The organism is Streptomyces sp. BL1 (genome assembly GCF_057628045.1).
The window spans coordinates 2,049,452-2,105,976 of sequence record NZ_JBXYWZ010000002.1 but is presented as its reverse complement, the minus strand read 5'-3'; the positions used below and the strand labels follow the sequence as shown (position 1 = coordinate 2,105,976).

At 72.1% G+C, this 56,525-nt stretch carries 52 protein-coding genes and 1 pseudogene (1 of these 53 cut by a window edge); 38 read left to right on the top strand and 15 right to left on the bottom strand.

What is annotated here, in order from left to right:
- Positions 1-186 precede the first annotated feature (186 nt).
- From AC3AGO_RS09440 to AC3AGO_RS09420, 5 genes are all read left to right on the top strand, one after another.
- Positions 187-657, top strand: a complete 471-nt coding sequence (locus AC3AGO_RS09440) for a hypothetical protein (protein WP_487819699.1) — start codon at positions 187-189, stop codon at positions 655-657.
- Positions 658-673: 16 nt separating this feature from the next.
- A complete protein-coding gene (locus AC3AGO_RS09435) occupies positions 674-2,833 on the top strand; it encodes a hypothetical protein (RefSeq protein WP_487819698.1) in 2,160 nt (719 codons plus the stop codon).
- A complete protein-coding gene (locus tag AC3AGO_RS09430; protein WP_487819697.1) occupies positions 2,830-3,369 on the top strand; it encodes a hypothetical protein in 540 nt (179 codons plus the stop codon). The genes AC3AGO_RS09435 and AC3AGO_RS09430 overlap by 4 nt, the downstream gene beginning before the upstream one ends.
- Before the next feature lie 157 nt (positions 3,370-3,526).
- Positions 3,527-4,327, top strand: a complete 801-nt coding sequence (locus tag AC3AGO_RS09425) for an ABC transporter ATP-binding protein (RefSeq protein ID WP_487819696.1) — start codon at positions 3,527-3,529, stop codon at positions 4,325-4,327.
- Complete coding sequence (locus AC3AGO_RS09420) at positions 4,324-5,112, top strand: ABC transporter permease (protein WP_487819695.1); 789 nt, start codon at positions 4,324-4,326, stop codon at positions 5,110-5,112. Before AC3AGO_RS09425 ends, AC3AGO_RS09420 begins: the two co-directional genes overlap by 4 nt.
- 107 nt (positions 5,113-5,219) lie before the next feature.
- Here the strand turns inward: AC3AGO_RS09420 and AC3AGO_RS09415 are convergent, their stop codons facing one another.
- Positions 5,220-5,447 (bottom strand): hypothetical protein, encoded by a 228-nt coding sequence (locus AC3AGO_RS09415; RefSeq protein ID WP_487819694.1) that lies wholly within the window; start codon positions 5,445-5,447, stop codon positions 5,220-5,222.
- Positions 5,448-5,595: 148 nt separating this feature from the next.
- Entirely contained in the window at positions 5,596-6,786 is a 1,191-nt protein-coding gene (locus tag AC3AGO_RS09410) for a polyprenyl synthetase family protein (protein WP_487819693.1), read from the bottom strand.
- A gap of 184 nt (positions 6,787-6,970) precedes the next feature.
- On the opposite strand from AC3AGO_RS09410, the gene AC3AGO_RS09405 reads away from it, so the two are divergent.
- Entirely contained in the window at positions 6,971-8,050 is a 1,080-nt protein-coding gene (locus AC3AGO_RS09405; RefSeq protein WP_487819692.1) for a terpene synthase family protein, read from the top strand.
- A gap of 27 nt (positions 8,051-8,077) precedes the next feature.
- Here AC3AGO_RS09405 and AC3AGO_RS09400 read toward each other — a convergent pair whose 3' ends face one another.
- Together AC3AGO_RS09400 and AC3AGO_RS09395 are read right to left on the bottom strand one after the other, a co-directional pair.
- Positions 8,078-8,323: a DUF397 domain-containing protein gene (locus tag AC3AGO_RS09400; protein WP_487819691.1), complete on the bottom strand. Its 246-nt coding sequence runs from the start codon at positions 8,321-8,323 to the stop codon at positions 8,078-8,080.
- Positions 8,320-9,150 (bottom strand): helix-turn-helix domain-containing protein, encoded by an 831-nt coding sequence (locus AC3AGO_RS09395; RefSeq protein ID WP_487819690.1) that lies wholly within the window; start codon positions 9,148-9,150, stop codon positions 8,320-8,322. The genes AC3AGO_RS09400 and AC3AGO_RS09395 overlap by 4 nt, the downstream gene beginning before the upstream one ends.
- A 160-nt stretch (positions 9,151-9,310) precedes the next feature.
- Between AC3AGO_RS09395 and AC3AGO_RS09390 the strand changes: the two genes are divergently transcribed.
- Positions 9,311-9,754: an ATP-binding protein gene (locus AC3AGO_RS09390; protein ID WP_487819689.1), complete on the top strand. Its 444-nt coding sequence runs from the start codon at positions 9,311-9,313 to the stop codon at positions 9,752-9,754.
- 381 nt (positions 9,755-10,135) lie between these two features.
- The gene (locus AC3AGO_RS09385) at positions 10,136-12,934 is read left to right on the top strand and encodes a reprolysin-like metallopeptidase (protein ID WP_487819688.1); all 2,799 of its coding nucleotides are present in this window, start codon (positions 10,136-10,138) and stop codon (positions 12,932-12,934) included.
- 119 nt (positions 12,935-13,053) lie between these two features.
- Here AC3AGO_RS09385 and pepE read toward each other — a convergent pair whose 3' ends face one another.
- Positions 13,054-13,785 (bottom strand): dipeptidase PepE, encoded by a 732-nt coding sequence (gene pepE / locus AC3AGO_RS09380; RefSeq protein ID WP_487819687.1) that lies wholly within the window; start codon positions 13,783-13,785, stop codon positions 13,054-13,056.
- A complete protein-coding gene (locus AC3AGO_RS09375) occupies positions 13,782-14,609 on the bottom strand; it encodes an IclR family transcriptional regulator (protein ID WP_487819686.1) in 828 nt (275 codons plus the stop codon). Before AC3AGO_RS09375 ends, pepE begins: the two co-directional genes overlap by 4 nt.
- A gap of 146 nt (positions 14,610-14,755) precedes the next feature.
- Between AC3AGO_RS09375 and AC3AGO_RS09370 the strand changes: the two genes are divergently transcribed.
- The 4 genes from AC3AGO_RS09370 to AC3AGO_RS09355 all read left to right on the top strand — a co-directional run bounded on the left by AC3AGO_RS09370 (position 14,756) and on the right by AC3AGO_RS09355 (position 20,992).
- Positions 14,756-15,736, top strand: a complete 981-nt coding sequence (locus tag AC3AGO_RS09370; protein ID WP_487819685.1) for a DUF1177 domain-containing protein — start codon at positions 14,756-14,758, stop codon at positions 15,734-15,736.
- Between the two features lie 54 nt (positions 15,737-15,790).
- On the top strand, positions 15,791-17,536 hold the full coding sequence (locus AC3AGO_RS09365; protein WP_487819684.1) for an OPT/YSL family transporter: 1,746 nt from the start codon (positions 15,791-15,793) through the stop codon (positions 17,534-17,536).
- 157 nt (positions 17,537-17,693) lie between these two features.
- On the top strand, positions 17,694-18,416 hold the full coding sequence (locus tag AC3AGO_RS09360) for an AroM family protein (RefSeq protein WP_487819683.1): 723 nt from the start codon (positions 17,694-17,696) through the stop codon (positions 18,414-18,416).
- Between the two features lie 272 nt (positions 18,417-18,688).
- The gene (locus tag AC3AGO_RS09355; RefSeq protein WP_487819682.1) at positions 18,689-20,992 is read left to right on the top strand and encodes an ATP-binding protein; all 2,304 of its coding nucleotides are present in this window, start codon (positions 18,689-18,691) and stop codon (positions 20,990-20,992) included.
- Between the two features lie 666 nt (positions 20,993-21,658).
- Here AC3AGO_RS09355 and AC3AGO_RS09350 read toward each other — a convergent pair.
- From AC3AGO_RS09350 to aceB, 3 genes are all read right to left on the bottom strand, one after another.
- Entirely contained in the window at positions 21,659-22,603 is a 945-nt protein-coding gene (locus AC3AGO_RS09350; RefSeq protein ID WP_487819681.1) for a hypothetical protein, read from the bottom strand.
- A gap of 213 nt (positions 22,604-22,816) precedes the next feature.
- A complete protein-coding gene (locus AC3AGO_RS09345) occupies positions 22,817-23,098 on the bottom strand; it encodes a hypothetical protein (protein WP_487819680.1) in 282 nt (93 codons plus the stop codon).
- A gap of 227 nt (positions 23,099-23,325) precedes the next feature.
- Positions 23,326-24,942 carry a malate synthase A gene (aceB, locus tag AC3AGO_RS09340; RefSeq protein ID WP_487819679.1) on the bottom strand — a complete coding sequence of 539 codons (1,617 nt, stop codon included), beginning with the start codon at positions 24,940-24,942 and terminating at the stop codon, positions 23,326-23,328.
- A 357-nt stretch (positions 24,943-25,299) separates the two neighbouring features.
- Here aceB and AC3AGO_RS09335 point away from each other — a divergent pair, with 357 nt between their 5' ends.
- Complete coding sequence (locus tag AC3AGO_RS09335; protein WP_487819678.1) at positions 25,300-25,965, top strand: DedA family protein; 666 nt, start codon at positions 25,300-25,302, stop codon at positions 25,963-25,965.
- Between the two features lie 7 nt (positions 25,966-25,972).
- Here AC3AGO_RS09335 and AC3AGO_RS09330 read toward each other — a convergent pair whose 3' ends face one another.
- Positions 25,973-26,596, bottom strand: a complete 624-nt coding sequence (locus tag AC3AGO_RS09330; RefSeq protein ID WP_487819677.1) for a nucleotidyltransferase family protein — start codon at positions 26,594-26,596, stop codon at positions 25,973-25,975.
- A 57-nt stretch (positions 26,597-26,653) separates the two neighbouring features.
- Positions 26,654-27,496 carry a sugar phosphate isomerase/epimerase family protein gene (locus AC3AGO_RS09325; RefSeq protein ID WP_487819676.1) on the bottom strand — a complete coding sequence of 281 codons (843 nt, stop codon included), beginning with the start codon at positions 27,494-27,496 and terminating at the stop codon, positions 26,654-26,656.
- Between the two features lie 153 nt (positions 27,497-27,649).
- On the opposite strand from AC3AGO_RS09325, the gene AC3AGO_RS09320 reads away from it, so the two are divergent.
- Both AC3AGO_RS09320 and AC3AGO_RS09315 read left to right on the top strand, forming a co-directional pair.
- Positions 27,650-28,078 carry a MarR family winged helix-turn-helix transcriptional regulator gene (locus tag AC3AGO_RS09320; RefSeq protein ID WP_487819675.1) on the top strand — a complete coding sequence of 143 codons (429 nt, stop codon included), beginning with the start codon at positions 27,650-27,652 and terminating at the stop codon, positions 28,076-28,078.
- Positions 28,079-28,282: 204 nt separating this feature from the next.
- Complete coding sequence (locus AC3AGO_RS09315; protein ID WP_487819674.1) at positions 28,283-28,603, top strand: DUF5955 family protein; 321 nt, start codon at positions 28,283-28,285, stop codon at positions 28,601-28,603.
- A 161-nt stretch (positions 28,604-28,764) separates the two neighbouring features.
- Here AC3AGO_RS09315 and AC3AGO_RS09310 read toward each other — a convergent pair whose 3' ends face one another.
- Positions 28,765-29,556, bottom strand: coding sequence for an IclR family transcriptional regulator (locus AC3AGO_RS09310; protein WP_487819673.1), 792 nt, complete (start codon positions 29,554-29,556; stop codon positions 28,765-28,767).
- A 323-nt stretch (positions 29,557-29,879) separates the two neighbouring features.
- On the opposite strand from AC3AGO_RS09310, the gene allB reads away from it, so the two are divergent.
- From allB to AC3AGO_RS09295, 3 genes are all read left to right on the top strand, one after another.
- Positions 29,880-31,223 carry an allantoinase AllB gene (allB, locus tag AC3AGO_RS09305; RefSeq protein WP_487824587.1) on the top strand — a complete coding sequence of 448 codons (1,344 nt, stop codon included), beginning with the start codon at positions 29,880-29,882 and terminating at the stop codon, positions 31,221-31,223.
- Entirely contained in the window at positions 31,220-32,338 is a 1,119-nt protein-coding gene (gene alc / locus AC3AGO_RS09300; RefSeq protein ID WP_487819672.1) for an allantoicase, read from the top strand. Before allB ends, alc begins: the two co-directional genes overlap by 4 nt.
- A gap of 185 nt (positions 32,339-32,523) precedes the next feature.
- Positions 32,524-33,282, top strand: coding sequence for a bestrophin-like domain (locus tag AC3AGO_RS09295; protein ID WP_487819671.1), 759 nt, complete (start codon positions 32,524-32,526; stop codon positions 33,280-33,282).
- 331 nt (positions 33,283-33,613) lie between these two features.
- Here the strand turns inward: AC3AGO_RS09295 and AC3AGO_RS09290 are convergent, their stop codons facing one another.
- Positions 33,614-34,060 carry a hypothetical protein gene (locus AC3AGO_RS09290; protein WP_487819670.1) on the bottom strand — a complete coding sequence of 149 codons (447 nt, stop codon included), beginning with the start codon at positions 34,058-34,060 and terminating at the stop codon, positions 33,614-33,616.
- A gap of 863 nt (positions 34,061-34,923) precedes the next feature.
- Between AC3AGO_RS09290 and AC3AGO_RS09285 the strand changes: the two genes are divergently transcribed.
- From AC3AGO_RS09285 to AC3AGO_RS09215, 15 genes are all read left to right on the top strand, one after another.
- Entirely contained in the window at positions 34,924-35,379 is a 456-nt protein-coding gene (locus AC3AGO_RS09285; protein ID WP_487819669.1) for a guanyl-specific ribonuclease, read from the top strand.
- A 206-nt stretch (positions 35,380-35,585) separates the two neighbouring features.
- Positions 35,586-36,515, top strand: a complete 930-nt coding sequence (locus AC3AGO_RS09280; RefSeq protein ID WP_487824586.1) for a sugar kinase — start codon at positions 35,586-35,588, stop codon at positions 36,513-36,515.
- Positions 36,516-36,634: 119 nt separating this feature from the next.
- Entirely contained in the window at positions 36,635-37,291 is a 657-nt protein-coding gene (locus AC3AGO_RS09275) for a bifunctional 4-hydroxy-2-oxoglutarate aldolase/2-dehydro-3-deoxy-phosphogluconate aldolase (RefSeq protein ID WP_487819668.1), read from the top strand.
- A gap of 62 nt (positions 37,292-37,353) precedes the next feature.
- On the top strand, positions 37,354-37,851 hold the full coding sequence (locus AC3AGO_RS09270; protein WP_487819667.1) for a GNAT family N-acetyltransferase: 498 nt from the start codon (positions 37,354-37,356) through the stop codon (positions 37,849-37,851).
- Positions 37,848-38,663 (top strand): class I SAM-dependent methyltransferase, encoded by an 816-nt coding sequence (locus tag AC3AGO_RS09265; protein WP_487819666.1) that lies wholly within the window; start codon positions 37,848-37,850, stop codon positions 38,661-38,663. Before AC3AGO_RS09270 ends, AC3AGO_RS09265 begins: the two co-directional genes overlap by 4 nt.
- A gap of 90 nt (positions 38,664-38,753) precedes the next feature.
- A complete protein-coding gene (locus tag AC3AGO_RS09260; protein WP_487819665.1) occupies positions 38,754-39,509 on the top strand; it encodes a GntR family transcriptional regulator in 756 nt (251 codons plus the stop codon).
- Between the two features lie 80 nt (positions 39,510-39,589).
- Entirely contained in the window at positions 39,590-40,600 is a 1,011-nt protein-coding gene (locus AC3AGO_RS09255) for a sugar ABC transporter substrate-binding protein (RefSeq protein ID WP_487819664.1), read from the top strand.
- A 190-nt stretch (positions 40,601-40,790) separates the two neighbouring features.
- Complete coding sequence (locus AC3AGO_RS09250) at positions 40,791-41,759, top strand: sugar ABC transporter substrate-binding protein (protein WP_487819663.1); 969 nt, start codon at positions 40,791-40,793, stop codon at positions 41,757-41,759.
- Positions 41,756-42,841, top strand: coding sequence for an ABC transporter permease (locus AC3AGO_RS09245; protein ID WP_487819662.1), 1,086 nt, complete (start codon positions 41,756-41,758; stop codon positions 42,839-42,841). Before AC3AGO_RS09250 ends, AC3AGO_RS09245 begins: the two co-directional genes overlap by 4 nt.
- Positions 42,838-43,677, top strand: a complete 840-nt coding sequence (locus AC3AGO_RS09240; RefSeq protein ID WP_487819661.1) for an ATP-binding cassette domain-containing protein — start codon at positions 42,838-42,840, stop codon at positions 43,675-43,677. Before AC3AGO_RS09245 ends, AC3AGO_RS09240 begins: the two co-directional genes overlap by 4 nt.
- Positions 43,678-43,883: 206 nt before the next feature.
- On the top strand, positions 43,884-45,047 hold the full coding sequence (locus AC3AGO_RS09235) for an ROK family glucokinase (RefSeq protein ID WP_487819660.1): 1,164 nt from the start codon (positions 43,884-43,886) through the stop codon (positions 45,045-45,047).
- A complete protein-coding gene (locus AC3AGO_RS09230; protein WP_487819659.1) occupies positions 45,044-45,649 on the top strand; it encodes a hypothetical protein in 606 nt (201 codons plus the stop codon). Before AC3AGO_RS09235 ends, AC3AGO_RS09230 begins: the two co-directional genes overlap by 4 nt.
- 56 nt (positions 45,650-45,705) lie before the next feature.
- Positions 45,706-46,974 (top strand): bifunctional 3-oxoadipate enol-lactonase/4-carboxymuconolactone decarboxylase PcaDC, encoded by a 1,269-nt coding sequence (pcaDC, locus tag AC3AGO_RS09225; protein ID WP_487819658.1) that lies wholly within the window; start codon positions 45,706-45,708, stop codon positions 46,972-46,974.
- 92 nt (positions 46,975-47,066) lie between these two features.
- A complete protein-coding gene (locus AC3AGO_RS09220) occupies positions 47,067-47,705 on the top strand; it encodes an MBL fold metallo-hydrolase (protein WP_487819657.1) in 639 nt (212 codons plus the stop codon).
- Positions 47,706-47,715: 10 nt separating this feature from the next.
- Positions 47,716-48,495: an exodeoxyribonuclease III gene (locus AC3AGO_RS09215; RefSeq protein ID WP_487819656.1), complete on the top strand. Its 780-nt coding sequence runs from the start codon at positions 47,716-47,718 to the stop codon at positions 48,493-48,495.
- Positions 48,496-48,548: 53 nt separating this feature from the next.
- Here the strand turns inward: AC3AGO_RS09215 and AC3AGO_RS09210 are convergent, their stop codons facing one another.
- The gene (locus tag AC3AGO_RS09210) at positions 48,549-50,390 is read right to left on the bottom strand and encodes a GDSL-type esterase/lipase family protein (RefSeq protein ID WP_487819655.1); all 1,842 of its coding nucleotides are present in this window, start codon (positions 50,388-50,390) and stop codon (positions 48,549-48,551) included.
- A gap of 396 nt (positions 50,391-50,786) precedes the next feature.
- On the opposite strand from AC3AGO_RS09210, the gene AC3AGO_RS09205 reads away from it, so the two are divergent.
- The gene (locus tag AC3AGO_RS09205) at positions 50,787-51,218 is read left to right on the top strand and encodes a DUF6278 family protein (RefSeq protein ID WP_487819654.1); all 432 of its coding nucleotides are present in this window, start codon (positions 50,787-50,789) and stop codon (positions 51,216-51,218) included.
- A gap of 165 nt (positions 51,219-51,383) precedes the next feature.
- Here AC3AGO_RS09205 and AC3AGO_RS09200 read toward each other — a convergent pair whose 3' ends face one another.
- Positions 51,384-52,136 (bottom strand): GntR family transcriptional regulator, encoded by a 753-nt coding sequence (locus tag AC3AGO_RS09200; protein ID WP_487819653.1) that lies wholly within the window; start codon positions 52,134-52,136, stop codon positions 51,384-51,386.
- A gap of 625 nt (positions 52,137-52,761) precedes the next feature.
- On the opposite strand from AC3AGO_RS09200, the gene AC3AGO_RS09195 reads away from it, so the two are divergent.
- The 4 genes and pseudogenes from AC3AGO_RS09195 to AC3AGO_RS09180 form a co-directional block, all read left to right on the top strand.
- Positions 52,762-53,640: an alpha/beta fold hydrolase gene (locus AC3AGO_RS09195; protein ID WP_487819652.1), complete on the top strand. Its 879-nt coding sequence runs from the start codon at positions 52,762-52,764 to the stop codon at positions 53,638-53,640.
- A gap of 720 nt (positions 53,641-54,360) precedes the next feature.
- Positions 54,361-54,894: pseudogene (locus AC3AGO_RS09190) on the top strand (MFS transporter); the annotation flags it as partial.
- A gap of 726 nt (positions 54,895-55,620) precedes the next feature.
- Complete coding sequence (locus AC3AGO_RS09185) at positions 55,621-56,049, top strand: PucC family protein (protein WP_487824924.1); 429 nt, start codon at positions 55,621-55,623, stop codon at positions 56,047-56,049.
- Between the two features lie 148 nt (positions 56,050-56,197).
- Positions 56,198-56,525, top strand: the 5' portion of a protein-coding gene (locus AC3AGO_RS09180) for an amino acid ABC transporter ATP-binding protein (protein WP_487824585.1). It continues 401 nt past the right edge of the window; the window shows 328 of its 729 coding nt (coding positions 1-328); its start codon is at positions 56,198-56,200; the stop codon falls past the right edge of the window.

The following is a 56,525-nucleotide window of genomic DNA, read 5'->3' as shown; positions in this document are numbered from 1 at the left end:
CCACGGTGACACGACAGGGACACGGTCACAGGGCTGCCGTCTCTTCGGGCGGGTGCGGGAGTGGACGGTCACGATCCGGTCACCGCCCGGGAGTTCACCCGGTGCCTTCCCGCCCCCTGGGTACTCTTCAGCCACAGGAATGAGCACGGCGCTTCACAGAATGTTCGCCATGATCCGGGGGATGACATGGGGTTTCCTGACGACGGTCGTGCCGCGGCGGACGGCGGGTCCGGCGCGACGCGGATGCGGTTGAACCAGCTGGCCGACCCGGGCGGCGGTGGCGGCAACGGCTCCGGCGGCGGCAACGGCAACGGCGATCTGGTCGTCCACGACGACCAGTTGGGCGCACTGGGCAACATGGCGCACGGCCTCCGCGAACGGCTCTCCACCGTCGGCGACCACGCCCGGCAGAACACCTTCGACGCCTCCGTCGAGCTGTTCAACGACGGCCTCGACGCCGGCTCGGCACTCACCGAACTGCACGACGCCTGGAACACCAAGCTGGGGACGCTCAAGGAGGCGTGCGCCCACATCTCCAACCACCTCGACTACACCCGCGGCGCACACGCCAAGGACGAGGCCAAGGTCGTGACGGGGATGCGGAACGCGCAGGGCGAGGCGATGACCGTCTCGCGCATCAACGACTACCTCAAGTGACACACGGGGGCTTGACGTGGTGACGTATCAGCAGCTCAACGACCTCCGGCTGGGAAAGCTGAGGGAAGCCGTCGCCGACTGGAAGTGGATGGCCGAGAAGCTGGGAAAACTGGCCGACGGCGGTGACGGCGACGCCAGTTCGGCGGATCTCGACAGCAAGGCCAAGTCGGCCGACTGGGCGGGGAAGAACGCCACCGTCACGAAGGAATTCGTGACGAAGACGGCGAGCGAGTTCAAGGACACCCACGCCGCCGCCAAGAACATCCACACCATTCTCGACGGCGCGCACACGAAGCTACAGAAACACAAGCAGGATCTGCGTGACGTCGTCGACAGGGCGCCGAAGAACATCCATGTGGACGCCAAGGGCGTCGTCCGCGCCCGGGAAGGCGCCGACCCGCAGCCGAAACAGCCCGAAATCGACGCGGTCGTCGCCGATCTGGAAGCCGTCCTCAAGGCCGCGGCGGAGACCGACAGCACCGCGGCGGGCGCGCTCAGATTCTTCGCCGCCGACAAGTACGATTTCAACGCCACCGGCTTCTCCAGTTTCGACGCCGCGCAGAAGTCCATCAAGGACTCCAACGAAGCCGTGGAGCTGGCCAGAAAGGACCCGGCCAAGCTCACCAACACGGAACTCAACAGGCTGAACACCCTGTTGAAGGAGAACGGCAGTGAGCCCGTCTTCGCCGAGCGCGTCGCCACGACCCTCGGCCCGGAACGCACCATGAAGTTCTTCGCCGGCGCCGTCGACATGGAGGCGTGGCGGGCCGGCGCCGGCAGCCGCGGCCAGGGCACCGAAGCGGAGCGGATGAAGCTGCTCGGCACCCTGGAGAAGGAGCTCGGCGGCACCCTGGGCACGGCGTCCCGTTCGGAGTCCACGGCGATGGACAGCTGGAAGGACCGCGCGGTCGACCTCGGCCCGCAGACCGTCGGCGGCACCGAGCACCACAAGAACATCCGCGGCTTCCAGGTGATGAGCAACCTGATGCGGCACGGCAAGTACGAGGGCGGGTTCCTGAACGACTACGGGGACGCGCTCGTGAAGTACGAGAAGGAGAACACCGGCGACGTACGGGACCCGGGCCCCGGCGGCCAGGAGCGGAAGAACGTACTGCCCTGGGACAAGATGCCCTCGTACTCCAAGGCGGGACCGCTGCACCCCGGCGACGACAACGACGCCGGCACCGACCCCATGACGGGCTTCATGCAGGGCCTCTCGCACAACCCGGACGCGGCGACGGACTTCTTCAGCACGAAGGAGCCGCAGGACAACTCCCAGTGGGTGCTCAAGGACCGGCCCGCGTTCAACGACGTCGTCGCGGACGGCTACGGCGAATCCCGCGACGACTACAAGGGTCCGAAAGCGGTCTACGAGGCGACCGGCGACGCGCTGGTCGCGGGCGCCACGGGGCAGGACCCGGACAACCCGCAGCCGAACCCGCCGGAGCACACCGCTGCGCAGCGCGCCGTCCTGGAGAACTCCCTCGCGCATCTGTCCGCGCGCGGCGACAACTTCCCCGGCGAGATGCGCGACGACATGGCCAAGGTCCTCATCAGCCACGGCGACACCGTCCACCAGACGATGGGCGGCGCCGGCGGCGACAGGCCGCTCGACGAGCAGCAGCTCATGGAGGTCTCCAAGCAGGTCTCCCGCGACCAGAACGCGTACGGCATGCTCAACGAAGGCATGAACTACGCCATGGTCAAGGACTTCCACACCGAGACGGCCAACCCGGAGGACAGCCTCGACCGCGCGGGACGCACGGTCGGCTTCCTCGAGGAGGCCCGCTACCAGGCCATCGGCGACAAGACCGGAGCCGAACTGGAGGACCTGGGCTGGAAGAAGAACTGGACGTACCACGGCCTGGGCACGGCGGCGAGCTTCATTCCCGGAGTGGGCGGCATCGTCGACCGGGGCGCCTTCATGGTCACCACGGACTGGCAGGAGAACGAGACGCACCGCATCAACGACGCGGCGACGTCCGACAACCAGGAGACCTACCGGCAGCGCAAGAGCCACCTCGACTCGCTGGCCGACCGCTGGTACGAGGTCAACTCCCGCTGGGCGCAAGGAGAAACCGGATACTCCCGCGACCAGGGCGTCTACTCCAAGATCGAGGCGTCCGCGAACGACGGGAACCACAAGGCCGAGGGCATCGCGGGGGACAAGGAATGAGGACCGCGCTCCGGCGAGCCGGACTGCCCGCCGTCGTCGCCGTCCTGGCGGCGACGGCCGTCGGCTGCGGCGGTGACGGCCGCGAATACGCCGTCCCGAAGTCCGTCTGCGGCATGCCGGTGGCGGAGAGCGCCGTCGCCCCGCTGCTGCCCGACGGCGAACAGCTGCGCCAGACCGGCGAAACGCCGCCCGCCCGGCGCGCGGAATGCAAAGTGAGCGTGGACGACACGGCGGCGCTGTTCCTCACGTTCACCGGGACGGATGAGAAAGCCGCCGATCCCATGTCGCGGGACGTGAGCTACCAGTTCACGCACCGCGAGAAAATGACGGACCTCCCCTTCCCGGGCAAGGGCGCTCTCGGCGACAAGAGCGCCCTGGTCACCACCCCCTGCGGCGGCAAGGGCCCCGCGAACCTCATCGTCGAGGTCTCGGTCGACGACAGCGTCACCGAAGACGTCCCCCAACGCCGCGCCGACATCCAGAAGTTCACCACGCAATACACAAAAGCAGCCCGCCAGAAACTCGCCTGCGACTGACCCGGCAGAACAGCCGCCAATTCACCGGAGTGGCGGCGGTCGGAGTGACAGGTGTGGGGAGCGCGGGGTTTTGCCTGGGTGGTTGGGGTTACGCCAGGTGATAACTTCCTTACCCTGAGTGTCAATTAGTGCCGGGGTTCGAGGAGCGAGGGGTGTGATGGGTGACTGCGTGCCGGAGGTGATGCCCGCCGTCGCCGCGTACGGGCTGCGTGTGCAGCGCGGGGCGTGGGCGGTGTTGCGGGAGGTGACGTTCACCGTCCCGCCGGGGAGCATCGCCGGACTGGTGGGCCCCTCGGGGTGCGGGAAGACCACGCTGATGCGGACGTTGGTGGGGAGTCAGCCGATGTCCGGGGGACACGCGCAGGTGCTCGGGCGGCCGGCCGGTGACGCGGCGCTGAGTTCACGGGTCGGGTACGTGACGCAGGCGCCGTCCGTGTACCGGGATCTGACGGTGCTGCAGAACCTCCGCTACTTCGCCTCGGCGCTCGAACTCACCGGCTGGCGCAAGGAGAGCGCCGTCGTACGGGTCATCGACGACGTCGGGCTCGCGGGGTGCGCGGACCGGCCCGTGGGGCGGTTGTCGGGCGGCCAGTATTCGCGGGTGTCGCTGGCCGTGGCGCTGCTCGGCGATCCGGATCTGCTGGTGATGGACGAGCCGACGGTCGGGCTCGACCCGCTCGTACGGCGGGAGATCTGGGCCGTGTTCCGCCGGCTCGCGGACGCCGGCACCACGCTGATGGTGTCCAGCCATGTGATGGACGAGGCGGACCGCTGCGATCAGTTGCTGCTGATGCGCGAGGGGCGGCTGCTGGCGGCGTCCGGCCGGCGCGAACTGCTGGCGCGCACCGGCGCGGTGGATGTCGAGACGGCGTTCCTCCAGCTCGTCGACGAGGCGGCGGGCGGCATGGAGAAGGGCGGCAAGGAGATGGTGCCGGGAGCCCGTGAGGTGATCACATGAGCGAGCTGACGTACGACCGGCTCCACCCCGCGAAGGCGCTGCGGCGCCGGCTGCCGTTCTCCCCGGCCATCACCGTGGCCACGACGCAGCGGATTCTCCAGCAGCTCGTACGGGACCCGGGGAGCATCGCGCTGATGCTCGGCATCCCGTGCATGCTGTTCGCGATCCTGAAGGCCATCTTCCATTCCGACCCGGCGGCGTTCTCCCGGGTGGGCCCGCAGATGTTCGGGGTCTTCCCGCTGATCGTGATGTATCTGGTGGCCTCCGTCTCGACGCTGCGCGAGCGCATCACGGGGACGGCGGAGCGGCTGCTGACGCTCACGGTCCGCAGGATGGATCTGATCCTCGGCTACACGGGCGCGTTCGGCGCGGTCGCCGTGGTGCAGGCCGTGCTGTCCACGCTGCTCGCGCTCGGGCCGCTCGATCTGCGGGTGCAGGGCCCGAGTTGGCTGCTGATGCTCGTCGCCGTGCTGGGCGCGCTGCTGGGCGTGGCGCTGGGGCTGCTGGTGAGCGCGTTCGCCCGGAACGAGTTCCAGGCCGTGCAGTTCCTGCCCGTTGCCGTGCTGCCGCAGTTCCTGATGTGCGGGCTGTTCGTGCCGCGGGACGACATGCAGGGCCTGTTCACGCTGCTGTCGAAGGTGATGCCGATGACGTACGCGGTGCAGGCCGCCGACGAGGTGGCCCACCGGGAGGGCATCACCGGCGTGTTCGTACGGGACGTCGCGGTGATCGCGGCCAGCATCGTGCTGGTCCTCGGCCTCAGCGCCCGCACCCTGCGACGCTGACGGACCGCTGACAGACGCCAGAGACGACAGAAGCGGCGGGAGGGGCGGACACGATGTCCGCCCCTCCCGTCATGCTCCGCCGTCTGTCCGGTGAGGAACCGGTGTGCTCAGAAGCCGCCCTGCATGCCTCCCGAGATGTAGCCGAACGGGGTCTGGAAGGCGCCCGATCCGCCGCCCGTGGCGTACGGCTGGCTGCCGTACTGCGGACTGCCGGGCGGTACGGGGTGCGCGCTGGCCGACGAGAAGGCCGCACCCGTCATGAGCAGGGCCGCGGCCGCGGCCGAGACGGTGGCGGTACGCAGGGCGCTGCGCGCCGACGCGGGGCTGAATGCCATGGTTCCTCCTGATAACAGTGATGAGTTGCTTACGAGTTGGTTTCTACCGGTTCAAATCGAAGGGGAGGCGCGGCGCGAGGGCAAGCACGTCGCGTCCGACCCGGCCCCTTCCACCTGAACGGCGGAGCGCCGCCCCCGGGCGTCCGGCTCAGTGGTCGCGGCGCGTCATCCGCGCCGCGATCGCGGCGAGTTGGGCCCGTACGGCAGGGTCCGGGTCCGCGCGGTCGAGGCAGCGCAGCGCCGTGTCCCGCTGGAGGGTGATCTCCTCCTGGGTGCGCCGGCGCCCGCCCAGCCGCTCGATCAGCTCGGCCACGGCGGGGAGTTCGTCGTCCGTGAACGGCTCGGGCCGCTGGTACAGCTCGTGCAGCCGCCGGCCCTCGGGGCCCGGATCGGACAGCGCGGTCAGCACGGGAAGCGATTTCTTCCGGGAGCGCAGGTCCGAGCCGACGGGTTTGCCGCTGCGTTCGCTGTCGCCCCACACGCCGAGCAGGTCGTCCACGCACTGGAAGGCCACGCCCAGATGCCGCCCGAAGTCCCGCAGCGCGCCCGCCCGTTCGGGCCCCGCACCGCCCAGTACGGCACCGGCCGCGCACGCGCCGCCCATCAGCGCGCCGGTCTTCCCGTCGGCCATCGTCAGATACTCCTCGACGGTGACCGCGCGCCGCGCCTCGAAGGCGATGTCCTGGCTCTGCCCCTCCAGCAGCCGGGTCAGTACGGCCGACAGTTCGGCGACGGCGGGCGCCCGTACGCAGACGGGCAGAGCGGCGAACGAGGCGACGGCGCGCACGAGGAGCGCGTCGCCCGCGAGCACCGCGGCGGGCACCCCGAAGACGGTCCAGGCGGCAGGACGGTGCCGGCGCAACGGGTCGCCGTCCATCACATCGTCGTGCAGGAGGGAGAAGTCGTGCACCAACTCGGCTGCCACGGCGGCCGGTACGGCGTCCCGCGCGGGAGCGCCGACAGCAGCGGCTGCGAGCAGCGCGAGCGCGGGGCGTACGGCCTTGCCGCCGCGCTCGGGCCGGTCCTGGGGGAGCGGGCTGCCGTCCGCCTCGCACCAGCCGCGGTGGTAGCCGACGAGCCGGCGTTCGGGTTCGGGAAGGGCGCCGACGGCTTCCCGGAGCACGGGCCCGACCAGGCCCCGGACCCACTCCAGCGCGCTGTCGACGGGGTACGTGGCGAGCTCGTGGCCCGTGGGCCGTGCGCCGTCCGTGCCGTCGGCGTCATGGGTGTCGTGCGTGTCGTACAGCAGGGCGCCGTCCTCCTCAGCGGTCGTGCCGCGGCGGGGAAGCCATGGCAGTGAACGTGTGAGAACGACATTCCGGGCAGCGGGCACCGACACGGAGGACGCGCGCCGTGTTCGTTCACCGTTCCCTCGAACGTGGGAGGTTCGCGGCAGGCGAGTGAGCGCGGAACGGTACGAGGGCAGGGTGCGCCCAGGATGGGGTGCCGGGGACCCCGTACGCCCGATGACGTGCTGCGCGGAGCCCCGGTCAGGTCCGAGACATGGGAAGTGAGAGCTGCTGATGACCGCACCGCCCGTCGGTCTGGAACTGCCCCCGATCCACGCCCCTTTCGAACCCGCGATCCATCCACGGGTCCGCCAGGTCGAACAGCGCGCGGTCGAGTGGATCGAGGCGTCCGGCATGTGCGCCACCGCGGAGGAGCGCGCGTGGGTCGTCGCCACCCACAGCACGGACTTCTGCGCCCGCTTCCAGCCGTACGCGGCGGACGACGACCGGCTGCTGGCTTCGTCGCTGTGGGTCTACTGGGGCTTCGCCTTCGACGATGTGCGGTGCGACAGCGGATGGTTCAGCACCCGTCCGGCCGAGTTCACCAGACTGGCGGGGCGCGTGCAGCGCGCGCTGGAGTCGCCGGGCGCGCACGGCGATGACGAACGGTTCATCGCACCGATCCGGGACATCGGCGCACGTCTGGCCGGCTTCGGCTCGCCCGTCGCGTTCCGCCGGTTCGCCGCCGCGCAGCGCGCGTGGCTGTCCGGGGTGTCCTGGCAGATCGGCAACGCGGCGGCGGGACGGCTGCCGGGCCTGGACGAGTACCTCGCCATGCGGGTCCTCGCCGCCGGCGGTGAACCACCGTTCGCCCTCTGGGAGATCGCGAACGGCGTCGACATCCCAGGGCGGGACCTGGACCGGCCCGCGGTCCGCGCGCTGACGGAGATGGCCATCACGGTCGCGGCCCTCGACAACGACCGGCACTCACTCCACAAGGAGGTGGCGGGCGGCCAGTGCGACCAGAACATCTTCACCGTGCTGGCCCGCGAACGCGACCTGCACCTCCAGGACGCCGTCCACGCGGCCACGGCCGTACGCGACCGAGTGCTCAATCGCTTCCGCCAACTCCTCGACGCGGTACGCCCGTCGGCCGGTCCCGAGCTGGCGGGCTACCTGGACGGGCTGTGCCACGGCATCCGCGGCAACGCCGAGTGGGGCCTGCGCGTCCCCCGCTACCTCAGCCTCGGTCACACCCCCGACCCGGCCGACGACGACCTCGTCATCGAATGGGCCGACGCGCCCGTCGACGGCAGCCTGGACCCCCTGGGCCTGCCGTCCATCGACTGGTGGTGGGACCGCGAACTGGCCTGACGAGCAGGGGAGTTCGACCCCTGCGTGCTAGTCCGCGACGGTGTGGGAGACGAACGCCGACCACGCGGCGGGCGTGACGGCGAGCTGCGGGCCGGACGTGTCCTTGGAGTCCCGGATGTGGATGGTGTGGGGGCAGGCGGCGACCTCGACACACTCGTTGCCGTCACCCCCGCTGTAGCTGGACTTCCGCCAGGAGACGGCGACTTCGAGGCAACTGTCGCCCTGTGAACCGCTGTAGCTGCTCTTGAACCAGGCCAGCTCGCTGGTGCTCATAGTGCTCCTCGCATCTGCTCCAGCAGGCTCACGGAATCTTCGGGAGTGAGAGCCTGTGAACGCAGTTTTGCATACCGCATCTGGAGAACGCTGACCTCATTTGCGTCGGAGAAGAGCTGGCCGGTGCGTTGCCCTTCGGAGTATCCGAACCACTGGTGATCGGGGGTCTCCAGCAGCCTGATCGGGCCTTCCAGCCCGGCATGATCCGGACGCTCCAACGGCACCACTTGAAGCTCCACGTTCCAGCTTTGGACGCAGGCGAGCAGGTGCTCGATGAGGTCACGCGTGACACCTGGTCCACCCGTGTTCCTCCTGAGCAAGGCCTCTTCCACGATGAAGCTGAACGCGGTGTTGGGCATGTCGCCCAGCAGGCGTTGGCGATCGAGACGCGCCGATACCCGGGCTTCGACCTGTTCGCCGCTGAGCGGCGGCACACAGCTCCGGAGCACGGCTCGTGCGTACGCCTCGGTCTGCAACAGGCCCGGAACGGCGAGGCATTCGTACATGCACAGGCTGATGGCCTCCTGTTCCAGCTTCGCCCACATCCGGAACCACGCCGCCAGCCCCGGGTTCCGGGAGAGGTGCCGGGCCGCGCGGACGATGATGCCGGAGGCGTCCAACGCCTGGTCGGCGCGTTCGGCGAAGTGGGGTGGCGGGAAGCGGCGGCCCGTCTCGATGGAGGTGATGGTGTGCTTGGAGCAGCAGACGGCGGGGGCGAGTTGGTCGCGGGTGAGCCCGGCGCGTTCGCGGAAGCCTCTGACGACCTCCCCGAACCCTTTGAGGCTGTCGGAGGGTTCGGGTTCGCTGGTCTGGGTGTGTTCCGCCATGGTCCGGGGCACCTCTCGCCGGGGTGTTGCACGCGTCGGCTCAACTCACCCAGGGTGACCAGGAGTCCGGTGTACTGTCCACAGCCGGAACGTGTACGCCGACCTTGCGTACACCTCGAAACCCTGGTCAACGGGCGGGCGAGGGCGCAAATGTGAGGGCATGTCACCGCACCCCCACGTAGCGAACCCCGTTACCGTACGTGTGTTCAGTCAGCGTCTCAGTGCGACCCCGCGAGGGGCGCGTCTCGCGCGGCGGTTCGCCGTGCAGCAGTTGGACGCCTGGGGCGTCCCGTACGGCAGCTCCGCTTCGGACACGGCGGCGCTGATCGTGGCCGAACTGGCGGCGAACGCCGTCACGCACGGGCTGGTGCCCGGGCGGGACTTCGGGCTCGATCTGAGTCTGACCGCCGACGGCACCCTGAGCATCGAGGTCACCGACACGCGGGCCGACCGCAGGCCGCGGGTCGACCCGGCCGTACCCGAGGGCGAGGCGGAGAGCGGCCGGGGGCTGTTCCTGGTCGACGCGCTGGCCTCGCGGTGGGGTGTGACGGCCCGGAGGGGCGGCGGCCCCGGCAAGGTCGTCCGGGCGGAGCTGGACCTGTGACGCCCTCACGGGCCTGCCCTCCCCGTCGTGGCCTGATGTCCCGTCATCAAGTCCGGCCGTGGTGCTGTCCCGTTTTCGGACAGCGGTGCCTCCGGAGTGCCTGCCGAGGCCGAAGGAAGGGTTCCGTATGCTACGACTTCATCTGCTTCGGACAGGTTCGGACAGCTTTGGACAGTTCCGGGTGCGGCCGGGGGACGTGGGGTGTATCCGGGCCACCGGTATCCGGGTCGCGCGGGGTGAACGTCCGCTGACCGGCGACCTGTTGGGGCACGGGTTGGCCGGTAGCGCGACTGCGGGAACGAGCTGTGTGCTGTTGAGGTGAGGGTCTCAGCGGTCGCGTGCCCCGAGCCGTGGCCCTTCCGGAGAAGAGAGGGGACGCTCATGGCGTTCCTCAGGTACAAGTCGACGGGATTCCGGTGCGCGGTGGCGTGCCCGACCGACACCGGGTGGGCGGCGATGTTCCTGCGGCCCACCGCCGCCGTGGGGATCAGCGGAACGGGCCTGCTCTTCGAGTCCTCGATCCCCGACGCGTACGGGGGGCGGTTCGCGGACCTGCGGCAGCCGCAGTACCAGAACTTCGAGCAGTATCCGGACGGCATGCTGCAACTGCCCGATCACTCGGACGGGTCGAAGCAGTACATGTTCATCGCCGGCACGGAGAGCCTGGTGTACCGGGTGGGCGCAGGCGCCGTCCAGCACGAACAGGTGCCGATGCTCTACTGGCTGTCCGCCCACTGGCAGCAGAACGTCGACGCTCTGCTCCAGGCGCCCAACTCGGCGTCGGGCGCGTGGCGCACGTATCTGTTCAAGGGCAACCGTGTCCTCACCTACGACTGGAACAACCCCCTCTCGCCCGTCGAGCGGGACGTGCTGATCACCGAAGGACCGGACGCGAACGCGCCGGGCTGGGCACAGCTCCCGCCCGATTTCCAGGCGGACCTCGACCACATCGTCGCGCTGCCCCTCGCGTCCGACGGCGTGCGCCGCTCGCTGCTCGTCAAGGGGACGCAGGCGCTGATCCTCAACTGGCGGACAGGTGCGGAGGCATCGGGACCGCTCGTCTCGCTCACCACGGGCCTGGGCGCGCTGCCGGCGCGTTACGCGACGCCCTACCTTCCGCTGTCCGGGACCTACCGGGCCACCAACACCACTCAGACCGTCGAGGCGCGGGTCGACGTCGACGGGTCCGGCACGCTGGCCACGATCAGCGGCGACCTCTTCTCGGTGGCGAGCGGGACCACGGCCTACACCAACTCCTTCCGGTCGGCCAGTGTGGAGGTGCAGTGGGGCTCCACCTACGTCGTGCTGACGGGAAAGGGGCTGACGTGGGCCACTCCGTCGGCCGAAGTCACCCGCGTCCGGCTCCTGATCCCTCTGACCGACGCCGGCCAGTCACCCCGGGCGGCCGGGTGGCTGACCGTGGGGGACGAGAACTACTACCACTCCCTCTGGTACGAACTCCCCAAGGTGTCCTCGTACTTCCGCAGTGTCGACTACGAGGTCGACACCGTGGTCGGGGAGACCGAGCTCGCCAGCTACGACACGTCCAAGGCCACCACGCCGCCCGGGTACGTGAACCGGGTCATCACCGTGCCGTCCGCGTTCGCCGAGTCGGGCGTCGAGCTGCGTATCGCCGGTACCCGCAACGTCCTCGACACCACCGGGGCCGGTACGGACCTGCGGTGGTCGACCGCCGAACTGCACGCGGCGATGGTGGCGAACTTCAGCGCCCACCGCGACGTGCCGCAGTGGAAGCTGTGGGCCCTGATCGCGAGCAAGTTCTCCGACAACGACCGCACCATCGGGATCATGTTCGACCAGGCCGGTCTGCAACGGCAGGGCATGGCCGTGTTCGCGCAGGCCATCAAGGAATCCGGGATAGCCGGCGCGGCCTGGGACATGCACACCTACGTCCACGAGCTCGGCCACGCCTTCAACCTGCTGCACTCGTGGGACAAGGGGTTCGCGAACCCGCCCGCGCCGCTGGGGCCGAGGAACGGCTACGGCGACGCGTCGTGGATGAACTACCCGCACCTCTACCAGGGGAGCACCGCCAACGGGATCCCGGCGTACTGGGGCGACTTCCTGTTCCGGTTCACCGACAACGAGGTCCGGCACCTGCGGCACGGCTTCTACCGCGACGTGATCATGGGTGGCAGCAACTTCATCACCGGTTCCGCGAGCACCGCCCCGGCGGCGGAGACCTTCGCCCCGCCGCTGACCGACGAGTCCGGCCTCGCGCTGGAGATCCAGGGCCAGGAGGCGTTCGAGTACGGCGAACCCGTCGTCGCCCAGCTCAAGTTGGGCCGCACCGGCAGCCACGGCGACGTCGTCGTCGCGCCCGACCTGCAGCCGTCGGCAGGACACGTGCTCGTCGCGGTCACCGACCCGTTCGGCCGGTCCCGGACGTACCGCCCGCTGACCCGTGTGTGCACGGGCCATGACGCGGCGGCGGACACGGTCACGCTCACGGCGCAGGCGCCGGCCGTCTACACGAGCGCGTACATCGGATACGGCGCGGACGGGCTCTACTTCAGCGAGCCCGGCCTCTACACGGTGACCGCCGCGTACCAGGCACCCGACGGTTCGCGCGTCGTCTCGGCGCCGCGGACGGTCCGGGTCCGCCAGCCGCTCACCCGCGACGACCAGCAGGTCGGCGAGCTCATGATGGGTGACGAGCAGGGGCAGCTGCTGACGTTCCTCGGCTCCGACGCGCCGCAACTCCAGGGCGGCAACGACGCGTTGCGGGAGATCGCCGAACGCCACGGCGAGCACCCGCTGGCGGCGCACGCCCGGCTGGCCCTCGGCGCCAACGCGGGCCGGCACTTCCAGCACATCAGCGACGGACGCCTCGTCGTCCGCGAACCCGACATCAAGGAGAGCGTCCAGCAGCTCGGCGCGGCCATCAACGCGTCCACAGGAGACGAGGGCCTCGACAACATCACCCTCAACGAGGCGATGCGCCGCCTCGCCCGCGTCCACGCCAAGGACGGCAACCTCATGGAGGCGGACGCCGTGCTCGACAGGATGGTCGACACGTTCCGGGACAAGGGCCTCGCCGCACCGGTCCAGGAGACCGTCCGGGAGCAGGCGGAGGAGACCCGCGCGAGGATCCACGAGGGCAAGGCCAAGCCGGCCCGCGGGGGCAAGGGCGGGCCGACCTCCCGCAAGAAGAAGTAGTCCCGGGCCCGGAGCTGCCGGCCACGGGCGGCAGCTCCGGGCGACGGTTCACGGGTGGGCCCCGCCGGAACGTCCCGGCGGGGCCCGGTCGCGTGCGGAGGCGCAGGCCCCCGGCGGGGTCAGGCGGCGGGCGCGGTGTCGAAGCGGGCCGTGGCCGTGAGGAGGGAGCCGAGGTCGGCGCCCGGGGCGTGTTCCGCGGGGGCGGTGCCGCGGCGGAAGAGGCGCGCGCCGGCGGCGATGCCGCCCAACTCCAGCCGGTCGCCGTCGCGTTGGAGCCAGGTGCCCTCGCGCAGCCCGAGAACGGGTACGTCGTTCTCCTCCAGGAACTGTGTCAGCCGTTCCTCGCGGGTCTCGCCCATGTGCGCGTTGTCCGGGGCGGGGTCGAGATAGTGCGGGTTGATCTGGAAGGGGACCAGGCCGAGCGTGGTGAAGCCGTCCGGCTGGACGATCGGCATGTCGTTGGTCGTACGCAGCGTGGGGCAGGCCATGTTGGTGCCCGCACTGGAGCCCGTGTACGGGGCGCCCTCGCGGACACGTTCGCGTACGGCCTCCAACAGGCCGTGCCGCTGAAGGGACTTGAGCAGCCGGAAGCTGTTGCCGCCGCCGATGAACACCGCTTCCGCCGCGCGGGCCAGCTCCGCCGGGTCGCCGGTGTGCGCGCCGCGCACACGGATGCCGAGCGGCTGGAGGGCCTCGGCCACCTTCGCCGTGTAGGCGTCGTGGTCGGCGAGCGCGTACGGCACGAACAGCAGCTCGCGCACGCCCGCCAGATGCTCCGCCAGCACGTCGCGGGCGTGCTCCAGGTAACCCCGGCCGGGGGCGGCGGAGTTGGACAGCAGCAGCAGTTTCATCGGGAGTCGGCCTTCCTGACGGGGGTGATGGTGGGGGAGTCGGACGGTGTCCCCGGCCGCCTGCGCGGTGTGAGCAGTTCGCCCAGCCGTTCTGCCGCTGACCACAGGGGGCGCAGCAGTGCGTCGCGGGGGCCGCCCAGCGCCTCCTGCGGTCCGACCAGCGTGAGCGAGCCCACCGGCTGCGCCCGTACGAGGACGGGCACGGCGAGCCCTGCGGTGGCCGGGTCGTACTCGCCCTCCGAATAGGCGTAACCCTCCACCGGCACCCGGGACATGAGCGCTTCCAGCTCGTCCGGGTCGGTGACGGTCAGCTCGCTGAAGCGGGCCATGGGCCGGCCGTAGAGCAGCGCGCTGCGCGCGCCGGGCGCGAGCATGCCGAAGTACGCGCGGGAGGTGGCGCCCGCGTGCGCCGGATACAGCTCGTCGGCCAGCCGGTACGTACGCAGCGGCCCCGACGTACCGTCCGCCCACTCGACGCAGCGCAGATGCGCCCCGTCCGGCACCGCGAACAGCGCCGTGATGCCGCTGGCCGCGGCGAGTTCACGGAGCGCGGGGCGGGCCAGGCCCGCCATGCCGCCGTGCCGCTCCCAGGCGGTGGACATGTGCCAGACGGCGGGCCCCAGCCGGTATCTCCGGGTGACCTCGTCGGAGACGAGGAAGCCCCGGTGGGCGAGGGACGCGAGGAGCCGCTGCGCCACCGACTTGTCCCAGCCGAACTCGGCGGCGAGATCCGTGACGCCCCACTCCTCGCGGTCCTGCGAGAAGGCGAGCAGGACCTGGAGCACGCGGTCGGCGGTCTGCAGAGGTGCGCGGTCGGTGGCCATGCACCGCACCCTACCGCTATCCGATACGGCTTCTCTCATATAGAGAAAAGCTTGCGGTAAAAGAACCGGCAGGAGCAGGCTGCGGACACGTCCCCGCGCCAGGCGCCCGGCACGTACCCCGCACCACCGCATCCCTGGGAGCACCTGTGCTCAAGCACGTTCTCGACACCCTCGAACTCCTCGACCGGCCGCAGACCGGCGGCGAGCTCCTCGCGGGCCACCTCCGTTCCGTACTGGACGCGGCCTCCGGCGAGGGCACCCCGGCGGACGGGCCGAAGCCGGAGATCACCGTCACCCGGGTCGAAGGCGCGCAGGGCGGCACGGACTTCGTGAAGGCCGTCGTCCCCGGCAGCGCCGGCAAGCTCGCCGGGGGCTCCGCGCCGACGCTCGGCATCCTCGGCCGGCTCGGCGGAGTCGGCGCCCGGCCCGAGCGCATCGGCGTCGTCTCCGACGGCGACGGCGCGGTCGCCGCGCTCTCCGCGGCGGCGAAGCTGCTCGACATGTACGGACGCGGCGACGTACTGCCCGGCGACGTCGTCGTCAGCACGCACGTGTGCCCGGACGCGCCGACCCGGCCGCACGACCCGGTGCCGTTCATGGACTCCCCGGTGTCGGTCCTCGACTGCAACCGCGAGGAGATCGACCCGTCCATGGACGCCGTCGTCTCCATCGACACCACCAAGGGCAATCGGCTGCTCAACCACCGCGGCATCGCGCTCTCCCCGACCGTGAAGCAGGGCTGGATCCTGCGGGTCAGCGACAGCCTGCTCGACGTACTGGAGACGGTGACGGGCGAGTCCGCGCACGTCCTGCCCATCACCACGCAGGACATCACCCCGTACGGCAACGGCGTGCACCACCTGAACTCGATCATGCAGCCGTGCGTGGCGACCGACGCGCCCGTCGTCGGCCTCGCCCTCACCACCGGCACGGCCGTCGCCGGCTGCGCCACCGGCGCCAGCCACGAGACGGACATCGCCGCCGCGGGACGGTTCGCCGTCGAGGCCGCGAAGGAGTTCGGCCGCGGCGTGGCCGCCTTCCACGACCCGGACGAATTCGCCCGACTCGTCGGGCTGTACGGCCCTCTGACGGCGCTTCAGTCCACGGCGGGCGCTGACGAAGCCTGACAAGGGGGCGGGCGCCGTCCCGCCCCGCCCCATCCCTCCTCCACGGGAGTGCCCATGAGCCACACCCCGGCCCCCGCCGAGGCCACCCCGGCCCCGGTGCGGACGCACCCCAGGGCACTGGAGCCGGTCACCCTCGTCGTGACCGTCCTGCTCTCCGTGCTCGGCGCCGTCATCGGACTCGTGCTGATCACCACGCTGGGCATCGCGCCCAACACCTCCGTGATCGGCGCGCTGATCGCCATGCTGATCGGCAGGATCTCGATCGCCACGCTGTCCCGGATGCGGGACCCGCAGCGGCAGAACCTGGTGCAGTCCGCGATCTCCGGCTCCACCTTCGCCGCCGCCAACTCCCTTGTCACACCCATCGCCGTGCCCTTCCTCCTCGGACGGCCCGACCTCGTGTGGCCCATGCTCGGCGGCGCCGTCATCGGCCTGGCCGTCGACAGCTGGGTGCTGTACCGGGTGTTCGACTCGCGGCTGCTGCCCGCGTCCGCCGCGTGGCCCGCCGGCATCGCCGCCGCCGAGACCATCAAGGCGGGCGACGAGGGCGGCCGCAAGGCGAAGATGCTCGGAGTCAGCGCCGTGGTGGGCTTCGTCGGCTCGCTCTTCAAGCTGCCGATGAGCGCCGCCGGTGTCGCCTTCCTCGGCAACATCTGGGCGCTGCTGATGTTCGGCATCGGCCTGCTCGTCGCGCAGTACGCGCCCGGCATGTTCGACGTCGACCTGTCCGCCGACTACGTACCGCACGGCGTGATGATCGGCGCGGGACTCGTGGCGCTGGTGCAGGCCGTACTGCTGATGCGGGACCGGAAGAGCGGCGCGGCGAAGGGCGGTTCGGGGAAGGGCTCCTCGACGGGCTCTTCGGAGGGCGGCGCCGCTCGGGGCACGGGGGAGGACCGGTTCGCGCCGGAGGTCCGCACCGTCGACGCGCGGCGGCTGCGCCGCGGACTCCTCGAAGGACTCGCGCTGTTCCTCGTCGGCGCCCTGCTCATCGCGCTCGTCGGCGGCGTCGCCGCGGACATGGGCGGTGCGGGACTCGTCGGCTGGGTGCTGCTGGCCGGAGTCGCCGCGCTGATCCACCAGTTGATCGTCGGCCTGGCCGCGATGCACTCCGGATGGTTCCCCGCGTTCGCCGTCACCCTGATCTTCCTGATCGTCGGCCTCGTCGCCGGCATCCCGATGGTGCCGCTCGCGCTGCTCGTCGGCTACGCGGCCTCGACCGGCCCCGCGTTCGCCGACGTCGGCTTCGACTTCAAGGCGGGCTGGCTGCTGCGCAAGGACGCCGTGCCGTGGCACCCGTACGAGATGGCCGGACGCCGCCAGCAGTACGTCGCGCAGCTCGTCGGGTTCGCCGTGGCCGTCCTCGTCGTGATGATCGCGTGGAAGCCGTTCTTCTCCGACGGCCGCGTGCCCCCGGTGGCGCAGGTCTACGTCGACACCATCAAGGCCGGGCTCACCGACACGCACGCCCTCACGATGATGCTGCTGTGGGCCGTGCCGGGCGCGCTCATCCAGTTCTTCGGCGGCTCGTCGCGGCAGATGGGCGTACTCCTGGCGACAGGTCTGCTCGTCGCCACCCCGCAGGCCGGCTGGCTGGTGCTGATCGCCCTCGCCGTCCGCTACGGCTACGGCCTCCGCAAGAAGCGCGCCGCTGCGCGCGCGGCGGCGGCCGGGAACGGCGGGTCGGGCGGCGGGGCGACGGGGGCGGCGGAGGCCGACAACGAACTGGCGCTCGTGGGCGCCGGGTTGGTGGCCGGCAGCTCGCTCAACGACGTGGGCCAGATCTACAAGGCGTTCTGACTCCCGGCCTTCTGACTCCCGGCCTTCTGGCCCCGGGTCTTCCGGCCCCGGGGCCGTGAAGGGCCCTCCGACCCTCCCGGCCCCCGTACAGCGTCGTACGGGGGCCGGGAGTCCCACGCGGCATCACGCCGCCCGCCCCGTCCAGTTCAGGAGAAGTGTGTCCGCACAGTCACCTGCCCTCGGCCTCGTCACCATCGGCCAGGCGCCCCGCACGGACCTGCGGGGCGACATCGAACCGCTGCTCGGCGAGGTGCGCCCCGTCGAGCACGGGGCCCTGGACCGGGACCGGTTCGACGGGCCCGAGGGGGAGCGCACGCGGGCCGCGGTGGCGCCCGTACCGGGGGAGGCGCCGCTCGTCTCCCGCCTGCGCGACGGCAGTTCGGTACTGCTCGGACACGACGCGCTCGCCCCGCGCATGCGGGACGCCGTCGCCCGCTGCGAGGCGGACGGCGCGGCCGCCACGCTGCTGCTGTGTACCGGCAACTTCCCGCCCGTACCGGCGAACAGGCCGCTGCTGTACGCCGAACCGCTCGTGCAGCAGGGCGTACGGGCCCTCGCCGGCGCGGCATCCGTCGGCGTGATCTGCCCGCTGCCCGCACAGCGCGAGGACGTCGGCCGCCGCTGGGCGCGGCTGCTGGACGGGCCGGTGTGCGTCGAGGCCGCGGACCCGTACGGGCCCGACGCGCTCGCGCAGGTGGCCGACGCCGCACGGCGGGCGGCCGGGGCGGGCAGCGCCTGGATCGTCCTGGACTGCATCGGCTACACCGAGGCCATGCGTCACGCGGCGTCGCGCGCCGTCGGCTCCGGGGCCCCCGTACTGCTGGCCCGCGCCCTGGCGATCCGCCTCGCCGCGGAGGTGGCCTCCGGCGCGGCGTCCTGACGCCGGAAGCCCGTGCCGTACAGGCGTCCTGATGTCGAAGAGCCGCGCCGTACAGCCGAGTTGGCCGTACAGCCGAGTTGGCCGTATAGCCGAGTCGGGGGGCCGAACGTCCCGCGAATCGGTGCGGTGTCCCTCCATCGGCTGGCCCGGTCCCGTTCGGCCGTGCGGTGGGCGGCGACGGGAGTACCGTGCGAAGACTCAGCGGATGAAGCACGAGCTTCGCACGAGCAGTGGATGAGCGCGCGAGTCGGCACCGGACCGAGCGGGGCGATATGGCAAGGGTTTTCGGGCGGCGCAGTGGTGAACTCCCCGCGGAGGTGACCGGCTTCGTCGGCCGCACAGGTGAACTCCGCCAGGTGAGGCAGGCGTTGGCGGACACGCGGCTGCTGACGCTCACGGGGCCGGGCGGTGTCGGCAAGACGCGGATCGCGCTGCGGGCCGCGGCGGCGGTCAGGGAGGACTTTCCCGACGGGCTGTGTCTGGCCGAGCTGACCGGGCTGCGCGACCCGGAGCTGCTCCCGCACACCCTCTGTACGCTCCTGGGACTCCCGGGCCAGTCGGCCGAGCCGCCGCTGGACGTCCTCGTCGACCATCTCCAGGGCCGGCGGCTGCTGATCATTCTGGACACGTGCGAGCATCTGGTCGACGCCTGTGCGATGTTCGCGGACGTGGTGCTCGGCGAGGCGCCGGGCGTGACCCTGCTGGCGACCAGCCGGCAGCCGCTGGACGTGCCGGGGGAGCACACCTTCGCGGTGCCGGCGCTTCCCGTGGACACCGCCGTCGAGCTGTTCGCGCAGCGCGCCACGACAGTGGTGCCCGGCTTCGCGGTCACCGACGGGAACCGTCCGGAGGTCGAGGCGCTGTGCCGCCGGCTGGACGGCATTCCCCTGGCGATCGAGCTGGCGACCGTACGGCTGCGGGCGATCAGTCTCGGGCAGTTGGTGGCGCTGCTGGAGGACCGCTTCCGCGTTCTGACGGGCGGCAGGCGTACGGCGCTGCCGCGCCACCAGACGCTCCGTACGGCGATCGGCTGGAGCCACGAGCTGTGCACGGACGCCGAACGGCTGCTGTGGGCACGGCTGTCGGTCTTCGCCGGCTCCTTCGACCTGGCCGCCGCCGAGCAGGTGTGTGCGGGCGGGGCGCTGCCCGCGGACTACGTGGTCGAGACCCTCATCGGCCTGGTCGACAAGTCCGTGGTGATCCGCATCGACGACCCCGGGCGGAAGGATCCGCGCTACCGGCTGCTGGACACGATCCGCGAGTACGGCGCCGACTGGCTTGCCGAGCTCGGCGAGGAAACCGCCTGCCGCGAGCGCCACTTGGCGCACTGCCGCGAGCTCGCGCGGCGCTTCGACGACCGCTGGTGCACCAGCGAGCAGATCGAGCTGTTCCAGGCGGTCGACCGGGAGCGCGCCAACATACGGGCCGCCCTCGAATACGCCTGCGGCCGCACGGAGCCGGAAGCAGCCCGGGAGGCGCTGGGCTTCGCGGTAACGCTCGGCCCCTACTGGTCCTGCGGTGCGTACTTCAGCGAGGGCCGCCGCTGGCTGACGCGCTGTCTGGACCGGGTGCCCGAGCCGGTGGCCGAACGGGCCGACGCGCTGCGCGTGTTGTGCTATTACGCCGTCCGGCAGGGCGACCCCGTGCCGGCGATGGCCGCGGTCCAGGAGTCCCGCGCCCTCGCCGAGCAGCTCGGGGACGAGCGCCTGCTCGCGTACGCCGTCGAACACGCGGCGTTCCAGCTCTTCATCAGCGGCGAAGGGGCCGCCGCCTTCGCCCGGTTCGAGGAGGCCCGCGGGCGCCTCGAACGGCTCGGCGACCGCCCGGCGCTGGCGAAGACCCTGACGGAGTTCTGCATCGCGCACGCCATCGGCGGAGACTGCGGCATGTCCCTGGCACTCTGCGACGAGGTCCTCGAACTCCTCGACGGGCACCCGGGCGAGACGTGGCTGCGCGGCTACGTCCTGGGCGCCCAGGGCCTCGCGCACTGGCGCGGAGGAGACCTCACGGCGGCCTCCTCCGCGGTGCGGGAGTGCGTCCGGCAGAAGTACCGGATGGCCGACAAGGACGGAGTGGCGGCCTTCCTGGCGGTCCTCACCTGGCTCGCCGCCGGCCAGAAACGGTACGTCCGCGCGGCCTGGCTGGCGGGCGCGGCCGAGCAGTTGAGCGACGACCTGCCGGCCACGCTGCTCGGCATCCCGAGCCTCGCCGACACCTACGACGGCGCGCGGGCCGAGGCCGCCCGCGAGCTGGGGGAGCGGAGCTTCGAGGCGCTGCGCCGCGGCGGCGCCGACCTGTCCCTGGAGGAGGCGGTCGACCTCGCCGAGGCCGACGCCGACCACCCGGACACGCGGACGCCCGGCGACTCCGTGCCGCGCCCGGCGTCCGGGCTGACCCGCCGCGAGTACGAGGTCGCGACGCTTGTCGCGCAGGGGCTGTCCAACCGCGAGATCGCCGAACGCCTCGTCATCTCCAAGCGCACCGCCGACGCGCATCTGGAGCACATCCTCGGCAAACTCGGCTGCTCCTCCCGAGCGGAAATAGCCCCCAACCTCGACGGCGGCCCCCGCCAGTAGCCGTTACGGGCCAACCCCTCATGGGCGCGGTCCCCTTGTGCGGGCAACCCTTCCTCGGGGCGCGGGCCCTGTGCGGGGCAACGCCTCATGGGGGCGGGCCCTGTGCGGGACGGCCCCTTAGCGGGGCGCGGGCCCTGTGCGGGGCAACCTCTCAACCGGGCGCGGGTCCCTGTGCGGGGCAACCCTCCTCGGGGCGCGGGCCCTGTGCGGGGGCAGCCCCTCAACGGGGCGCGGGTGCGCGTGCGTTGGGTGCGGGGTGCGTTCCCTGCGCGGGTGCGGTCCGGTGTGCCCGCCCGTCCCGCCCTCTGGGCGGACCGCCGCCCACACCTAGGTGGGCTGTTGCCCACACCAGGGTGGGGCGGGCCCCACACCGGGGCTGGGGGCGGGCCCCACACCGGGTGGGGCGCTGGCCGCACAGCGCACAGCGGGCCCAACTCCCCCTCCCACCCCCACCTTTGCGTGGTCGCGGGTGGGGGTGGGGGCGCAGGGGGCGCCCCGGGACAATAGAGCGTGATTTTCGGGCCGTGCACAGCCAATGAGGGCCCAGCCCGAACGGGAGGGGGAGCGCGGCCCGTAAATCATGCGTCCCGGGGTCCCCCGGAGCCACCACCCCCACCCCCGCACACCGACAAACCCGACCCCCACCCGCACCACGCTGACGCTACGTCACCCTTCACACAGCGTCGCAGACGTAAGCGCGCCGCCCGCCGCCTCGTCGTCCGTACCGACCAGGCCCTCGCCAGAGCCGCCCGGCAGGCACGCGAGGCCCTCGATCTTGTGGCCGGCGAACTTCTCCACCACGGACGGGTGTTCCGCGACGTCCAGCGTGACGTCTCCGGAGCCGCTGACGGAGACCTTCCCCGCCCGGTACACCGCGGAGTCGAACGGGCCGTTGTCGCCCGGGTCGGAGGCCGAGGAGGCCAGCACCGCACCCGAGTCGGTGATCTTCACGTCGGAGGCGTGCCGTACGTCCTTGGCCGGGTACGGCGCGCGGACCGTCCGGTGCGACACCGCGCCGAACGCCGCCTTGCCGCGGTCGTCGAAGGAGAGCGGCGCCGCGTACAGCGTGCCGGGACGGGTGTCCTGGCCGCGGTCGCCCCACACGGCCACCGTCCGCCCCCGCTGCGAAGTGAGCGCGAAATTCTCGATGTTGTCGCCCTTGCCGAGGCCCGGCAGGGTGAAGCTGGACTGCACCCGGACGGTGTTCCCGGTCACCGAAACGCGGTAGCCCACGCCCTCGCTGGCCACCGCGACGTAGCTGCCGCGCTGTCCGGGTACCGCGTCCAGCGCCTCCAGGTCGGCCGGTACGGGGCTGCCCGTCCACGTGAGCGGCCGTACCGAGGGCGCCGCGTCCGGCCGGTAGGTGACCTCGGCCATCCGGTTCTCGCCGGGCTTCTTGTTGTCCCGCACGATCAGCGCACGGACGGCGTCGCCCTGCCGGCCGGTGGCGACGATGCCGCTGACGCCGGAGGTCATGCCCTTGCCGACGCTGCGCCAGGCGGCGGCGGCCGAACTCTCCTCCGTGCCCTGGGCGTTGAGCGCGCCGGCCGCGGTGGCGGCGACGGCGAGCAGCGCGGCGGCGGCACCCGTCCATACGGTCTTCCGGGACATACGCGTGGCCTTCCGTTCCGTAGGTGTGACGCGCGTAGAAGCGCGAGTCCGCCGGAACGTAACGGCCGGACGCCGCCCGGGGCAATGGCCCGGCACACGTCGTACGACAGGGTTCTGCCCGCCGCGCCGCGCACGCTACCGAATCCGCAGCAACGCCTCCCGAAGCCGCGCCGCCACGCGATCCGAAGCCGCACCGTGCCGGCCGGAGCCGCGCTATCCGAAGAGGACCAGCGCGGCCGAGACGAAGGTGACGACAGCGACTCCGACCAGGAACGCGGTCATCAACTTCCGCTGCCAGGACATCGCACAGCGGCTGTGCGCGGCGCTGCCCGTCCGCCCGTACGGACCGTCCCGCCCCGGCGGCATGTACGGAGCCAGGTACGAATCCAGGTGCGGATCCAGGGGTCCCCGCGGCGCCTCCGCGTCGGGGTCGGAGCAGCCCTGCGGACAGCCGCGCGGGCTCTCGCCCTCCCGCCGCGGCGCTTCCTCGTCCATCCCGACTGCTCCCTCGTCTCCCCGTACTCGGCACAGCGTCTCCCCGTACTCGGCACAGCGGGCCCCCGTGCGCGGCACACCGGGCCCCACACCGGGCCCCGACGCGGCACACCGGTCACTCGTGCCACAGCGGCCATGTACCCGGAGGCCCATCGCAGCACACGAAGGGCGGCCCGCACACCGGTTCCCCGGTACGCGGGCCGCCCGGAACGGTGCGGCGCGAAGGCTCAGTCGAGCAGTTCGTACGCCGGCAGCGTCAGGAACTCCTCGTACTTCTCGTCGAGGGCGACGCGCAGCAGCAGGTCGTGCGCCTGCTGCCACTTGCCGGCCGCGTAGGTCTCCTCGCCCAGTTCGGCGCGGAGCGCGGACAGGTCCTCGGCGGCGACCTTGCGGACCAGGTCGGGGGTGACCTTCTCGCCGGTGTCGAGAACGATGCCGGCGTTGATCCACTGCCAGATCTGCGAGCGGGAGATCTCCGCGGTGGCGGCGTCCTCCATGAGGCCGAAGATGCCGACGGCGCCCAGGCCGCGCAGCCACGCCTCGATGTAACGGGTGCCGACCTGCACGGCGTTGACGAGCCCGTCGTACGTGGGCTTCGCGTCGAGCGTGTCGATGGCGATCAGGTCGGCCGCCTTGACGTCGACGTCCTCGCGCAGCTTGTCCTTCTGGTTCGGGCGGTCGCCCAGCACCTTGTCGAAGGACTCCATGGCGACCGGCACCAGGTCGGGGTGGGCGACCCAGGAGCCGTCGAAGCCGTCGCCGGCCTCGCGGTCCTTGTCGGTGCGGACCTTGTCGAAGGCGACGCGGTTGGCCTCGGCGTCCTTGCGGGACGGGATGAAGGCCGCCATGCCGCCGATGGCGTGCGCGCCGCGCTTGTGGCAGGTGCGCACGAGCAGTTCGGTGTAGGCGCGCATGAACGGGGCCGTCATGCCGACCGCGTTGCGGTCCGGCAGCACGAACTTCTCGCCCGCGTCACGGAAGTTCTTGACGATCGAGAAGAGGTAGTCCCAGCGGCCGGCGTTCAGCCCCGCGGCGTGGTCGCGCAGCTCGTAGAGGATCTCCTCCATCTCGTACGCGGCCGTGATGGTCTCGATCAGGACCGTGGCGCGCACGGTGCCCTGCGGGATGCCGCAGTAGTCCTGCGCGAAGACGAAGATCTCGTTCCACAGCCGTGCTTCGAGGTGCGACTCGGTCTTGGGCAGGTAGAAGTACGGACCCTTGCCCAGGTCGAGCAGCCGCTGCGCGTTGCGGAAGAAGTAGAGGCCGAAGTCGACGAGCGCGCCGGGCACCGGCTTGCCGTCGAGGGTGAGGTGGCGCTCGTCGAGGTGCCAGCCGCGCGGCCGCACGACGACGGTGGCGAGCTCACCGGCGTCCTTCAGGGCGTACGACTTGCCGGACTTCGGGTCGGTGAAGTCGATGCGGCGCTCGTAGGCGTCGGTCAGGTTCAGCTGGCCGCCGATGACGTTCTCCCACGTGGGGGCGGAGGCGTCCTCGAAGTCGGCGAGCCACACCTTCGCGCCGGAGTTGAGCGCGTTGATGGTCATCTTGCGGTCGGTGGGGCCGGTGATCTCGACGCGGCGGTCGTTCAGGGCCTCGGGTGCGGGGGCGACCTTCCAGTCGCCGCTGCGCACGGAGGCGGTCTCGGGGAGGAAATCCAGCGTGCTGGTGCGGGCGATCTCGTCGCGCCGCTCGCGGCGCTTCGCCAGCAGTTCGTCGCGGCGCGGGGTGAACCGGCGGGCCAGCTCGGCGACGAACGCCAGCGCCTCGTCGGTCAGCACCTCGTCCTGACGTTCCACCGGGGTCGCGTCGACGATCTCCAGCGGGGACGGCGCTGGTGCGGACATGGTGTGTCACTCCTTCAGCAGGGGCGGTGCCTGACGGCCGGCGGATGGCCTCCCGGCGGCCTCACGGCACGGGGTGCCGCCGGCCCAGCTGGGCTCCGGAATCCGGTCGCGGGCGCCGTCGTCGTTAGCGGGCGCTTCTGACCAGTGGAGAATAGTTTCCTCATGGTGGAACTTCAACGGTCTGTCGACATCGAGATATCTCACATCCCCTCCAGGGAACTTCGCTGTGGCGCAGGGTGCCACCCCTGTTACCGTGCGCCCCGGTCTGGCGCCGGGTACCCGCCGGTGCGGAATCCGCACAGCGGATTCCTTTACCTCGCCTTGGGGATTCACAGACCAACTCTCTAGAGTTCAGGCATGATCCAGGAATGGGCCACCGGCCTCATGAGCTCGCTCGGTGCCGTCGGGGCCGGCATCGCCATCGCGCTGGAGAACCTCTTCCCGCCGCTGCCCAGCGAAGTGATCCTGCCGCTCGCGGGGTTCACGGCGCAGCAGGGCGGGATGAATCTGATCGCCGCGATCGTGTGGACGACGGTCGGCTCCCTCGTCGGCGCGCTCGCGCTGTACGGCATCGGCGGCTGGCTCGGCCGGGAGCGTACGGTCGCGCTCGCCGCGAAGCTGCCGCTGCTGAAGGTCGCGGACATCGAGAAGACGGAGGCGTGGTTCAACCGGCACGGCACGAAGGCGGTGTTCTTCGGCCGGATGATCCCCATCTTCCGCAGCCTCATCTCCGTGCCGGCCGGCGTGGAGCGGATGCCGGTCACGGTCTTCCTGGTGCTGACCGGCCTCGGCAGCCTGATCTGGAACTCCCTGTTCATCCTTGCCGGTTACGCCCTGGGCAGCCAGTGGCACCGGATCACCGACTACGTCGGGGTGTACTCGAAGGTCGTGCTGGCCCTGGCGGTGCTGGCCGTGCTCGCGTTCTTCCTCGTACGGATGCTGCGCTCCGGCGGCGGCAAGCGGCGGCGCGCCCGGGGCGGCGCGGAGGAGGCCAGGGAGCCGGAGCGGGCCGGGCGGCACTGAGCGCCCCTCAGGGGGCGAGCCGGTCCAGATCGGCGGGGGTGTCGATGTCCTCGGGGGAGGCGATGTCGGCGCACTCGACGAGGGTCAACTCCTCGGCGTGCGCCCGCAGATAGCTCCGCGCCCCCTGGTCGCCCTCCGCGCCCCGCGCGATGCCCTGCCAGTGCTCGGCGCCGGCCAGCACGGGATGGCCGCGCCGCCCGCCGTAGCAGGCCGAGGCCAGGGTGCCGGTGGAGCGGCAGACCGCGCGCACCCGCGCCACCGCGTCCGCGCCGATGCCCGGCTGGTCGACCAGCGAGAACAGCGCGGCGTCCACCCGCTCGTCCGGCCCCTCCCCGTCGCGGGTCAGCGCGTCGAGCCCGCGGCGCAGTGAACCGCCCATCCCCGCCGCCCAGTCGGGGTTGTCCAGCAGGACGCAGCCGGCGAGATCGGCGCGCGCCGCCACCTCGGCGGAGGGCGCGGCGCCCAGCACCACGTACACCGGGGCGCAGCCGCCGTCCCGCAGCGCCCGCACGGCGTGCTCCACCAGCGGGCGTCCGAGGTGCGGCAGCAGCGCCTTCGGGCGGCCGCCGAGGCGGCGTCCGCCGCCGGCGGCGAGCAGCACTCCGGCGACCCGGGGAGCAGCAGTAGTCATGCCTCCTGCTTACACCACGGGACTGTCAACGGGCGGCAGCCCGGGGCCGGAAGAGCCTCAGCCCGGCGTCGGCAGGGCGTCCGCGAAGGCGTCGCGCAGGACGCGGGTCGTGGTCCTGAAGGCGTCCTCCGCCGTGGTGAACGGGCTCTGCGCGTCCAGCGAGTCCGACAGCACCTCGACGGCGACGGGGGCGCGTACACCGTGGTCGCGCAACGCGCGCAGCATGGGCAGCAGTTCGGCCGAGCCCTCGCCGGGCAGCAGCCGGTGGTGCCGGGCCTCGTCGCGCTGCGCCGCCATGGGGACGGGCAGGGTGTCGCACAGCTGCACGGCGACGATGCGGTCGGCCGGTACGGCGGCGAGCTCGTCCGCCGTGGTGTGTCCGCGCTTCCAGTGCCAGGCGTCGACGAGCACTCCCGCGGCGGGATGGCCGGCGGCCTCCACGAGCCGCCAGGCCTCGGAGAGGGAGGCGACGCCCGCGTACGGCATGTACTCCAGGGCGAGCGTCGTTCCCGCGTCGGCGGCCTGCTCGGCCGCGCTCCGCAGGCCGGTCGCCAGGGTGTCGAAGGGGTGCTGCTCGAAGCAGGTGGCGTGCACGCGGTCGGCGCCGAAGACGCGGGCCATGTGGAAGACGGTCGCGTCGGCCTCCGCCTCCGCCGTGCCGGCGTCCGGCGCGGCCCAGTTCCGCAGGAGTTCCACCTCGGCCACGCGGAGGCCGTGTTCCGTCAGCAGGTCCCGCATCCGCGCGTCGCTCCAGCCGCGCCGGCCGGCCTCCGCGTACTGCTCGACGGTCAGGCCGAGTTGCCGGAAACCGGCCGCCGCGGCGGCCTCCACCCGCGCGGCGAAACCCGCGGTCCGGAGGGTCAGTGCGCTGAGAGTGATCGGCTGTGCCTGCGTCCGCACGGTCCCACCTCACCTCTTCTTCCCTGTCGGCATGCCGCTCTGCCCGCATGCTCGTCCACTGCCACGATGGGCTCATTAAGAGTCCTAACGTTAACGCAGCTAAATAAGAGGCGGTACGGGAGATCCGCTGAGCGGACCGTAGGATCGGGAGCCATGGCGGAAACCGAGAACGCGGAGCTGGCGAACGAGCTGCGCCGGCGCATGGTCCGCATCGGGCACGTGGTGCGCCGCGAGACCCAGCCGCTTCCGGTGTCGCCGACACAGAGCGCGGTGCTCGGGCAGGTCTACGACGGTCCGCGGCGGATCAGCGAACTCGCCCGCGCCGAGGGCGTCTCACTGCCGAGCATGACGCAGATCGTCAGCCGGATGATGAAGCTGGGCTGGGTCAGCAGACCCGGCGGGGTCGCGCGCGGCAGCGAAGTGCTCATCACCAAGGAGGGGCGCGCGGTCTTCGAGGAAGTCTCCGTTGTGCGGAACGCCACTCTCGCCGACAAGCTCGACGCGCTCTCCGAGGAGCAGCTCCGGGCGCTGCGCGAGGCCCTTCCCTCGCTTGACGTGCTGTTCGGCACGCCCGGGCCCTGAATCGGGGTGTGCGCAGGGTGGTGCGGGGGTGGCGCAGTGTGGCGAATACGTTGCCAACTGCCGTTCCGGAAGGCAGAATTCACGACCTGAATCTCGCCCTCCGTGTGGCGCGGTGCGCGGAGCGTGGCGTTTAATGTCCTGGCCCTCCCGTGGCTGACCACCGTGCGGAGGAGTGGACGTTCATCGGTGTGGGGGAGAGCGGCAGTGGTGCGAAGCGAAACGGAGACCGCAGGGCGTGCGGTGGTGTCGGGCGGAGAAGATCCGCGCGTCGAGGCGCTGCGCCGCGCGGCGTCCCGGCTCAGGTCCGAACTGGACGCGTATCCGGCGGACTTGAGGGACCGGAGCGCGGCGGAGGAAGGGCTGACGACGCTCGACGCGATGGCGGGTACGGGTGCGCCCGAGGTGCCGGCGCTGCGGCACTCGCTGCTGCTCATAGCGGCGGCGGTCGGCTCGGTCAGTGCGCTTGCCGCTGCGCTGGCCGAGGTGCGGAAGGCCGTCGAGCTTTTTGGTGATCCGCCCCGCTGACGTTCGCCCCGGCGGGCCGTGGATGCTTACGTGTCGCGGCGTGGGGTGCGCGTGTGCGGCTTGCGCTGTGGGTTTGCGCAGTTCCCCGCGCCCCTTGTTCGCGCCGTTCCCCGCGCCCCTGATTGCGCCGTTCCCCGCGCCCCTTTCGGGGCGCGGGTTTCTTACGTTGTCGTGGAGTTGGCTAGGGCCTGGGAGAGGTCCACGGCCACCTCGTGGAGCAGCGGGACGAACTTGTCCGTGGCCGCGTCCGTGACCCGTCCCGCCGGGCCCGAGATGGACAGGGCCGCCGGCGTCGGGGAGTCCGGCACGGAGACCGCGATGCAACGCACCCCGATCTCCTGCTCGTTGTCGTCCACCGCGTAGCCCACCTCGCGGGCCTTCTCCAGCGCCTGCAGGAAGCCGTCCGCGGTGGTGATGGTCTTCTCCGTGGCGGCCGGCATACCGGTGCGGCCGAGCAGTGCCCGCACCTCGTCGGGCGGCGTGTGTGCGAGGAGCACCTTGCCGACGCCCGTGGAGTGCGGCAGCACGCGCCGCCCCACCTCCGTGAACATCCGCATCGAGTGCCGCGACGGCACCTGCGCCACGTACACGACCTCGTCGCCGTCGAGCAGCGCCATGTTCGCCGTCTCGCCGGTCTCCTCGACGAGCCGCGCGAGGTACGGCCGGGCCCAGGTTCCCAGCAGCCGGGACGCGCTCTCGCCGAGCCGGATGAGCCGGGGGCCCAGCGAATAGCGGCGGTTGGGCTGCTGCCGTACGTACCCGCAGGCGACCAGGGTGCGCATCAGCCGGTGGATGGTGGGCAGCGGAAGCCCGCTGCTGCCGGACAGCTCGCTGAGTCCGACCTCGCCACCGGCGTCGGCCATCCGCTCCAGCAGGTCGAAGGCGCGCTCAAGTGACTGCACCCCACCGGTGGGGGCGGGCGCTGTGGTCTTTTGCTCGTCGGACGGCGGCACGTCGCATTCCTTTCCTGCGGGTGGGGCGCATGCTACCGGCCGGCAGCGGAGCCCTCACGGGTCGTGGCGATGCGTAGTGGCCGGTCAGTGGGGGTTTGTCCGGAGATCGGGATCACCCTTGACGCCGTCAGTGGTCAGGAGAGACATTCTGTATGGCGAAACTCTACTTTCAATTCGTGGAATCCGCCAAGAGGTGAGGGTCTTGACTCCCCGTACGCGCGGATGAAGACTCGTTCAACAGAACGTTGAAGCCCTCGCGAAAAAGTTTCAGTGTGCCTGAAGACCGGCGCAACAGAAGAAGAGGAGGGGCAGCCTTGTCCGACGTGCCCGGAGCGGAAGTACTGCTGCGCTCGACCCGCGTCATCACCCCCGAGGGTACGTGTGCGGCCTCGGTGGCCGTCAGTGGCGGCCGGATCACGGAGGTGCTGCCGCACGACGCGGAAGTGCCGCCCGGAGCGCGCCTGGAGGACTTCGGCGACGACGTGCTGCTGCCCGGCCTCGTCGACACCCACGTGCACGTCAACGACCCGGGGCGGACGTCCTGGGAGGGCTTCTGGACCGCCACCCGCGCCGCGGCGGCCGGCGGCATCACCACCCTCGTCGACATGCCGCTCAACTCGCTGCCGCCCACGACCACGCACGACAACCTGCGTACCAAGCAGGACGTGGCCCGCGACAAGGCGCACATCGACATCGGCTTCTGGGGCGGCGCCATCCCCGGCAACGTGAAGGACCTGCGCCCGCTGCACGACGCCGGCGTCTTCGGCTTCAAGTGCTTCCTCTCCCCGTCCGGCGTCGACGAGTTCCCCGAACTGCCCCGCGAGGAGCTGGAGTCGGCGCTCGCCGAGATCACGTCCTTCGACGGGCTGCTCATCGTGCACGCCGAGGACCCGCACCACCTGGCGGCCGCGCCCCAGCAAGGCGGCGGCGAGTACGCGCACTTCCTCGCCTCCCGCCCGCGCGAGGCCGAGAACGACGCCATCGCGCTGCTCATCGAGCTGGCGAAGAAGTACGACGCGCGGGTGCACATCCTGCACCTGTCCTCCAGCGACGCGCTGCCGATGATCGCGCAGGCCCGCAGGGACGGACTGCGGCTCACCGTCGAGACCTGCCCGCACTTCCTCACGCTCACCGCCGAGGACGTGCCGGACGGCGCCACCGAGTTCAAGTGCTGCCCGCCCATCCGCGAGAAGGCCAACCAGGACCTCCTCTGGCAGGGCCTCGCCGACGGCACGATCGACTGCATCGTCTCCGACCACTCGCCCTGCACGGCCGACCTGAAGACCGGCGACTTCGGCACCGCCTGGGGCGGCATCTCCTCCCTCCAGCTCGGCCTGCCCGCGATCTGGACCGCCGCACGCGAGCGCGGCCACAGCGTCGACGACGTCGTCCGCTGGATGTCCGCGGCGCCCGCGCGGCTGGTCGGCCTGGACGGCCGCAAGGGCGCCATCGCCCCGGGCCTGGACGCCGACTTCGCCGTCCTCGCCCCCGAAGAGACCTTCACCGTGGACCCGGCCGGGCTCCACCACCGCAACCAGGTCACCGCCTACGCCGGGCTCACCCTGCACGGCGTCGTGCGCTCCAGCTGGCTGCGCGGCGAGCGGATCGCCGACCACGGTGAGCCGACACAGAAGACCGGACGACTGATTGAGAGGGACACCGCATGACCGCGGGGATATCCAGCTTCACCGGTGACGCGAGCCCGTACGGAGGCGGCGACCCGTACGCCGACTACCGCACCGCGGACTTCCCCTTCGCGCACCTCGCCGACCTGGCCGACCGCCGGCTCGGCGCCGGAGTCATCGCCGCGAACGACGAGTTCTTCGCCGAGCGGGAGAACCTGCTCAAGCCCGGGCGCGCCGAGTTCGACCCGGAGCACTTCGGTCACAAGGGCAAGATCATGGACGGCTGGGAGACCCGCCGCCGCCGCGGCGTCTCCGCCGACGTACCGCACCCCACCGACGACGACCACGACTGGGCCCTCGTACGGCTCGGCGCCCCCGGCGTCATCCGCGGACTCGTCGTCGACACCGCCCACTTCCGCGGCAACTACCCCAAGGCCGTCTCGATCGAGGCCACTTCGGTCGACGGCTCGCCCTCGCCCGAGGAGCTCCTCGCCGACGACGTGAAGTGGACGACGATCGTCCCGAAGACCGACCTCGGCGGCCACGCCGCCAACGGCTTCGAGGTGACGACCGAGCAGCGGTTCACGCACCTGCGCGTCAACCAGCACCCCGACGGCGGCATCGCCCGGCTGCGCGTGTACGGCGACGTGGCGCCCGACCCGGCGTGGCTCTCCGCGCTCGGCACCTTCGACCTCGTCGCGCTGGAGAACGGCGGCGCCGTCGAGGACGCCTCCGACCGCTTCTACTCGCCGGCCACCAACACCATCCAGCCCGGCCGTTCGCGCAAGATGGACGACGGCTGGGAGACCCGCCGGCGCCGCGACAAGGGCAACGACTGGATCCGCTACTCGCTGACCGAGCAGGCGCAGATCCGCGCGGTGGAGATCGACACCGGTTACCTCAAGGGCAACTCCGCCGGCTGGGCCGGGCTCTCCGGCAAGGACGGCGAGAACGGCGAGTGGGTCGAACTGCTGCCGCGCACCCGCATGCAGCCCGACACCGTGCACCGCTTCCTGCTGGACGACGCGCCGGCCGTGACGCACGTACGGATCGACATCTACCCGGACGGCGGGATAGCCCGGCTCCGGCTGCACGGCTCGCTGACCGAGGAGGGCGCGCGCCGCCTCGCCGCGCGCAACCAGGAGCTCGGCGGCTGACCTTTCGTCAAGCTCCGGGCGTCAGGCCGGAGTTGACCGACAGTGGCCGGGGGAGCGGAACACCCCCGGCCACCGTCAATTTTGCACCGCGACTTGCCCTCGACAGAGTGAGTGCGGGGTGCAAGTAGCCGCTGTGACGGGGACAGTTCGCAGAGGAACTCCCCCGGATGGCGGAAGGCTGCCGCGTGCGCGAAATTCTGACTGCTCTGTCCCTCGTGCTGATCGTGTCCGCGGCGGTCGCCGCCGTGTACCGCTGGCATCAGCACCGCAACCCCAGACCGGCCGACGACGACGCCGCCGTCAGCACCGTCGAGTACGCGACCATGTGGGTCGGCGTGCTGTACGCCATCATGCTGGGCCTCGCCGTGGTCGCCGTCTGGGAGGCGCGGGGCGGCGTCTCGGACAACGTGCGCGACGAGGCGGTGGCCCTCCAGGAGGTCCAGGAGACCGCCGACATGCTGCCCTCGGCGCACCGCTCCGCCATCGACTCCTCGCTGGAGCGCTACGTGCGCAGCGTCGTCGACGACGAGTGGCCGAAGATGCGCGACCAGGACCGGATGGACGCGCAGAGCGAGGCGCGCTTCCAGCAACTGCGGCATGTGGTCTCCGACTTCGAGCCGAAGACGGCCAAGCAGATCACCGCGTACACGACGCAGACGAAGCAGATGGGCGACGTGACGGCGGCGCGCGCGGTCCGGACGGACGACGCGGGCGCGGGCGGCGAGATGTCGCCGATCCTCTGGATCGGCGTCCTCATCGGCGCGGTCATCACGGTCGCCTTCGCCTTCGCCTACCCGACCAACCGGGGCTGGCGGCAGGTCGCCGTCGTCACCACCATGGTCGCGATGATCGGCTACACGATCTACATCATCTGGACCATCAACCAGCCCTTCGGCGGAGCGATGCCGGTCGAGCCCGACCAGCTCCAGGCGTTGTTGGGCTAGCCGCGGGGGCGCGCTTTGCGGGGGCCCCGTGTGCCGCTTCGGGTGCCCCGTGCGGGGGTTGGGCGGCTGCGGCCCGCGCTGTGGGGCTGCGCGGTTCCCCGCGCCCCTTGCGGGGCACGTGTGGGGCGCTTCGTGGGGTGTGTCGCGTGCGTCGGTCCGTGTGCCCCGTGCGGGGGTTGGGCGGCTGCGGCCCGCGCTGTGGTTCGCGCAGTTCCCCGCGCCCCTTACGGGGCACGTGCGGGGCGCTTCGTGTGGGGGGTGGGCGGCTGCGGTTGGTGTTGTGGTTCGCGCGGTTCCCCGCGCTCCTGTCTCGGCGGGTCCTCGCTGTGGGTCAGCGGCGGCGGGAGCGCATGCTGCCGAAGACGGCCGCGGCGAGGACGGCGGGCAGCATCACCACGAGTACGGCTGACGACATCCCCATCTCCGACTCCTCCGGCTTGCGGTCCTCCTGCGGGGGCGGCGTGAACAGCCGCGCGGCGGGCTTCTTGTGGGGCGGCTCCTTCGCGGGCACGGGCGCGGGGGCCGCCGCCCGCACCGGCGGCTTCTTCGCGGGCACGGCCCGTACGGGATCCGGCGCGGGCTTCTCGGCGGCCGGCTCCGGCGGCTCCGGCTTCGGGGGCGCCGGCGTGGGCTCGGGGGACGGCGGCTTCGTCCGGGGCAGGGGTGCCGGCGCCGGTGCGGGGGAGGGCTCCGGCGGGACCGGCGCGGGCCGGCAACCGTTCTGGAACTCGACCTTCTGGTAGGACGATCCGCCCCGGTGTTCCACACACATCCGCATCGCCCCCAGCCCACCCCCCTTCGGCCACTCCACGGACACCCGACTCCAGCCCTCGCCACCGGAGGAGGACACGGAGGCCGAACTACCCGGCGGGACAGGGGTGTTGGAGGAGGAGATGTGGCCGGTGCCCGTCGAGTGCGGCCGGGAGACCCCCGGACCGCCGGGCGGCACGGGCGAGCCGGAGAGGGCGGAAGCCGAAGCCCCGGAGCGGGCGGTGTCGGCGGAGGGCGAAGAGCCGGCTCGGGTGGGGGAGTTGGAGGGTCCGGTGCCGAGGGTCCCTACGTGACCGGCCGACCCGGAACGGAAACCATCTGAAGCGCCGGTAAGAGCCAACGAGTTGGGGCCTGCCGCGGCCGAGGCGCCCGGCGATGCAGGCGAGCCGGAGAGGGTGGAAGCCGAAGCCCCGGAGCGGTCGGCCCTGGTGGAGGGCGAACTGCTGGGCGGGGCAGGGGCGTCGGAGGCTCCAGCAGGGGCGGCGGCTGAGAGCAGCACGGCGCCCAGCAGCACTGCCACCGCCGCACGCTGCGTTCCCCCGGGGGCCAACTTCCGGGTCCTCGCCCGGGAATGCGGGTCGGAAAGGGGTTGGGGGTCGGAACGGGCCGCGCGCTTCGGGGCTCCGGGGGGTGCGCCCCGGAGGCCCGGTCGGGGAGACGGGCCGGGAGGGGTGGGGCCGGGGTGGGGCGGGGGAGAGGGCATGGGGGCATCGTCGGGGCGTAGCCCCGCTCCGCGCCGCCGTACGTGCAGGTATTCCGCCTTCCGGGGGACGCCACACGCATGCGCGGCGGACCGCGCGTACGTGAACGGCCGGAAAAATCCCCCGAGTTGACATTGACATGGCGTCTACGCGCGTCACCATATGAGGCATGAGATTCCCCCCACGAATCACACGTATCGCCGCTGTCGCGGCACTCTCCGCAAGCCTCTTCGCGGGCGGCACGGCCTTCGCCACCGCCGGCCCCGACGCGGCGCCCACCACGGCCTCCACCTCCGCACCCGCCGCCGACTCCCTTGCGCGGCAGAGCAGTTCCGCCGAGGTCGGCAAGATCTGCTACAAGAAGCTGCCGGCGGAGGCCCACGACACCCTCGACCTCATCGAGAAGGGCGGCCCGTACCCGTACCCGCAGGACGGCACCGTCTTCGACAACCGTGAAGGCATCCTGCCCGACCAGCAGCAGGGCTACTATCACGAGTACACCGTGGAGACGCCCGGGTCCGACGACCGCGGGGCCCGGCGCATCGTGACCGGTGACAAGAAGCAGGAGGACTACTACACGGCCGACCACTACGAGTCCTTCGACGCGGTCGACCACAGCTGCTGACGGGCCGTCAGGAGGCCTGACGCCCCAGGGACGTTCCGCCGTCCCCGCTTCCGGCGCACGGAGGCGGGGACGGCTCTTGTTCGCCCCTGGGGGTGGCTTTGTCAGCCGGAACGGGTAACGTTCCCCACAGAGAGTGATATTGGCATGCCACTTGTGGGGAGATACGGGTGACAAACGGACCGGAAGCGGTCACTTGCGGTGAAGCCATGCTGTTGATGCTGGCCGAGCCCGGCATCCCGCTGGACCGTGCGTCCGGCTTCCGGCGGTCCGTCGCGGGAGCCGAGTCCAATGTCGCGCAGGGCCTGGCCCGGCTGGGCCACTGGGCCCGCTGGATCGGCCGCGTCGGCGACGACCCGGCGGGCGAGGCGGTGCTGCGCGAGCTGCGCGCCGACGGAGTCGACGTCTCCTGCGCCGAGATGGACCCGGAGGCTCCCACGGGGCTGCTGCTGCGCGACAGTCATCCGCGCCGCCCCATCGACGTGCAGTACTACCGCAAGGACTCGGCCGCCTCCCTGCTCGGCCCCGAGCACGTGCCGGCCGAAGCCCTCGGCGGCGCGCGCGTCGTGCACGTCTCGGGCATCACGCCGATGCTCTCCGAGTCGGCGGAGCGCGCCACTTGGGCACTGGTCGAGCGGGCGAGAGCGGCAGGGGCCGCGGTGTGCTTCGACCCCAACGTGCGCAGCAAGCTCGGCACCGGACACGAGTGGATACGGACGGCCGGACCGCTGCTGCGGGAGGCCGATCTCGTGCTCGCGGGGGAGGACGAGCTCGAACTGCTGCTGGGCGGCGGCGCGGAGGAGTGCGCCAAGGCGCTGCTCCAGCTGGGCCGCGCCCGCACGGTCGTGATCAAGCGCAGGGACCGTACGGCGGTGGCGCTCACCGCCGAAGAGCGCCTGGAGCAGCCGCACTTCGAGGTGCCGGCGGTCGATCCCGTCGGCGCGGGCGACGCGTTCGCCGCGGGCTGGCTCTCCGCGTGGCTGCGCGGCCGGGACCCGCGGCGGGCGCTGGCCGAGGCCGCGTGCGTCGCCGCGCTCGTCGTACAGGCCCCCGCGGACACCGACGGACTGCCCACGGCGGCCGCGAGGGACAGGGCGCTCGCCACGCTCACGCAAGGGAGCGATACGGTACAGCGCTGAGCACAACCGGAAACGTACGGCAGAACCGAACAAGCACGCCGGTGCCTCGCATACCGCGGCACCGCATGCGCACGGACCCGAGGCACTTGTGACGAGGACAAGAGAGGCGGCGAACTGCCGTGTACCGCTGGGAGATAACCCGCGCCGCGCTGGAACAGCGCGTCTTCGCCATCGTCCGCAGCGACAGCTACGAACGTGCGACAGCGGCCGCCGACACCCTGCTCGGCGCGGGCATCACCAGCCTGGAGATATCCCTCACCACTCCGTACGGCCTCGACGCCATCGCCACGCTGCGCCGGGAGACCGGTGACGACTGCGTGATCGGCGCCGGCACCGTGCTGGACGCGGCCAGTGCCCGGCTCGCCGTCGACGCGGGCGCCCGCTTCCTGGTCTCGCCGAGCCTCGACGCCGAGGTGATCCGTACGGGACACCGGTACGGCGTGCCCGTCTTCCCCGGCGTCGCCACCCCCACCGAGATGGTCACCGCGCTCGAACTCGGCGCCGACGCACTGAAGCTGTTCCCCGCATCGGGGCAGAGCCCCCGCTGGCTCAAGGACGTGCTGGCCGCCCTCCCGCAGGCCGCCGTGCTGCCCACCGGCGGCGTCACCGTGGAGAACGCCCCCGAGTGGATCGCCGCGGGAGCCGTCGCCTGCGGCATGGGCTCCGCCCTCGCCGAAGGCGACCGGGAGACCGTCACCAAGCGGGTCACCGAGCTGCTGCAGCGGCTGGAGGACGCGGTTCCGGCGCCGCCCTCGTCCCGGGCCCGCCGCCGGTGACCCGGCCGGGAACGCCCGCCGGGGCGCTCCCCCTCCGGGCGGTGCCGCTTTAGGGTGTGCGGATGCGGATCAGCGAGTGCCGGGAAGAAGACGTCGTCCTCCTCGACCAGCACATGCCTTTCCTGAGCGCCGGGGCACAGCACCGCAGCAGATTCGACCGGCACCGGTCCGGCGCCACCACCCTGCTCGTCGCCTGGCGCGACGGACTGCCCGTCGGCAGCTGCGAGCTGCGCTGGGACGGCTGCGAGGCCCCCGAGGTGCGCTCGGCGCACCCGGACTGCCCGGAGGCCAACGGCATCGGCCTGTGGCCGGAGATCCTGCGTTCCGAGGGGCTGGCCGGCGCGCTGCTCCGGGCCGCCGAGCAGTGTGCCGCGGAACGCGGCCGCACCCAGCTCGGCCTCGGCGTGGAGAAGAACACCCCGCGCGCCGAGGCGCTTTACAAACAGCTCGGCTATCTGCCGTCCGTGCCGTATCTCGACTGCTGGTCGTACGAGGACGGCGAGGGGCGCACCCACCGCGTCGCGGACGCCTGCACCTTCATGGTCAAGTCGCTGTCGTGAGCGCCCCGTCCGGACCGTCGCAGCCCTTCGACGCCGCGCTGAGCGCCTGGCGCGACTGGCAGGCCACGCCCTGGGGCCGGCTGCGCTACGTCGTCGCAGCGGCCAACCTCGCCCGGTACACGGGGCCGTTGGGGCCCGGCCCGCTGCGGGTGCTGGACCTGGCGGGCGCCGACGGAGGGGACGCGCTGCGGCTCGCCCGGGACGGCCACCACGTCACCGTCGTCGACTACGCGCCGGGCATGCTCGCCGCCGCCCGGGACCGGGCCCGCGAGGCGGGGGACGGTACGGCGGACCGGCTGGAGACGGTCGAGGCGGACGTGTTCGACCTGCCGCGCGCCATCGCCCGCGAGACGTACGACGTCGTGCTCTGCCACAACCTGCTGCAGTACCAGGACGATCCGGAACCCGCGCTGCGTGCCGCAGTGCCGCGCGTCCGGCCCGGCGGGGTGCTCTCCGTCATGGCGGTCAACCGGCACGCGACACCGCTCGGCCTCGCCGTACGCGACCTCGACCCGGCCGCCGCGCTCGCGGCCCTCGGCCAACGGCACGTCCTGGCCCACACGTTCGGCACGGGGATGACGCTGCACACGGCGGAGGAAGTGATCCCGCTGCTGTCCGCGCTCGGCTGCACGGACATCGAGCACTGCGGCATCCGCAGCGTGAACGACCACATCACCGACGACGCGCGCAAGGACGACCCGGACTTCTACGCGGCGCTGGAGGCGCTGGAGCTGGAGCTGACCGGCCGGCACCCGTACCCGCACACGGCGAAGATCTTCCAGCTCCTCGCGAGCCGCCCCGCGGCGCGCTGAGCAGCGGCCCGTGACACTGGGGCCCAGGTTTTGTCAGGACAACCGAACCTGGCGTTTCCCCGGGGCGGTGCTGGGGGCTACGCTCCACGGGTGACCAAGAATGATCCCGTCGACCTCAAATTCAGCGTGGACCGCGCCAGTCCGGTCCCGCTGTACTTCCAGCTCTCGCAGCAGCTCGAGGCAGCCATCGAGCGCGGCAAGCTCGCACCCGGCAGCCTCCTCGGCAACGAGATCGAGCTCGCGGGGCGCCTCGGACTGTCCCGGCCCACCGTGCGGCAGGCCATCCAGGCGCTGGTGGACAAGGGGCTGCTGGTGCGCCGCCGCGGGATCGGCACCCAGGTGGTGCACAGCCAGGTCAAGCGCCCCCTCGAACTCAGCAGCCTCTACGACGACTTGGAGGCCGCCGGGCAGAAGCCGGCCACCCGCGTCCTGGTGTACGACACCGTCGAGGCGACTCCCGAGGTGGGGGCCGCGCTGGGGCTCGCCGCCGGCACCGAGGTGCGGCGCGTGGAGCGGCTGCGGATGACGCACGGCGAACCGATGGCGTACATGCGCAACCACCTCCCGCTCGAACTGCTGGAGGCGGACGGCGCCGAACTGGAGGCCACCGGCCTCTACCGGCTGCTGCGCGGCACCGGCATCACCCTGCACAGCGCCCGGCAGTCGGTCGGCGCGCGCTCGGCCACGGCCGAGGAGGGCGAGCTGCTGAGCGAGCCGGAGGGCGCGCCGGTGCTCACCATGGAGCGGACCACGTACGACGACACCGGCCGGCCCGTCGAGCACGGCTCGCACCTCTACCGCGCCTCGCGGTACGCCTTCGAGTTCCAGCTGCTGGTGCGCCCGTAGGCAGCCGCCGCGGGCGTAGCGGCGGCTGAATGTTCGGACAAAACATTGACGCAGGCATGCCGCCCGGCTAGAACTCCGCCATGGTGCTTCGGCGTTCGGCACGTACAGTCACCGTCCTGGTCACCGCAGTCGTCCTCGGCGCGGTGAGCGCGGGATGCAGCGGGTCAGGCGGCAAGGAGTCCGAGGACAAGGGCGACGGGGGAGCCGGGGGAGGCAAGGGGGTCAGTACGCCGCGCATGACGGTCGCGATGGTGTCGCACTCCGGTGAGGGCGACACGTTCTGGGACATCGTGCAGAGCGGCGCGAAGGACGCGGCCCGCAAGGACAACGTGGAGTTCGACTACTCGAACCACAAGGAGGGCGGCCAGCAGGCGCAGCTCGTCCAGGCGGCCATCGACAAGAAGGTCGACGGGCTCGTCGTCACGCTCGCCAAGCCCGACGCGCTGAAGGGCGTCCTCAAGAAGGCGGTGAAGGCGGGCATCCCCGTCGTGACCATCAACTCCGGCGGACAGTTCTCCGCGGGAGTGGGCGCCCTCTCGCACATCGGCCAGGACGAGACGGTCGCCGGCGAGGCGGTCGGGCGGGAGCTGAACCAGCGCGGCAGGAAGCAGGCGCTGTGCGTCATCCACGAACAGGGCAACGTGTCCCTGGAAGAGCGCTGCGCGGGTGCGAAGAAGACCTTCAAGGGGAAGGTCTCGACCCTCAACGTGGACGGCACCAACATGCCCGGCGTGCAGTCCTCCGTGGAGGCGAAACTCCAGGCCGACAAGGGAATCGACACGATCGTCACGCTCGGGGCCCCGTTCGCCGCGGCCTCGGGGAAGGCGAAGGAACGCGCGGGCAGCACCGCGGAGATCGACACCTTCGACCTCAACGCGCAGGTCGTGAAGGAGCTGAAGGCAAAGAAGATCGGCTTTGCGGTGGACCAGCAGCCGTATCTCCAGGGGTACGAGGCGATCGACGCGATCTGGCTGCACCGCTACAACGCCAACGCCCTCGGCGGCGGGAAACCCGTCCTGACCGGCCCGGAAATCGTCACGGAAAGGGACGTACCACGGCTGGAGAAGTACACGGAGCGCGGGACCCGGTGACCGCTGCGACGAGCCCGGTGACGGATACTTGTGCGGAGATCCGCTGCGATAGCCGGAGCAAACACCTCTCCGGCGGACGCCGCGGATCACGCACAGAGCAGCACCATCCGCACCGAGAGGGCAGAACCGCGTGTCCACGCTGGAGAGGTTCCGCAGGAGCCGGACCGCCGTACGGGCGACGGGAGCCGTCATGGCGGCAGTGATCGCGGCGACGCTCGCGGGCTGCAGCAGCACGGGCGGCAAGCGCGCCGAGGAGAAGGCGGACGCCGGCGTCTCCGCGGGCGGCAAGGTGGACACCCCGCGCTGGAAGGTGGCCATGGTCACCCACTCCGGGGACGGCGACACGTACTGGGACATCGTGCAGAAGGGCGCCGAACAGGCCGCCGCGAAGAACAACATCGAGTTCCTCTACTCGCACGACAAGGAAGCCGGCCGGCAGGCGCAGCTCGTCCAGACCGCCATCGACAAGAAGGTCGACGGGCTCGTCGTCTCCCTCGCCAAACCCAGCGCGCTCAAGGGCGTCGTCGAGAAGGCGGTGAAGGCGGGCATCCCCGTGATCACCATCAACTCCGGCCAGGACGAGTCCAAGTCCTTCGGCGCGCTCACCCACATCGGCCAGGACGAGTCGACCGCAGGTGAAGCCGTCGGCCGCGAACTCAACAAGCGGCACAAGAAGAAGGCCGTCTGCATGCTCCACGAGCAGGGCAACGTCGGCCACGAGGAACGCTGCCGCGGCGTGCGGAAGACCTTCGACGGCAAGGTCGAGGACCTGTACGTGGACGGTACGAACATGCCCGGCGTGCAGTCCTCCGTCGAGGCCAAGCTCCAGTCCGACCAGGCCGTCGACTCCGTCGTCACCCTGGGCGCGCCCTTCGCGCCCACCGCGGCGAAGGCGGCCCAGGACGCCAACAGCGACGCCGAGGTCGACACCTTCGACCTCAACGACCAGGTGGCGACGGGCCTCAAGGACGGTTCCATCGGATTCGCCGTCGACCAGCAGCCCTACCTCCAGGGGTACGAGGCCGTCGACCTGATGTGGCTGCACCGCTACAACGCCGACATGCTCGGCGGCGGCAAGCCCGTACTGACGGGCCCGCAGATCCTCACGAAGAAGGACGCCGCCACCCTGCAGGAGTACACGAAGCGAGGGACCCGATGACGGCCGGAACTCCGGCATCCACACCCGCCCCCGCCCCGGCACCGGAGGGGGACGGAAACGGCGGCGGCGACGAGAGACTCGTACACCGCTCGCTCGCCCGGCGGCTGCTGGGCCGCCCCGAACTGGGCGCCGTCGTCGGCGCCGTCGCGGTGTTCGTCTTCTTCTCGTTCGCCGCCGAGAGCTTCCTGCGCGCGTCCAGCCTCTCCACCGTGCTGTACGCGTCGTCCACGATCGGCATCATGGCGGTGCCGGTGGCGCTGCTGATGATCGGCGGCGAGTTCGACCTGTCGACCGGCGTCATGGTCACCTCCTCCGCGCTGATCTCCTCGATGTTCAGCTACCAGATGACCGCCAACGTGTGGGTCGGCGTGCTCGTCTCGCTGCTCCTCACCCTGGCCATCGGGTTCTTCAACGGCTTCATGCTGGTGCGGACGAAACTACCGAGCTTCATCATCACGCTCGGCACGTTCCTGATGCTGACGGGCCTCAACCTCGGCCTCACCAAGCTGATCAGCGGCACCGTGTCCACCAAGGGCATCGAGGACATGGAGGGCTTCGAGTCCGCGCGCGTGCTGTTCGCCTCGCAGCTCACCCTCGGCAGCGTCGATCTGCAGATCACCGTGATCTGGTGGCTGGCGCTGATCGCGCTGGGCACCTGGATCCTGCTGCGCACCAAGGCCGGCAACTGGATCTTCGCGGTCGGCGGCGGCGAGGACACGGCCCGCGCCGTCGGCGTCCCCGTGGCCCGTACGAAGATCGGCCTCTATCTGGGCGTCGCGCTGGGCGCGTGGATCTCCGGGCAGCATCTGCTGTTCAACTACGACGTCGTGCAGTCCGGCGAGGGCGTCGGCAACGAGCTCATCTACATCGCCGCGGCCGTCATCGGCGGCTGCCTCCTCACCGGCGGCTACGGCTCGGCGGTCGGCGCGGCCGTCGGTGCCTTCATCTTCGGCATGACCAACAAGGGCATCGTGTACGCGCAGTGGAACCCGGACTGGTTCAAGTTCTTCCTGGGGGCGATGCTGCTGCTCGCCACCCTGCTCAATCTGTGGATCCGCAAGAGGGCGGAGGCGAGCCGATGAGCACCCCCGAACCGAAGACCGCCGACGAGGCCGCACCGCTGGTCGCGCTCGACGAGGTCAGCAAGTTCTACGGCAACATCCGCGCGCTGGAGGACGTCTCGCTGGAGGTGCGCGCCGGGGAGATCACCTGCGTGCTCGGCGACAACGGCGCGGGCAAGTCCACCCTCATCAAGATCATCGCGGGGCTGCACCGGCACGACGCGGGCAGCTTCCGCATCGACGGCGCCGAGACCCGCCTCGGCTCCCCGCGCGAGGCCCTGGACCGCGGCATCGCCACCGTCTACCAGGACCTCGCCGTCGTCCCGCTGATGCCGGTGTGGCGGAACTTCTTCCTCGGCTCCGAACCGACCGTGGGCCGCGGCCCGTTCCGGCGGCTCGACGTCGCACAGATGCGCCGCACCACCCACGAGGAGCTGGCGCGCATGGGCATCGACCTGCGCGACGTCGACCAGCCCATCGGCACGCTCTCCGGCGGCGAGCGGCAGTGCGTCGCCATCGCGCGCGCCGTCCACTTCGGCGCGAAGGTGCTCGTGCTCGACGAGCCGACCGCCGCGCTCGGCGTGAAGCAGTCCGGCGTCGTCCTCAAGTACGTGGCGGCCGCCCGGGACGCCGGGCTCGGCGTGGTTCTCATCACGCACAACCCGCACCACGCGTACCTCGTGGGCAACCGTTTCGTGCTGCTCAAGCGCGGCACCATGGCCGGCAGCCACCGCAAGGAAGACCTCGCCCTCGACGAGCTGACCAGGCAGATGGCGGGCGGCAGCGAGCTCGACCAGCTCAGCCACGAGCTGGAGCGGGCCCCCTCGCCGCACCTCGGCGGTGGGGTCGCCGACTGACCGTGCCGCACCCGCCGCGTGCGCGCGCCCGTACACGCGGGTAAGGCACAATCGGCGACGCGGGCCCTCCCGGACCGGCACAGACCGGACACGGTCGGGCCCGCAACGACCTGACCAGTCACCACGCAAGAGACGAGAGGACCGTTGCGCGCAGCTTCGCGGAGTAGTCGGCCGAGGCGCCCCCGTACGAAGGGGGCCGAGCGGTCATGAGCACGTACCGGGAGCGCGTGGAGCGCGTCCAGCGCCGGCGCGGCAACAGCGCGCCGAGCCACAGCGTGCTGCGCACGGTCAGCACCCGCGAGCGGCGGTCGCCCTCGTCCGCGCCGCGCGTGCCGACGGTCGGCATCGACATCGGCGGCACCAAGGTGATGGCGGGGGTGGTGGACGCCGACGGGAACATCCTGGAGAAGGTCCGCACCGAGACCCCCGACAAGTCGAAGAGCCCCAAGGTCGTCGAGGACACCATCGCCGAGCTGGTGCTGGACCTCTCCGACCGGCACGACGTGCACGCGGTGGGCATCGGCGCGGCCGGCTGGGTCGACGCCGACCGCTCCCGCGTGCTGTTCGCGCCCCATCTCGCGTGGCGCGACGAGCCGTTGAAGGACGCGCTCACCTCGCGGCTGGCCGTCCCGGTGATGGTCGACAACGACGCGAACACCGCGGCCTGGGGCGAGTGGCGGTTCGGCGCGGGACGCGGCGAGGACCACCTCGTGATGATCACCCTGGGCACCGGCATCGGCGGCGCGATCCTGGAGGACGGCCGCGTCAAGCGCGGAAAGTACGGCGTCGCGGGCGAGTTCGGCCATATGCAGGTCGTGCCCGGCGGACACCGCTGCCCGTGCGGCAACCGCGGCTGCTGGGAGCAGTACAGCTCCGGCAACGCGCTGGTCCGCGAGGCCCGCGAGCTGGCCGCCGCCGAATCGCCCGTCGCCTACGGCATCATCGAGCGGGTCGGCGGCCAGATCTCGGAGATCAGCGGCCCCCTCATCACCGAACTGGCGCGCGAGGGCGACGCCATGTGCATCGAGCTGTTCCAGGAGATCGGCGCCTGGCTCGGCACCGGCATCGCCAATCTCGCCGCCGCGCTCGACCCGTCCTGCTTCGTCATCGGCGGCGGCGTCAGCGCCGCCGACGAGCTGCTCATCGACCCCGCCCGGGACGCCTTCCGGCGTCAGCTGACCGGCCGGGGCTACCGACCGGAGGCCCGTATCGTCAAGGCACAGCTGGGCCCCGAGGCCGGACTCGTCGGCGCGGCCGACCTCGCCCGCCTCGTGGCCCGCCGTTTCCGCCGCGCCAACCGCCGCCGACTGGAGCGGTACGAGCGCTACGAACGGGCCGCCGACCAGCTCCGCAAGGCGGTGGGCCAGTGAACACCGCACAGACCCCGCCCCCGGTGCACCCCGCCGAGGCGCCGCACACGCCGGACCACGCGCCGCTGCCCGCGCAGGGCCCGCCGCACCGGCCCCGGCACCGCGTGCTGACCCTGATCATCGTGGTGCTGCTGATCGCCATCCCGGCCGGCTACGTGGTGCTGTCCGCGTACCAGAGCCGGGACAGCGGCGAGGACAAGGAGCGCATCGCCGCCGCCTCCGGCCTCACCTACAGCCCGCCCAGCAAGGTGCAGCAGAGCATCTACGACGTGCCCGTCCCCGCCGACGGCAAGCGGGTGGGCTTCTACGAGACCAACTCGTGGAAGACCAGCCGCCTTTACGTGCAGTTCCGCACCAGCGACAAGCACCTCGACGAGTTCCTCGGCAACGTCGGCACCGACCGCTCCGCCCTCCAGGACGGCAAGGTGACCATCGGCGACAGCTCCGCGGACACCGTCGGCTGGGACCTGAAGCAGAACGGCCACGCGTACTGGGGCACCCACGTCGACCAGGCGGGACGCCAGCCGGACCTGGACATCACCGTCGACACCACCTACAAGGGGCAGCCCCGCGTATATGTGGTGTCCACTGCGCAGCCCTGACGTCTGGACCCGGACCCGGGCACACGCCGGAAACTGTCGCTCGGTAGCGTGAACGTGTGAGCGAGACGAACACAGCCCAGACACTGCAACACCGCGTCGACGGTCCTGACGGTGCCCCCGTGCTCGTCCTGGGTCCCGCACTCGGTACCACCTGGCACATGTGGGACCGGCAGATACCGGAACTCACCCGCAACTGGCGGGTGCTGCGCTTCGACCTGCCCGGCCACGGCGGTGCCCCCGCGTACGGCGCCAAATCGGCCGACGTGCTCGCCGAGCGGCTGCTCGCGACGCTGGACGCGCTCGGCGTGGACCGGTTCGGCTACGCCGGCTGTTCCCTCGGCGGCGCCGTCGGCATCCAGCTCGCGCTCGCGGCACCGGAGCGGGTCTCCTCGCTCGCCCTCGTGTCCTGCGCGCCACGTTTCGGCACGCCCGACTCGTGGCGGCAGCGCGGCGTCGTCGTCCGTACGAACGGGCTCGACCCGATCGCGCGCTCCACCCCCGAGCGGTGGTTCACCGCGGAGTTCGCCACCGCGCAGCCGGCCATCGTCGAGTGGGCCGTGCAGATGGTCCGCACGACCGACCCCGGCTGCTACATAGCGGCCTGCGAGTCCCTCGCCTCGTTCGACGGCAAGGCCGACCTCGACCGGATCGGCGTCCCCACCCTCGTGGTGTCCGGTTCCGCCGACGAGACCACCCCGCCCACCGACGCGCGGGCCCTGGTCGCCGGCATACCGGACGCGCGGCTCGCCATCGTGCCGAACGCCTCGCACCTGACACCCGTCGAACAGCCGGGCGCCGTCACCGAGTTGCTCATCAAGCACTTCACCACCACCTGGCAGGAGTCCCCCGCAGGACCGCCGGCCCCGGCCCCCGTCATCACCCCGCAGCCGCCGCACGCCTCCGCCGTCGCGGAACTGGAGACGGCGGAGGCCGCCGCCATCCGCACCGACCCGTACGACCCGGGCATGAAGGTGCGCCGCGAGGTCCTCGGCGACGCGCACGTCGACCGGGCCACCGAGAAGGCCGACGACTTCACGCAGGACTTCCAGGACTTCCTCACCCGCTACGCGTGGGGCGAGATCTGGACCCGGCCCGGCATCGACCGGCGCACCCGCTCCGTCATCACCCTCACTGCGCTCACCGCCGGCGGGCACACCGAGGAACTCGCCTTCCACACCCGCGCCGCGCTCCGCAACGGCCTCACCCCGGACGAGATCAAGGAGGTGCTGCTGCACTCCGCCGTGTACGTCGGGGTGCCGGCCGCCAACTCCGCCTTCGCCGTGGCCCAGCAGGTCATTCGCGAGGAGACCACGCCCGAGGAGTGACGGCGCCCGGAGAGTGACTGCGGGCCGAGCGGGCCGAGCGGGCCGGGGCGCCGCCCGGCGCGACGGCCCGCCCGCGAGGCACAATGGGCCGCATGGAGCTGATCAAGAAGGGGCACTCCTGCGTACGGCTCGAGGAGGAGGGGCGCACCCTCGTCATCGACCCCGGAGCCTTCAGCGAGGCTGACGCAGCCGTCGGTGCCGACGCCGTGCTCGTGACGCACGAACACCCCGACCACTTCGACGAGGCCCGGCTGCGGGCGGCCCTGGAGGCCGACCCCGCGGCGCAGATCTGGACGCTGCGCAGCGTCGCCGAGCGCATCGAGACCTCGTTCCCCGGCAGGGTGCACACCGTCGGGGAGGGCGACACCTTCGAAGCGGCCGGCTTCGAGGTCGAGGTGCACGGGCAACTGCACGCCGTCATCCACCCGGACATCCCGCGCATCTCGAACGTCGGCTATGTCGTGGACGGCAAGGTCTTCCACCCCGGCGACGCGCTCACCGTGCCGGGCCGCGAGGTGGAGACGCTGCTGCTGCCGGTGCACGCGCCGTGGAGCAAGGTCTCCGAAGTCATCGACTACGTACGGGAAGTGGCCCCGAAGCAGGCGATCGACATCCACGACGCGCTGCTCACGGACCTCGCCCGGCCCGTCTACGACGGCATGATCGAGAATCTGGGCGGCGCGCCGCACACCCGCCTCACCCCCGGCGAGAGTGTCGGACTCGCGCGGTAGATTCCGGGGTATGCGTATCGCGACCTGGAACGTCAATTCCATCACCGCCCGGCTGCCGCGGCTGCTCGCCTGGCTGGAGTCGTCGGACACCGACGTGCTCTGCCTCCAGGAGCTGAAGACCACCGCCGAGGCCTTCCCCGCCGAGCAGCTGCGCGAGGCGGGCTACGAGGCGGTGGTCAACGGCACCGGCCGGTGGAACGGCGTGGCGGTGCTCTCCCGCGTCGGCATCGAGGACCCCGTCGTGGGCCTGCCCGACGGGCCGGACTTCGACGGCGCGACGGAGCCGCGGGCCGCCGCCGCGACGTGCGGCGGCGTCCGCGTCTGGTCGGTCTACGTGCCGAACGGCCGCGAGGTGGACCACCCGCACTACGCCTACAAGCTGGAGTGGCTGGACGCGCTGCGCCGCACCGCCGAGACGGAGGCCGCAGGCCAGGTGCCCTTCGCGGTCCTCGGTGACTACAACATCGCGCCGACCGACGACGACGTCTGGGACATCTCCCGCTTCGACGGCGCCACCCACGTCACCGAGGCGGAGCGGGCCGCGCTGTCCGCGCTCCGCGAGGCGGGCCTCGCGGACGTCGTGCCCCGCCCGCTGAAGTACGACCAGCCCTTTACGTACTGGGACTACCGCGAGCTGGGCTTCCCGAAGAACAAGGGCATGCGGATCGACCTGGTCTACGGCAACTCCCCGTTCGCGTCCGCGGTGAAGGACGCCTACGTCGACCGGGAGGAGCGGAAGGGCAAGGGCGCTTCCGACCACGCCCCGGTCGTCGTCGACCTGGAGCTGTGAGCCCGCCTCTCGGGCAGCGGGCCGTCAGGGGGTGAGCCCCCGGGAGCGCCCTCTCACGGGGTGAGACTGCGCAGCGGCACGGACTCGCCGAGGGCGCGCAGGCCCGCGTCGCCCGGGTGCAGATGGTCGCCGCTGTCGTAGGCGGGCAGCAGCCGCTGCGGGCGCTGCGGATCGCGGAGCACCGCGTCGAAGTCGAGCACCGCGTCGAAGGTGCCGCCACTGTTGTTCTTGACGCTGCTGTCTCTGATGAAGGCGTTGACGGCGGTGCGCCGTTCGTCGACGGAGGGGGTGCAGTCCTTGTAGCCCTCGCAGGGTGCGACCGTCGCGGCGACGACGCGGACGCCGCGCTCCCGCGCCCGCTGCGCGAGGTCCCGCATGCCGGCGATCACGTTCTCGGCGGGGGCACCCCAGCGCACGTCGTTGACGCCCTCGAAGAGCACGACGGTACGGACGCTCGGCTGGGCCAGCACGTCGCGCTCCAGCCGGTGCTGCGCGCTGACGCCGCCCGTGTCGGTGCTGACGCCGTCGCCGGGATAGCGGTCGGTGACGACGCGGTTGGCGGAGATGCCGTGGTTGAGGACGCCGTAGCGCGGCACCGCGGACTGGTCGAGGAGGCGGCGGGCCAGGACGTTCGGCCAGCGCCGGTTGGCGTCGGGCGTGGAGCCCACACCGTCGGTGATGGAGTCGCCCAGCGCGACGACCGAACCGGGGCCGCCGCTCACGTCGACCCCCGTCAGGAACGGCCACGCCGTCACCGAGCCCGTGAAGGCGCCGCCGCCCGCGTCGCCCGTACGGTCACCGCTGCCCGCCGGGCTGACGTACGAGCGCTGTACGGTCGCGCTGTGCAGCGGGGCCGCCGCCACCGGGTCCGGCAGGTGGAGACTCACCAGCAGGTTGGTGTCCGGCGGTACGTCGAAGCCGACGGGGTCGCTCACCGCGCGGGCACCGGCCGGTATGCGCGTACCGGCCTGTCCGCCGAAGGCCAGCGGCACGGGCGCTTTCCGGGAGCCCGCGCCGGCGCCCTGTACGGCGACGGAGACGTGCCCTATGCGGACCGGCGCCGACGCGAAGGTGTTCTCCAGCCGTATGCGGGCGCGCGGACCGCCGGCCGAGGTGTGCACGACGAGGCGGAGCGTCTGGTCGCGCCACGGTCCCACGGGCGCGTAGCCCGCCGTGCTCGCCGTCCAACTGCCCGTCCAGGCAGGGTCGCCGCCGCGGACGGCCGCGTCGAAGATGTGCAGATCCGCCTCCGGGCCCGGATCGCGGGGGAGTTCGACGGAGGAGACCTCCGCGCCGACGCGTACGGGCACCGTCACCGCGTACAGCTTCGTCTTCTCCGCGGTCTGCGCGCCGGGGGAGTTGAGGTGCGGGAGGGCGACGGCCTTGGTCGCGAGGGGGCCGCCGCGCCAGTCGGGCGCCGCGAGGGTGTACGAGCTGCTGGAGCCGTCCCGGTAGTGCACCGTGCCGGTGCCGCTGACCGTGCTTCCGGGCCTGCCCGGGGCGGTGGCCGCGGCGAGGAACGAGACCGCGTTGCCCGCGCCGTTGAGGCGTATGTGCTGGCCGTCGGCCCGGATGTTGTCCGGGGTGCCGGGGCTGCGGTCGGGCCGCCGGAGGTTCGCCGCGTCCAGGTCGAGGCGGGTGCCGGGCAGCCAGCCCGCGGCCCGCAGATCGCCCGCGGAGAGGGAGTTGCCGGCCCCGTCGAAGTCCGCGGCGCCAGGGGAGGCGTCGTCGCTGACGGCCCGGTTGTCGAAGAACCGCTCCACAGGGAGCGGCTCCGGGGCGCGCGCCTTTCCGTCGGCGGGCTGTCCTTCGGCGGTCGCGAGGGCAGGGGTGCCGGCTGCTGCGAGCAGCGCGGCGACGGCCGGAACGGAAGCTCTCCACAGGCGTCTGTGCATGCAACTGTCCTCTCTGGCGGCTCACTTCGACACAGCCCCCACAGCTGTGCGGCCCCAGCCGGCAGTGCGATCCCACTCGGGAGTGCGATCGCAGTCGGCTGCGCGATCGATCGCAGTCGGCTGTGCGATCCCACTCGGCTGTGCGATCCCACTCGAACAAGGCTGGGTGAAGGTAGAGAGGCGCAGAGGGGCCGTCAAGGTGTCGCGCAGCGTTCGCGCACCGTTCGAGCAGCGCAGACGGCGCACGCGCTGTTGCCGCGCGCCTGTGGTGCGGAGTGCGGTACGGATGCCATTCTTGCGGATATGCGCAATTTCCCGGGGGGCCGGGAAGCCGGACCCCGGCCGGACACGCGGGTCGGAAGGGGCTAGCGGACAGATATCGCGAGGTGACCTTCAGTGCACATCCCCTTCGTGGAGCAGTGGCGGAAGCGGCACGAAGGCGGGGTCGCCGCCGATCCGCTGTCCGCCGACCCCGCCGAGACCGCACAACTGCTGTCCGAATGCGAGCTGCTGCGCCGTCAGGCGCGGGACGCCGGCGTCGAACTGGACGACTCCCCGGACTCGTTGGCCGCCCTCGACCAGCTGCTGCCGCGCTGGCGCGACGACCCCGAAGTGACGCCCTGGCTGGGCAGCGACGCGGGCCTCTACCTGGGTACGGTCATCGTCCGTACGGTGCGGGGCGCGGCCTGGCGGCTGCGGTCAGACGGCCAGCCCGTGGTGCGGCTCCCCTCGGAGTGGGAGGTCGACGTGCTCGCGGAGGGCGGCTCCTGGGCCGAGACCGGCACGCCGGAGCTGTCGCAGGTGTACGGGGAGGCGTCGGAGGGGTGAGGGCGCTGGGCGCGTGCCCGGCGTCTTGCGGGGTGACTGCCGTTGGGGGTGCGGGTCCTGACGGGGTGTCGGGCGCGGTGGCTTCCGTTGGGGTGCGGGTCGGAGTGCGTGTCGGGGTGCGGGTTCTGACGGGGCGTCGGGTGTCTGCTCTCCGTTCTTGTCGCGTCAGCCGGTGAACGGGATGCCGTACTCCAGGCGCCAGCGGTCCGCGCGGACCACGATGTCGGAGGTCTCCACGGGCCGTTCGCGCTCGTCGTAGTGGGTGCGCTCGACCACCGTCACGCACTGTCCCGGCGAGCAGCCGAGACTCTCCGCCTCCGGCGTCGTGGCGGGACGGGCCCCGACGAGTTCCGCGGCGCGCACGACACGGACGCCGATCGCGGCGAACCGGCCGCGGACCCCGCGCCGCGCGTACGGCCCCAGCTCGGGGAAGACCACGTCCGTACCCTCGGTGAGCTCCAACGGCTCCCAGCTGGTGGCCAGTTGGACCGGGCGGCGGTCCGCCAGATACTCGTACTCGGTACGCATCACACGGTCGCCCGGATCCAGATGCAGCCGCTCCGCGACCCCGGCGGGCGCCTCGGCGGGCGCGGAGGTGGCCTCCCAGTCGAGCGCGGACACCTGCTCGGTGCGGGGCGCGGCGATACAGGCGGCGAACGGCGAGTCCACCGCCCCCGTGGAGCGCAGCAGCGTGCCGGCCGGCGCGCGGTCGGTGACGAACACGCCCCGCCCGAACTGGCCTTCGGCGTAGCCTGCCACCTTGAGCACCCGTACGGCGCGGTCGACGGTCTGGTCGCTCGCGGCGTACGTCCGCTTCAGCTCGGAGCGGGACGGGATGCGGGTGCCGGCACCCAGGCTGCCCTCGTCGATCTGCCGGCGCAGATCGTCGGCGATTCGCTGGTACACCGGCCTGGGCATTGTCGGCTCCCTTCCCCCGCGTGGCGCGGGGCCTCCCTGCGGTCCTGTGCGGCTGTGCGGCTGTGCGGCCGTGTGTGGCTGTGTGGGCGTCTGCGTGTCGCGTGCTGCCGTGAGGGTGTGGCTGCCGTGAGGCTAGGTACGCAGGCGGGTCCTCCGTACCTAGGCCTCCGGCGGGGGAGACGGGGCGCCGGCCTTGTCCCGCATGGCCCGCGAGCCTGCCGAACCCTTTCCCCACCCCCACACCCACCCCACCCTTTTCCCCGTTACGGGGGACCCCGCGGCCCACCGCTGACGAGGGCCCGCGCCTCGGTGTGGGCAGCTGGTCCGCCCAAGGGGCGGAACGGGTGGGCACACCGGACCGCACCCGCGCAGGGTTCCGCACCCCGCACGCAACGCTCGCGCCGCGGTGAGGGGTTGGCCCCGGACCCGCCCCTACCCGTTTCTTCCGGGGCTCCCGCCCCGGCCCCGGCCGCGCTCCGCGCGAAAAGAACGGGGCTGCGCCCCGGACCCCCGCGGGGCTCCGCCCCTGCACCCCGCCGCGCACTTGTACGATCCCTGACCGGGCCGCCCGCACGCGCCAGCCGGCCCGTACGACGAGCCCGCCCCGTACACCGAGGAGTCCCGCATGGCCACGGACGCGCACCCGGACCCGGACACGTTCGAACGGCTGGAGATCCCGGTCGGTCCGTACACCTTCGACGCGCTCGCGGCCGGGCCCGCCGACGGGCCGCTGGTGCTGTTGCTGCACGGCTGGCCCGAGTTCGCCGACTCGTGGAGCGGCGTGCTCCCCGGGCTGGCCGCCGCCGGCTACCGCGCGGTCGCCGTCGACCAGCGCGGCTACGCGCCCGGCGCCCGCCCGTCCGGCATCTCCCACTACGCCGTGCCCGAACTCGTCGCCGACGCCCTCGCGTTCGCCGACTCGCAGGGCGCGGAACGGTTCCACCTGGTCTCCCACGACTGGGGCGGCATCGTCGCCTGGGCGCTCGCCGCCGAGCACCCCGAGCGCCTCAACTCGCTGACGGTGCTGGCCACTCCGCACCTCGCGGCCCTCGACGCGGCCGTCGCCGACGACGCGGAGCAGTCCGGGCGGCTCGACTACATCCGCTTCTTCCGCCGCGACACCGGCACCGCCGAGTCGGCGCTGCTCGCCGAGGACGCGCGGCGGCTGCGGGCGGTGTACGGCGGCCGGGTCGGCGCGGAACTGGTGGAGCGGAACGTCCGCCGGCTCTCCGAACCGGGCGCGCTCACGGCGGTCCTCAACTGGTACCGGGCGCCCGAGGGGCTGCTGACCGTGCCGATGGGCAGCGTCTCCGTACCCACGCTGTACGTATGGGGCAGCGAGGACGTCGCGCTCGGCCGCCGCGCGGCGGAGGGTACGGGGGAGTGGGTGGACGGGCCGTACCGCTTCGTGGAGCTGGCCGGCGTCAGCCACTGGCTCCCCGAGGAGGTCCCCGACCTCGTCACGACCCACACCCTCACCCACCTCGCCCGCCACCCCGGGTAGCGAGCGCGCCGTACACCCGCGCCCGCGCCCCGCCCCCCGGTGTGGACACGCGCTCCGCGCGAGGTGTGGGCAGCTGGTCCGCCAAGGGGCGGAACGGGTGGGCACACGGACCGCACCCGCGAGGCCACGTCCCCCACGCACCCAACGCCCGCGCCGTGGTGAGGGGTTGAGCCCCGGCCCCGCCCCTACCCGTTTCTTCCAGGGCTGCCGCCCCGGCCCCCACCCGCGCTCCGCGCGGAAAGAACGCGGGGCTCCGCCCCTGCACCCCGCCACGCTGCGTGCGTAAAGAATGGGGGCTGCGCCCCGGCCCCACGCGCTGGCGGGCGGAAGAACCGGGGCTGCCGCCCCGAGCCCCACGCGGGGCTCCGCCCCTGCACCCCGCCGCTCTGCGCGCGCAAAGAAGTGGGGGCTGCGCCCCGGCCCGCGCGCTGGCGGGCGGAAGACTGGGGCTGCCGCCCCGGACCCGCGCGGGGCTCCGCCCCCGCACCCCACCGCGCTCCGCGCGAAAGGAACGGGAGCGCAAAGGAACGGGAGCGCCCCGGCCCCCGCGGGGCTGCGCCCCGGACCCCACGCGCTGCGCGCGGAAAGAACGGGGGCTCCGCCCCCATCGCGTTGCGCGCGGAAAGAACGCCGCAGCGCCCCGTGCCGCAGAGTGGAAGCCGTTACGGAAGCGAACGCGGACGCGGACGCCGAGGGGAAGGGGCGCGGGTGACGCAGGGGATGGGCCGGTACTTGGCCACCGCGTTGGGGGCGCGGCTCGCCGACGAGGGCGTCGCGATCGCCCTCGTGCTGCTCGCGCTGCACCGTACGGGCTCCGCCGCGGCAGGCGCCTTCGTGCTGACGGGGTGGATGGCACCGCACGTCGTGGCCGCTCCCGTGGCCGGTGCGGTCGCGGCCCGGGTGCGCCGGCCGCGGCTGTTCCACTCCCTCGTCCTCGCCGGTTTCGCCGTGGCCATCGTGGTGCTCGCGGCCGGCGTGGGCCGCGCGCCGACGGTCGTGATCCTCATCGTCGCGGTGGCGGGCGGCAGTTGCGGGCCCGTCGTCACCGGCGGGCTGTCCAGCCTGGTGGCCGAGCTGGTGCCCGCGGGACCCGGGCGCGACCGCGCGTACGGGCTGGACTCCGCGACGTACGGTGCGGCCTCCGTGGCCGGTCCCGCCGGCGTGAGCGTCGTGGCGGGCGTGTGGGCCCCGGGCCCGGCCATGGCCCTGCTCGGCGCGGTCGCGGCCTGCGCCGCATGCCTCGCCGCCACGTTGCCCCGTCCCGCGCCATCGCCGGAACAAGGCCCCGAACCCGCCCGGGACCGACCGCAATCCGCCCGAGGGTACCCGGAAGCCGCCCCGCTCCCGGGCTGTGACGCCCCGTCACATGAGAGGGGGACGACGCGCCCCGCCCGGGACGCACCCTCCGCACCGGACCGCCCCGACACGCTCCCGCCTGCTCTGGGCGCGCCAGAGTGCCCGGAAGCTCTCCCACGCGCGGCCCTTGATGCTGCGTCACGTGAGAGGGAAGCAGCGCGCCGCTCCCGGGACGCCTCCTCCGCGCCGAGCTGGCCCGACGCGTCCCCGCCACCCGAGCCCGCCCCGGAGCGACCGGAAGCCGTCCCACACCCAGCCCTTGACGCCCCGTCACACAGTGGGAACGAGCCCCGCCCGGCGCGGGACGCGCCCACCCCGCCGAACCGGCCCGACGTGCCCCCGCCGGAACCGGGTACGCCGCCCCCGCCGCCCCGCCCCGACGCGCCACCCGCAACCCCCACCCCACCCTCGCTCTGGGCCGACATCGCCGCCGGCGCCACGGCGTTGTGGCGGAGTCGGGAGTTGAGGGCTGTGACCGTGGGGACTTGTGTGGCGTTTGTGGGGATTGGGGGGTTGGCTGCTGTTGCCGTGTTGTTGGTCGGGGCGGGTGGGGGGTATTTGATGACCTCGTTCGCGCTCGGTGGGCTGGCGGGGTCGCTGGGGGTGGCTCGGTGGAGGCCGCCCGTGGGTGCCGGGCGGCTCGCCGCGCTCGGGCTGCTCGGTACGGGTGCGGCTCTCGCGGCGGCGGCCTGCGTGCCGTCGTTCGCCGCGCGTGCGGTGCTGTTCGCCCTCGCGGGGCTCGCGGACGGACCCGTGCTGACGGCGACGTTGCGCGTACGGGCCGATCACGCGCCGCCCCGCGCCCGTACGCAGGTGTTCACACTCGGCGCGGGGCTGAAGGTCTCCGCCGCGGCCTGCGGGGCGGGCATCGTCGGGGCAACGGCCGTACTGCCGCCGCCTGTTCTGCTGTTCGGGATCGCCGCGCTGCAGGTCGTCGCCGCTCTGCTGTGCGTGCTGCTCGGGTGGGCCGTACCGGTGCCGGCCCGGCCCGGAAAGCGTTCCGGAAGGCGTTCAGGGGAGCGTGCCGACGCGGACCGTTCGTCGTGCCGGTAACCCACCCGGCACTCACCCGGCACCCAAGCCGCCCGCGCCCGCGCCTCCCCGTGCCCGCCCCGGCCCCCGTGCCGGACCGCGCGGGCGTGTCCTGCGGGGTTCGCCGGAAATGAAGGGATAGTTTCCGGTTTCTATGGAACCGGAACCGTTGATCGAGCTGCGCGGAGTCAACAAGCACTACGGAAAGCTGCACGTCCTCCAGGAGATCGACCTCACGGTGGGACGCGGCGAGGTCGTCGTCGTGATCGGCCCCTCCGGCTCCGGGAAGTCCACGCTGTGCCGGACCATCAACCGGCTGGAGACCATCGAGTCGGGCTCCGTCTCCATCGAGGGGCAGCCGCTGCCCGCGGAGGGCAAGGCCCTGGCGCGGCTGCGCAGCGACGTCGGGATGGTCTTCCAGTCCTTCAACCTCTTCGCCCACAAGACCGTGTTGGCCAACGTGATGCTCGCGCCGGTCAAGGTCCGCAAACGCCCCA

Excerpts from the sequence above, each read along its gene's own strand:
- AC3AGO_RS09440 (WP_487819699.1), top strand. The coding sequence starts at position 187 with ATGGGGTTTCCTGACGACGGTCGTGCCGCGGCGGACGGCGGGTCCGGC.
- aceB (WP_487819679.1), bottom strand. The coding sequence starts at position 24,942 with ATGTCCGCACCAGCGCCGTCCCCGCTGGAGATCGTCGACGCGACCCCG.
- AC3AGO_RS09270 (WP_487819667.1), top strand. The coding sequence starts at position 37,354 with ATGCGGATCAGCGAGTGCCGGGAAGAAGACGTCGTCCTCCTCGACCAG.
- AC3AGO_RS09215 (WP_487819656.1), top strand. The coding sequence starts at position 47,716 with ATGCGTATCGCGACCTGGAACGTCAATTCCATCACCGCCCGGCTGCCG.
- AC3AGO_RS09330 (WP_487819677.1), bottom strand. The coding sequence starts at position 26,596 with ATGACTACTGCTGCTCCCCGGGTCGCCGGAGTGCTGCTCGCCGCCGGC.
- AC3AGO_RS09395 (WP_487819690.1), bottom strand. The coding sequence starts at position 9,150 with ATGGCGGAACACACCCAGACCAGCGAACCCGAACCCTCCGACAGCCTC.
- AC3AGO_RS09355 (WP_487819682.1), top strand. The coding sequence starts at position 18,689 with ATGGCAAGGGTTTTCGGGCGGCGCAGTGGTGAACTCCCCGCGGAGGTG.
- AC3AGO_RS09245 (WP_487819662.1), top strand. The coding sequence starts at position 41,756 with ATGACGGCCGGAACTCCGGCATCCACACCCGCCCCCGCCCCGGCACCG.
- AC3AGO_RS09210 (WP_487819655.1), bottom strand. The coding sequence starts at position 50,390 with ATGCACAGACGCCTGTGGAGAGCTTCCGTTCCGGCCGTCGCCGCGCTG.
- AC3AGO_RS09320 (WP_487819675.1), top strand. The coding sequence starts at position 27,650 with ATGGCGGAAACCGAGAACGCGGAGCTGGCGAACGAGCTGCGCCGGCGC.
- AC3AGO_RS09430 (WP_487819697.1), top strand. The coding sequence starts at position 2,830 with ATGAGGACCGCGCTCCGGCGAGCCGGACTGCCCGCCGTCGTCGCCGTC.
- AC3AGO_RS09385 (WP_487819688.1), top strand. The coding sequence starts at position 10,136 with ATGGCGTTCCTCAGGTACAAGTCGACGGGATTCCGGTGCGCGGTGGCG.
- pepE (WP_487819687.1), bottom strand. The coding sequence starts at position 13,785 with ATGAAACTGCTGCTGCTGTCCAACTCCGCCGCCCCCGGCCGGGGTTAC.
- AC3AGO_RS09255 (WP_487819664.1), top strand. The coding sequence starts at position 39,590 with ATGGTGCTTCGGCGTTCGGCACGTACAGTCACCGTCCTGGTCACCGCA.
- AC3AGO_RS09290 (WP_487819670.1), bottom strand. The coding sequence starts at position 34,060 with ATGCGGATGTGTGTGGAACACCGGGGCGGATCGTCCTACCAGAAGGTC.
- AC3AGO_RS09350 (WP_487819681.1), bottom strand. The coding sequence starts at position 22,603 with ATGTCCCGGAAGACCGTATGGACGGGTGCCGCCGCCGCGCTGCTCGCC.
- AC3AGO_RS09220 (WP_487819657.1), top strand. The coding sequence starts at position 47,067 with ATGGAGCTGATCAAGAAGGGGCACTCCTGCGTACGGCTCGAGGAGGAG.
- alc (WP_487819672.1), top strand. The coding sequence starts at position 31,220 with ATGACCGCGGGGATATCCAGCTTCACCGGTGACGCGAGCCCGTACGGA.
- AC3AGO_RS09250 (WP_487819663.1), top strand. The coding sequence starts at position 40,791 with ATGGCGGCAGTGATCGCGGCGACGCTCGCGGGCTGCAGCAGCACGGGC.
- AC3AGO_RS09405 (WP_487819692.1), top strand. The coding sequence starts at position 6,971 with ATGACCGCACCGCCCGTCGGTCTGGAACTGCCCCCGATCCACGCCCCT.
- AC3AGO_RS09365 (WP_487819684.1), top strand. The coding sequence starts at position 15,791 with ATGAGCCACACCCCGGCCCCCGCCGAGGCCACCCCGGCCCCGGTGCGG.
- AC3AGO_RS09425 (WP_487819696.1), top strand. The coding sequence starts at position 3,527 with ATGGGTGACTGCGTGCCGGAGGTGATGCCCGCCGTCGCCGCGTACGGG.
- AC3AGO_RS09195 (WP_487819652.1), top strand. The coding sequence starts at position 52,762 with ATGGCCACGGACGCGCACCCGGACCCGGACACGTTCGAACGGCTGGAG.
- AC3AGO_RS09240 (WP_487819661.1), top strand. The coding sequence starts at position 42,838 with ATGAGCACCCCCGAACCGAAGACCGCCGACGAGGCCGCACCGCTGGTC.
- AC3AGO_RS09415 (WP_487819694.1), bottom strand. The coding sequence starts at position 5,447 with ATGGCATTCAGCCCCGCGTCGGCGCGCAGCGCCCTGCGTACCGCCACC.
- AC3AGO_RS09375 (WP_487819686.1), bottom strand. The coding sequence starts at position 14,609 with ATGGCCACCGACCGCGCACCTCTGCAGACCGCCGACCGCGTGCTCCAG.
- AC3AGO_RS09345 (WP_487819680.1), bottom strand. The coding sequence starts at position 23,098 with ATGGACGAGGAAGCGCCGCGGCGGGAGGGCGAGAGCCCGCGCGGCTGT.
- AC3AGO_RS09200 (WP_487819653.1), bottom strand. The coding sequence starts at position 52,136 with ATGCCCAGGCCGGTGTACCAGCGAATCGCCGACGATCTGCGCCGGCAG.
- AC3AGO_RS09390 (WP_487819689.1), top strand. The coding sequence starts at position 9,311 with ATGTCACCGCACCCCCACGTAGCGAACCCCGTTACCGTACGTGTGTTC.
- AC3AGO_RS09335 (WP_487819678.1), top strand. The coding sequence starts at position 25,300 with ATGATCCAGGAATGGGCCACCGGCCTCATGAGCTCGCTCGGTGCCGTC.
- AC3AGO_RS09400 (WP_487819691.1), bottom strand. The coding sequence starts at position 8,323 with ATGAGCACCAGCGAGCTGGCCTGGTTCAAGAGCAGCTACAGCGGTTCA.
- AC3AGO_RS09420 (WP_487819695.1), top strand. The coding sequence starts at position 4,324 with ATGAGCGAGCTGACGTACGACCGGCTCCACCCCGCGAAGGCGCTGCGG.
- AC3AGO_RS09280 (WP_487824586.1), top strand. The coding sequence starts at position 35,586 with ATGCTGTTGATGCTGGCCGAGCCCGGCATCCCGCTGGACCGTGCGTCC.
- AC3AGO_RS09235 (WP_487819660.1), top strand. The coding sequence starts at position 43,884 with ATGAGCACGTACCGGGAGCGCGTGGAGCGCGTCCAGCGCCGGCGCGGC.
- AC3AGO_RS09285 (WP_487819669.1), top strand. The coding sequence starts at position 34,924 with ATGAGATTCCCCCCACGAATCACACGTATCGCCGCTGTCGCGGCACTC.